Source organism: Pseudomonas sp. GW821-FHT02H06 (assembly GCF_059421525.1).
The window spans coordinates 263,289-319,103 of the sequence record NZ_JBWKVD010000004.1 but is presented as its reverse complement, the minus strand read 5'-3'; the positions used below and the strand labels follow the sequence as shown (position 1 = coordinate 319,103).

The 55,815-nt window shown below is 60.3% G+C and carries 61 protein-coding genes and 1 tRNA gene (2 of these 62 running past the window's edge); 45 read left to right on the top strand and 17 right to left on the bottom strand.

What is annotated here, in order from left to right; genetic code table 11:
• The 3 genes from AC07VF_RS09805 to tldD all read left to right on the top strand — a co-directional run.
• A protein-coding gene (locus tag AC07VF_RS09805) for a YhdP family protein (protein ID WP_495007918.1) crosses the window boundary here: on the top strand, positions 1-843 show its 3' end. The gene continues 2,973 nt to the left of window position 1, outside the view; 843 of the gene's 3,816 nt are visible here — the last part of the coding sequence; its start codon lies beyond the left edge, outside the window; its stop codon occupies positions 841-843.
• 277 nt (positions 844-1,120) lie between these two features.
• Entirely contained in the window at positions 1,121-1,972 is an 852-nt protein-coding gene (locus tag AC07VF_RS09800; protein WP_495007917.1) for a carbon-nitrogen hydrolase family protein, read from the top strand.
• A gap of 2 nt (positions 1,973-1,974) precedes the next feature.
• A complete protein-coding gene (gene tldD / locus AC07VF_RS09795) occupies positions 1,975-3,417 on the top strand; it encodes a metalloprotease TldD (RefSeq protein ID WP_346625618.1) in 1,443 nt (480 codons plus the stop codon).
• 48 nt (positions 3,418-3,465) lie between these two features.
• Here the strand turns inward: tldD and yjgA are convergent, their stop codons facing one another.
• Positions 3,466-3,987: a ribosome biogenesis factor YjgA gene (gene yjgA, locus AC07VF_RS09790; RefSeq protein WP_065990105.1), complete on the bottom strand. Its 522-nt coding sequence runs from the start codon at positions 3,985-3,987 to the stop codon at positions 3,466-3,468.
• Between the two features lie 93 nt (positions 3,988-4,080).
• On the opposite strand from yjgA, the gene pmbA reads away from it, so the two are divergent.
• The 5 genes from pmbA (at position 4,081) to AC07VF_RS09765 (ending at position 8,028) form a co-directional block, all read left to right on the top strand.
• Complete coding sequence (gene pmbA / locus AC07VF_RS09785; protein ID WP_495007916.1) at positions 4,081-5,427, top strand: metalloprotease PmbA; 1,347 nt, start codon at positions 4,081-4,083, stop codon at positions 5,425-5,427.
• Between the two features lie 166 nt (positions 5,428-5,593).
• Complete coding sequence (locus AC07VF_RS09780) at positions 5,594-6,025, top strand: FagA protein (protein ID WP_346629987.1); 432 nt, start codon at positions 5,594-5,596, stop codon at positions 6,023-6,025.
• An 11-nt stretch (positions 6,026-6,036) separates the two neighbouring features.
• On the top strand, positions 6,037-6,498 hold the full coding sequence (locus AC07VF_RS09775) for a DUF2753 family protein (RefSeq protein WP_133776242.1): 462 nt from the start codon (positions 6,037-6,039) through the stop codon (positions 6,496-6,498).
• Position 6,499: 1 nt separating this feature from the next.
• Entirely contained in the window at positions 6,500-7,111 is a 612-nt protein-coding gene (locus AC07VF_RS09770) for a superoxide dismutase (RefSeq protein ID WP_495007915.1), read from the top strand.
• Positions 7,112-7,140: 29 nt separating this feature from the next.
• Positions 7,141-8,028, top strand: a complete 888-nt coding sequence (locus tag AC07VF_RS09765) for a ZIP family metal transporter (protein ID WP_495007914.1) — start codon at positions 7,141-7,143, stop codon at positions 8,026-8,028.
• A gap of 25 nt (positions 8,029-8,053) precedes the next feature.
• On the opposite strand, the gene AC07VF_RS09760 is transcribed toward AC07VF_RS09765, so the two are convergent.
• Complete coding sequence (locus tag AC07VF_RS09760) at positions 8,054-8,476, bottom strand: DUF1810 domain-containing protein (protein ID WP_346625614.1); 423 nt, start codon at positions 8,474-8,476, stop codon at positions 8,054-8,056.
• Positions 8,477-8,630: 154 nt separating this feature from the next.
• Here AC07VF_RS09760 and AC07VF_RS09755 point away from each other — a divergent pair, with 154 nt between their 5' ends.
• Both AC07VF_RS09755 and AC07VF_RS09750 read left to right on the top strand, forming a co-directional pair.
• Entirely contained in the window at positions 8,631-8,972 is a 342-nt protein-coding gene (locus AC07VF_RS09755) for a zinc ribbon domain-containing protein YjdM (RefSeq protein ID WP_074886446.1), read from the top strand.
• Positions 8,973-9,045: 73 nt separating this feature from the next.
• On the top strand, positions 9,046-9,219 hold the full coding sequence (locus tag AC07VF_RS09750; protein ID WP_192170707.1) for a hypothetical protein: 174 nt from the start codon (positions 9,046-9,048) through the stop codon (positions 9,217-9,219).
• Between the two features lie 180 nt (positions 9,220-9,399).
• Here AC07VF_RS09750 and AC07VF_RS09745 read toward each other — a convergent pair whose 3' ends face one another.
• Genes AC07VF_RS09745 through AC07VF_RS09730 form a run of 4 tightly spaced genes read right to left on the bottom strand, consistent with a single transcriptional unit; the run spans position 9,400 to position 15,765 of the window.
• Positions 9,400-10,764 carry a heavy metal sensor histidine kinase gene (locus AC07VF_RS09745; RefSeq protein ID WP_495007913.1) on the bottom strand — a complete coding sequence of 455 codons (1,365 nt, stop codon included), beginning with the start codon at positions 10,762-10,764 and terminating at the stop codon, positions 9,400-9,402.
• Positions 10,754-11,431, bottom strand: coding sequence for a heavy metal response regulator transcription factor (locus AC07VF_RS09740; protein ID WP_495007912.1), 678 nt, complete (start codon positions 11,429-11,431; stop codon positions 10,754-10,756). The genes AC07VF_RS09745 and AC07VF_RS09740 overlap by 11 nt, the downstream gene beginning before the upstream one ends.
• Before the next feature lie 24 nt (positions 11,432-11,455).
• Positions 11,456-14,608 (bottom strand): multidrug efflux RND transporter permease subunit, encoded by a 3,153-nt coding sequence (locus tag AC07VF_RS09735; RefSeq protein WP_495007911.1) that lies wholly within the window; start codon positions 14,606-14,608, stop codon positions 11,456-11,458.
• Positions 14,605-15,765, bottom strand: a complete 1,161-nt coding sequence (locus AC07VF_RS09730; RefSeq protein WP_495007910.1) for an efflux RND transporter periplasmic adaptor subunit — start codon at positions 15,763-15,765, stop codon at positions 14,605-14,607. Before AC07VF_RS09730 ends, AC07VF_RS09735 begins: the two co-directional genes overlap by 4 nt.
• A gap of 296 nt (positions 15,766-16,061) precedes the next feature.
• On the opposite strand from AC07VF_RS09730, the gene AC07VF_RS09725 reads away from it, so the two are divergent.
• From AC07VF_RS09725 to AC07VF_RS09715, 3 genes are all read left to right on the top strand, one after another.
• On the top strand, positions 16,062-16,391 hold the full coding sequence (locus AC07VF_RS09725; protein ID WP_495007909.1) for a hypothetical protein: 330 nt from the start codon (positions 16,062-16,064) through the stop codon (positions 16,389-16,391).
• Positions 16,392-16,732: 341 nt separating this feature from the next.
• Positions 16,733-17,317, top strand: coding sequence for a fimbrial protein (locus AC07VF_RS09720; RefSeq protein WP_282370418.1), 585 nt, complete (start codon positions 16,733-16,735; stop codon positions 17,315-17,317).
• A 73-nt stretch (positions 17,318-17,390) separates the two neighbouring features.
• Positions 17,391-18,134 carry a fimbrial biogenesis chaperone gene (locus AC07VF_RS09715; RefSeq protein WP_495007908.1) on the top strand — a complete coding sequence of 248 codons (744 nt, stop codon included), beginning with the start codon at positions 17,391-17,393 and terminating at the stop codon, positions 18,132-18,134.
• A 4-nt stretch (positions 18,135-18,138) separates the two neighbouring features.
• Here AC07VF_RS09715 and AC07VF_RS09710 read toward each other — a convergent pair whose 3' ends face one another.
• Positions 18,139-18,306, bottom strand: coding sequence for a hypothetical protein (locus AC07VF_RS09710; protein ID WP_495007907.1), 168 nt, complete (start codon positions 18,304-18,306; stop codon positions 18,139-18,141).
• Positions 18,307-18,419: 113 nt separating this feature from the next.
• On the opposite strand from AC07VF_RS09710, the gene AC07VF_RS09705 reads away from it, so the two are divergent.
• The 4 genes from AC07VF_RS09705 (at position 18,420) to AC07VF_RS09690 (ending at position 22,972) form a co-directional block, all read left to right on the top strand.
• A complete protein-coding gene (locus tag AC07VF_RS09705) occupies positions 18,420-20,840 on the top strand; it encodes a fimbria/pilus outer membrane usher protein (protein ID WP_495007906.1) in 2,421 nt (806 codons plus the stop codon).
• Positions 20,837-21,625: a fimbrial biogenesis chaperone gene (locus AC07VF_RS09700; protein ID WP_495007905.1), complete on the top strand. Its 789-nt coding sequence runs from the start codon at positions 20,837-20,839 to the stop codon at positions 21,623-21,625. The genes AC07VF_RS09705 and AC07VF_RS09700 overlap by 4 nt, the downstream gene beginning before the upstream one ends.
• Before the next feature lies 1 nt (position 21,626).
• Positions 21,627-22,619: a fimbrial protein gene (locus tag AC07VF_RS09695; RefSeq protein WP_495007904.1), complete on the top strand. Its 993-nt coding sequence runs from the start codon at positions 21,627-21,629 to the stop codon at positions 22,617-22,619.
• Positions 22,620-22,729: 110 nt separating this feature from the next.
• Complete coding sequence (locus tag AC07VF_RS09690) at positions 22,730-22,972, top strand: hypothetical protein (RefSeq protein ID WP_282370408.1); 243 nt, start codon at positions 22,730-22,732, stop codon at positions 22,970-22,972.
• Positions 22,973-23,024: 52 nt separating this feature from the next.
• Here AC07VF_RS09690 and AC07VF_RS09685 read toward each other — a convergent pair whose 3' ends face one another.
• From AC07VF_RS09685 to AC07VF_RS09670, 4 genes are read right to left on the bottom strand one after another with little or no spacing between them, the layout of a single operon-like run.
• The gene (locus tag AC07VF_RS09685) at positions 23,025-23,987 is read right to left on the bottom strand and encodes a GlxA family transcriptional regulator (protein ID WP_495007903.1); all 963 of its coding nucleotides are present in this window, start codon (positions 23,985-23,987) and stop codon (positions 23,025-23,027) included.
• A 1-nt stretch (position 23,988) separates the two neighbouring features.
• Positions 23,989-24,315, bottom strand: coding sequence for a hypothetical protein (locus tag AC07VF_RS09680; RefSeq protein WP_163023052.1), 327 nt, complete (start codon positions 24,313-24,315; stop codon positions 23,989-23,991).
• 49 nt (positions 24,316-24,364) lie between these two features.
• On the bottom strand, positions 24,365-24,826 hold the full coding sequence (locus AC07VF_RS09675; RefSeq protein ID WP_495007902.1) for a GNAT family N-acetyltransferase: 462 nt from the start codon (positions 24,824-24,826) through the stop codon (positions 24,365-24,367).
• 41 nt (positions 24,827-24,867) lie between these two features.
• On the bottom strand, positions 24,868-25,764 hold the full coding sequence (locus tag AC07VF_RS09670; protein ID WP_192170719.1) for a chemotaxis protein CheV: 897 nt from the start codon (positions 25,762-25,764) through the stop codon (positions 24,868-24,870).
• Positions 25,765-26,052: 288 nt separating this feature from the next.
• Here AC07VF_RS09670 and hmpA point away from each other — a divergent pair, with 288 nt between their 5' ends.
• From hmpA to cyoE, 7 genes are all read left to right on the top strand, one after another.
• Positions 26,053-27,234, top strand: a complete 1,182-nt coding sequence (hmpA, locus tag AC07VF_RS09665; RefSeq protein ID WP_495007901.1) for an NO-inducible flavohemoprotein — start codon at positions 26,053-26,055, stop codon at positions 27,232-27,234.
• A gap of 334 nt (positions 27,235-27,568) precedes the next feature.
• Complete coding sequence (locus AC07VF_RS09660) at positions 27,569-28,078, top strand: disulfide bond formation protein B (RefSeq protein ID WP_192170721.1); 510 nt, start codon at positions 27,569-27,571, stop codon at positions 28,076-28,078.
• Positions 28,079-28,547: 469 nt separating this feature from the next.
• Positions 28,548-29,483, top strand: coding sequence for a ubiquinol oxidase subunit II (gene cyoA, locus AC07VF_RS09655; RefSeq protein ID WP_192170722.1), 936 nt, complete (start codon positions 28,548-28,550; stop codon positions 29,481-29,483).
• A gap of 3 nt (positions 29,484-29,486) precedes the next feature.
• Complete coding sequence (gene cyoB / locus AC07VF_RS09650; protein WP_192170723.1) at positions 29,487-31,505, top strand: cytochrome o ubiquinol oxidase subunit I; 2,019 nt, start codon at positions 29,487-29,489, stop codon at positions 31,503-31,505.
• 3 nt (positions 31,506-31,508) lie between these two features.
• Complete coding sequence (locus AC07VF_RS09645; RefSeq protein WP_074886388.1) at positions 31,509-32,141, top strand: cytochrome o ubiquinol oxidase subunit III; 633 nt, start codon at positions 31,509-31,511, stop codon at positions 32,139-32,141.
• Entirely contained in the window at positions 32,142-32,489 is a 348-nt protein-coding gene (cyoD, locus tag AC07VF_RS09640; RefSeq protein WP_192170724.1) for a cytochrome o ubiquinol oxidase subunit IV, read from the top strand.
• Between the two features lie 10 nt (positions 32,490-32,499).
• The gene (cyoE, locus tag AC07VF_RS09635) at positions 32,500-33,390 is read left to right on the top strand and encodes a heme o synthase (protein ID WP_074886382.1); all 891 of its coding nucleotides are present in this window, start codon (positions 32,500-32,502) and stop codon (positions 33,388-33,390) included.
• Between the two features lie 80 nt (positions 33,391-33,470).
• Here the strand turns inward: cyoE and AC07VF_RS09630 are convergent, their stop codons facing one another.
• From AC07VF_RS09630 to AC07VF_RS09615, 4 genes are all read right to left on the bottom strand, one after another.
• A complete protein-coding gene (locus AC07VF_RS09630) occupies positions 33,471-34,457 on the bottom strand; it encodes an ATPase (RefSeq protein ID WP_495007900.1) in 987 nt (328 codons plus the stop codon).
• Positions 34,458-34,506: 49 nt separating this feature from the next.
• Positions 34,507-35,292 (bottom strand): transporter substrate-binding domain-containing protein, encoded by a 786-nt coding sequence (locus AC07VF_RS09625; RefSeq protein WP_192170726.1) that lies wholly within the window; start codon positions 35,290-35,292, stop codon positions 34,507-34,509.
• Between the two features lie 67 nt (positions 35,293-35,359).
• Positions 35,360-35,983 (bottom strand): DedA family protein, encoded by a 624-nt coding sequence (locus tag AC07VF_RS09620; protein WP_346625599.1) that lies wholly within the window; start codon positions 35,981-35,983, stop codon positions 35,360-35,362.
• A gap of 144 nt (positions 35,984-36,127) precedes the next feature.
• Positions 36,128-37,015, bottom strand: coding sequence for a LysR family transcriptional regulator (locus tag AC07VF_RS09615; protein WP_495007899.1), 888 nt, complete (start codon positions 37,013-37,015; stop codon positions 36,128-36,130).
• Between the two features lie 136 nt (positions 37,016-37,151).
• Here AC07VF_RS09615 and AC07VF_RS09610 point away from each other — a divergent pair, with 136 nt between their 5' ends.
• Entirely contained in the window at positions 37,152-37,895 is a 744-nt protein-coding gene (locus AC07VF_RS09610; protein WP_495007898.1) for an SDR family oxidoreductase, read from the top strand.
• Positions 37,896-38,295: 400 nt separating this feature from the next.
• On the opposite strand, the gene AC07VF_RS09605 is transcribed toward AC07VF_RS09610, so the two are convergent.
• Positions 38,296-38,380, bottom strand: a tRNA-Leu gene (locus AC07VF_RS09605).
• 108 nt (positions 38,381-38,488) lie between these two features.
• On the opposite strand from AC07VF_RS09605, the gene queA reads away from it, so the two are divergent.
• The 6 genes from queA (at position 38,489) to AC07VF_RS09575 (ending at position 44,606) form a co-directional block, all read left to right on the top strand.
• The gene (queA, locus tag AC07VF_RS09600; RefSeq protein WP_192170734.1) at positions 38,489-39,568 is read left to right on the top strand and encodes a tRNA preQ1(34) S-adenosylmethionine ribosyltransferase-isomerase QueA; all 1,080 of its coding nucleotides are present in this window, start codon (positions 38,489-38,491) and stop codon (positions 39,566-39,568) included.
• A gap of 14 nt (positions 39,569-39,582) precedes the next feature.
• Positions 39,583-40,698, top strand: a complete 1,116-nt coding sequence (tgt, locus tag AC07VF_RS09595; protein ID WP_192171046.1) for a tRNA guanosine(34) transglycosylase Tgt — start codon at positions 39,583-39,585, stop codon at positions 40,696-40,698.
• 53 nt (positions 40,699-40,751) lie between these two features.
• On the top strand, positions 40,752-41,090 hold the full coding sequence (yajC, locus tag AC07VF_RS09590) for a preprotein translocase subunit YajC (RefSeq protein ID WP_037012510.1): 339 nt from the start codon (positions 40,752-40,754) through the stop codon (positions 41,088-41,090).
• Positions 41,091-41,152: 62 nt separating this feature from the next.
• A complete protein-coding gene (gene secD, locus AC07VF_RS09585; RefSeq protein ID WP_346625592.1) occupies positions 41,153-43,021 on the top strand; it encodes a protein translocase subunit SecD in 1,869 nt (622 codons plus the stop codon).
• A gap of 9 nt (positions 43,022-43,030) precedes the next feature.
• Positions 43,031-43,942, top strand: a complete 912-nt coding sequence (gene secF, locus AC07VF_RS09580) for a protein translocase subunit SecF (protein ID WP_192170736.1) — start codon at positions 43,031-43,033, stop codon at positions 43,940-43,942.
• Positions 43,943-44,060: 118 nt separating this feature from the next.
• Positions 44,061-44,606 carry a glycine zipper 2TM domain-containing protein gene (locus AC07VF_RS09575; RefSeq protein WP_133776208.1) on the top strand — a complete coding sequence of 182 codons (546 nt, stop codon included), beginning with the start codon at positions 44,061-44,063 and terminating at the stop codon, positions 44,604-44,606.
• A gap of 117 nt (positions 44,607-44,723) precedes the next feature.
• Here the strand turns inward: AC07VF_RS09575 and suhB are convergent, their stop codons facing one another.
• A complete protein-coding gene (gene suhB / locus AC07VF_RS09570) occupies positions 44,724-45,539 on the bottom strand; it encodes a type III secretion system regulator SuhB (protein ID WP_074886357.1) in 816 nt (271 codons plus the stop codon).
• Between the two features lie 235 nt (positions 45,540-45,774).
• Here suhB and trmJ point away from each other — a divergent pair, with 235 nt between their 5' ends.
• The 14 genes from trmJ to AC07VF_RS09500 all read left to right on the top strand — a co-directional run.
• The gene (gene trmJ / locus AC07VF_RS09565) at positions 45,775-46,548 is read left to right on the top strand and encodes a tRNA (cytosine(32)/uridine(32)-2'-O)-methyltransferase TrmJ (protein WP_074886355.1); all 774 of its coding nucleotides are present in this window, start codon (positions 45,775-45,777) and stop codon (positions 46,546-46,548) included.
• Positions 46,548-47,330, top strand: a complete 783-nt coding sequence (gene cysE, locus AC07VF_RS09560; RefSeq protein WP_192170737.1) for a serine O-acetyltransferase — start codon at positions 46,548-46,550, stop codon at positions 47,328-47,330. The genes trmJ and cysE overlap by 1 nt, the downstream gene beginning before the upstream one ends.
• Before the next feature lie 168 nt (positions 47,331-47,498).
• Positions 47,499-47,990, top strand: a complete 492-nt coding sequence (gene iscR / locus AC07VF_RS09555; protein WP_172610826.1) for a Fe-S cluster assembly transcriptional regulator IscR — start codon at positions 47,499-47,501, stop codon at positions 47,988-47,990.
• Positions 47,991-48,034: 44 nt separating this feature from the next.
• The gene (locus AC07VF_RS09550; RefSeq protein ID WP_172610828.1) at positions 48,035-49,249 is read left to right on the top strand and encodes an IscS subfamily cysteine desulfurase; all 1,215 of its coding nucleotides are present in this window, start codon (positions 48,035-48,037) and stop codon (positions 49,247-49,249) included.
• An 89-nt stretch (positions 49,250-49,338) separates the two neighbouring features.
• On the top strand, positions 49,339-49,725 hold the full coding sequence (iscU, locus tag AC07VF_RS09545; RefSeq protein ID WP_062383507.1) for a Fe-S cluster assembly scaffold IscU: 387 nt from the start codon (positions 49,339-49,341) through the stop codon (positions 49,723-49,725).
• A gap of 51 nt (positions 49,726-49,776) precedes the next feature.
• Positions 49,777-50,100 (top strand): iron-sulfur cluster assembly protein IscA, encoded by a 324-nt coding sequence (gene iscA / locus AC07VF_RS09540; RefSeq protein WP_065990022.1) that lies wholly within the window; start codon positions 49,777-49,779, stop codon positions 50,098-50,100.
• A gap of 8 nt (positions 50,101-50,108) precedes the next feature.
• A complete protein-coding gene (gene hscB / locus AC07VF_RS09535) occupies positions 50,109-50,627 on the top strand; it encodes a co-chaperone HscB (protein WP_172610830.1) in 519 nt (172 codons plus the stop codon).
• Between the two features lie 48 nt (positions 50,628-50,675).
• A complete protein-coding gene (hscA, locus tag AC07VF_RS09530; protein WP_495007897.1) occupies positions 50,676-52,538 on the top strand; it encodes a Fe-S protein assembly chaperone HscA in 1,863 nt (620 codons plus the stop codon).
• Between the two features lie 3 nt (positions 52,539-52,541).
• Entirely contained in the window at positions 52,542-52,883 is a 342-nt protein-coding gene (gene fdx / locus AC07VF_RS09525) for an ISC system 2Fe-2S type ferredoxin (protein ID WP_495007896.1), read from the top strand.
• Between the two features lie 13 nt (positions 52,884-52,896).
• Entirely contained in the window at positions 52,897-53,097 is a 201-nt protein-coding gene (gene iscX / locus AC07VF_RS09520) for a Fe-S cluster assembly protein IscX (RefSeq protein ID WP_495007895.1), read from the top strand.
• A 90-nt stretch (positions 53,098-53,187) separates the two neighbouring features.
• A complete protein-coding gene (gene ndk / locus AC07VF_RS09515; protein ID WP_495007894.1) occupies positions 53,188-53,613 on the top strand; it encodes a nucleoside-diphosphate kinase in 426 nt (141 codons plus the stop codon).
• 27 nt (positions 53,614-53,640) lie between these two features.
• Entirely contained in the window at positions 53,641-54,789 is a 1,149-nt protein-coding gene (gene rlmN, locus AC07VF_RS09510; RefSeq protein ID WP_133776200.1) for a dual-specificity RNA methyltransferase RlmN, read from the top strand.
• A 26-nt stretch (positions 54,790-54,815) separates the two neighbouring features.
• The gene (pilW, locus tag AC07VF_RS09505; protein WP_192170741.1) at positions 54,816-55,574 is read left to right on the top strand and encodes a type IV pilus biogenesis/stability protein PilW; all 759 of its coding nucleotides are present in this window, start codon (positions 54,816-54,818) and stop codon (positions 55,572-55,574) included.
• Positions 55,574-55,815, top strand: partial view of a RodZ domain-containing protein gene (locus AC07VF_RS09500; protein ID WP_495007893.1) — the 5' portion only. 793 nt of this gene lie beyond the right edge of the window; 242 of the gene's 1,035 nt are visible here — the first part of the coding sequence; it begins with the start codon at positions 55,574-55,576; its stop codon lies off the right edge, out of view. The genes pilW and AC07VF_RS09500 overlap by 1 nt, the downstream gene beginning before the upstream one ends.

The window sequence follows — 55,815 nt, the reverse complement described above, 5'->3', positions numbered from 1 at the left end:
GATGTCGACCCGCGCAAGATCCCCGCGCTGAACATCAAGATCACCCAGCTGTTTCAGGGCGATCAGTTGATGGGCGCGTGGTCGCTCAAGGTCCGTCCGACGCCGAACGGTCTCCAGATGTCTGACATGAATTTGGGCCTCAAAGGTATTGCGCTGCTGGGCAATGGCGGTTGGGAAGGCACGCCGGGGACGACGGGCAGTTGGTTCAAAGGCCAAGTGAGCGGCAAGAATCTTGCGGATGTGCTCAAGGCCTGGGGCTTCGCGCCCACCGTCACCAGTCAGGAGTTCGAGCTGAACGCTGACGGACGTTGGCCGGGTTCGCCTGCGTGGGTGGGGTTGAAGCGTTATTCCGGCAGCCTGGATGCGACGCTGAAGAATGGCCAGTTCGTTGAGGTCGAGGGTGGCGCGCAGGCGTTGCGTGTGTTCGGCTTGCTCAACTTCAATTCGATTGGCCGGCGTCTGCGCCTGGACTTCTCCGACCTGCTGGGCAAGGGGCTGAGCTACGACAAGGTCAAAGGGCTGCTGGTGGCGAGCGATGGGGTGTACGTCACCCGCGATCCGATCACCATGACCGGGCCTTCCACCAACCTTGAGCTCGACGGCACGCTGGACATGGTCCGCGACCGCGTCGACGCCAAGCTGCTGGTGACCTTGCCGGTGACCAACAACCTGCCGATTGCCGCATTGATCGTCGGCGCACCGGCGATTGGCGGCGCGTTGTTCCTGGTCGACAAGCTGCTCGGCGACCGCGTGTCCCGATTCGCCAGCGTCCAGTACAAGGTCGAAGGGCCATGGAAAGAACCCAAGATCACCTTCGACAAGCCGTTCGAGAAACCGCAGTGAGGTGTAACGCCCGGCAAATGAATCTGTGGTGTGACACCCGACGCCTTCCCGGCTAAAGCGGGTCCCACTAAGTACTCCGGTGTCAGTGGGACCGGCTTCAGCCGGGAAGAGGCCGGTTTGAACACCGACAGTTTTGTGGTGTGGCTTCCGGCGCCTTCCCGGCTAAAGCCGGTCCTACTGGGTGAATGCGGTCCCAGTAGGCTGAAATCAGCGTGTCGAACAAGCCCAATCATCGGTGCTTGGAGTAGAGTGCAGTTCTATCGATCAGGGAGCGTGTATGTCCTTCGCAGTCATTCAGATGGTCAGCCAGAGCGACGTGCTCGGCAATCTGGCCCAAGCGCGTCGATTGCTGGAACAGGCCGCTGCGTCAGGTGCGAAACTGGCTGTGCTCCCGGAAAACTTCGCCGCGATGGGCCGTCGTGATGTGGCTGCCATCGGCCGCGCCGAGGCCCTTGGCGAAGGACCGATCCTGCCATGGTTGAAACTTGCCGCTCGCGACCTCACCTTATGGATAGTGGCCGGGACATTGCCGCTGCCCCCTGAAGGTCAGCCTGATGGCAAAGTCACCGCATGCTCGCTGCTGATCGACGACCAGGGCCAGCAAGTCGCGCGTTACGACAAGCTGCACCTGTTCGACGTCGATGTTGCCGATGCCCGGGGGCGCTACCGGGAATCCGACGATTACGCCCACGGCAGCAATATCGTGGTAGCCGATACGCCGGTCGGCAGGCTGGGGCTTTCGGTGTGTTACGACCTGCGTTTCCCGGAGCTGTACACCGCGCTGCGGGAGGCGGGAGCTGAATTGATCACCGCGCCGTCGGCCTTTACCGCCGTGACCGGCGCGGCGCACTGGGAGATTCTGTTGCGCGCCCGGGCCATCGAAACCCAGTGCTACGTGCTGGCGGCGGCGCAAGGCGGCATTCATCCGGGGCCGAGAGAAACATTTGGGCACGCGGCGATCATTGATCCATGGGGCCGCGTGCTGGCCGAGCAGGCACAGGGTGAAGCCGTGCTGCTGGCCGAACGAGACAGCGTAGAACAAGCGTCCATACGGGCGCGCATGCCGGTATCGAATCATCGGCGATTTTTTTCGCAGGCCGCCGTGCGACCTGCCAATACCCCGGAGTGAATATGAGCCACTTGTCCTCTGTCAGCGAACACCTTCTGGCACCAGGCGGCCTGAGCATCGACAGCCTGCAATCGGTGCTCGGCGAGCTGGCCGGCCCCGGCATTGATGCGGCCGACCTGTATTTTCAGGGGCAGATTTCCGAGTCCTGGGCGCTGGAAGACGGCATCGTCAAGGAAGGCAGTTTCAACCTGGACCAGGGCGTCGGCGTACGCGCGCAATCCGGGGAGAAAACCGGCTTCGCCTACAGCAACGCCATCACCCCTGAAGCCCTTACCCAGGCGGCCCGCGCCGCACGCTCGATTTCCCGTGCTGGCCAGAACGGCCGGGTCCAGGCGTTCACCACCCAGGACGTCGCCCAGCTTTATGCGCCGGACAACCCGCTGGAAGTCATGACCCGCGCCGAGAAAGTCGAATTGCTCAAGCGTGTCGACGCCGCCACCCGTGCGCTTGACCCGCGCATTCAGCAAGTCACCGTGAGCATGGCCGGTGTCTGGGAGCGCATTCTTGTCGCCTCCACTGACGGCGGTCTTGCCGCCGACGTCCGTCCGCTGGTGCGTTTCAACGTCAGTGTGATCGTCGAGCAGAACGGCCGTCGTGAGCGCGGCGGCCATGGCGGCGGCGGTCGCACCGATTACCGTTATTTCCTCAGCGACGACCGCGCCATGGGCTATGCCCGTGAAGCGCTGCGTCAGGCGCTGGTCAATCTCGAAGCCATCCCGGCGCCGGCGGGCACCTTGCCGGTGGTGTTGGGTTCCGGCTGGTCCGGCGTGTTGCTGCACGAAGCGGTCGGCCACGGCCTTGAGGGCGACTTCAACCGCAAGGGCAGCTCGGCCTACAGCGGTCGCATGGGCGAGATGGTCGCTTCGAAACTCTGCACCATTGTCGATGACGGCACGTTGGCCGATCGCCGCGGTTCCCTGACCGTCGATGACGAAGGCACCCCGACCGAGTGCACCACGCTGATCGAAAACGGCGTGCTCAAGGGCTATATGCAAGACAAGCTCAACGCACGGCTGATGGGCGTCGCGCGCACGGGCAATGGTCGTCGCCAGTCCTACGCGCACCTGCCGATGCCGCGCATGACCAATACCTACATGCTCGGAGGCCAGAGCGATCCGGCGGAAATCATCGCCTCGGTCAAGCGCGGGATCTACTGTGCCAACCTCGGTGGCGGGCAGGTCGATATCACCAGCGGCAAGTTCGTGTTCTCCACCAGCGAGGCCTATCTGATCGAAGATGGCAAAATCACCGCACCGGTCAAAGGCGCGACGCTGATTGGCAACGGCCCGGAATGCATGAGCCGCGTGTCGATGGTCGGCAACGATCTGTCCCTGGACAGTGGCGTGGGCACCTGCGGCAAGGACGGTCAATCGGTTCCAGTCGGCGTCGGTCAGCCCACGCTGAAGATCGATGCGATCACCGTTGGCGGCACAGGCGGGGCTTGATAATCGAGGGGCTTGCGCCGGTTGAGTGATTCAAACGGCGCAGCAGTTCTAGCGCAGTCCGCGTTTGCTTTCGTCTAGCTCGCGGATGTATTTGAAGATTTTGCGGGTCGCGGTAGGCGCCTTGTTCTGCGCGGCTTCATGCTGAGCCTGACGGATCAGCGAGCGCAGTTGCTGACGGTCGGCGTCCGGGTATTCACTGACGAACTGCTCAAGCACGTCGTCGGTACCGGTCACTAGGCGATCACGCCAGCGTTCCAGATTGTGGAAGCGCTCGTTGTACTGGCGCGTAGAAGCGTCGAGCTGATCGAGCAGCACCAGGATTTCATCCAGATCCTGATCGCGCATCAGCTTGCCGATGAATTGAATGTGGCGTTTGCGCGCAATGTGCGCGGTGTGCTTGGGAGCATCGGCCAATGCCCGACGCAAAGGGTCGGTCAGAGGCAGCTTGGCCAGCACATCGGGCTTGAATGTCGTCAAGCGTTCGCCCAGCTCCACCAGAGCGTGAAGCTCTCGTTTGACCTGGGTTTTGCTTTTCTCTCCGTCGAAGGAGTCGTCGTAAGAATCAACCATGGGGGCCGTCCGCAAATAAACGCCGCCATGATAACCAGTCAGGGCCCGGTTGTCCGGCCCGGCTGCTGAAATCAGAATTTGATGGAGAACGTCATGAGTGCATCAGAAAGCGTCGGCCCGCAGGCTTTGCCGGCATTGCAGCAGCAGGTCGAGCAGATCGTCGCTGAAGCCAAGCGTCAGGGCGCGACTGCGTGTGAAGTCGCCGTGTCGCTGGAGCAGGGCCTGTCCACCACGGTTCGCCAGCGCGAAGTCGAGACGGTCGAATTCAACCGCGATCAGGGTTTCGGCATCACCTTGTACGTGGGCCACCGCAAGGGTTCGGCCAGCACCTCCGCGAGCGGCCCCGACGCCATTCGTGAAACCGTTGCCGCTGCGCTGGCCATCGCCAAACACACGTCGGAAGACGAGGCCTCGGGGCTCGCCGACGCTGCGCTGATGGCGAAAGACCAGCCGGATTTCGACCTCTTTCACCCGTGGGACATCACCCCCGAACAAGCCATCGAGCGCGCGCTGATCTGTGAAGCCGCGGCCTTCGACGCCGACAGCCGGATCAAGAACGCCGACGGCACTATGCTGAACGTGCATCAGGGCTGCCGCGTCTACGGCAACAGTCACGGTTTCATCGGCGGCTACGCGTCGACCCGCCACAGCCTGAGCTGCGTGATGATCGCCGAAGGCGAAGGGCAGATGCAGCGCGACTACTGGTATGACGTGAATCGCCGTGGCGAGCTGTTGATGGACGCCAGACTCATCGGCCAGAAAGCCGCCGAGCGCGCCGCGAGCCGACTTGGCGCTCGGCCGGTGCCGACTTGTGAAGTGCCGGTGCTGTTCTCGGCAGAATTGGCGGGCGGTTTGTTCGGCAGTTTTATGGGCGCGATTTCCGGCGGCAACCTGTACCGCAAGTCGTCCTTCCTAGAAGGCGCGATCGGTCAACGTCTGTTCCCCGAGTGGATGACCATCGACGAGCGTCCGCATCTGGTCGGCGCCATGGGCAGCTCCGCGTTCGACGGCGATGGCCTGGCGACTTACGCCAAGCCGTTCGTCGAAAACGGTGATCTGGTCTCCTACATTCTCAGCACCTATTCGGGCCGCAAACTGGGCCTGCCGAGCACCGCGAACGCAGGTGGCGTGCATAACCTGTTCGTCAGCCACGGCACTGAGGACCAAGCGGCGCTGATCCGCCGAATGGGACGCGGGCTGTTGGTCACCGAGCTAATGGGCAGCGGCCTGAACATGGTCACCGGCGATTATTCTCGCGGCGCGGCAGGTTTTTGGGTCGAGAACGGCGAGATTCAGTTCCCGGTTCAGGAAGTGACCATCGCCGGCAACATGCGCGACATGTTCAAGCAGATCGTCGCCGTGGGCACTGATCTGGAGTTGCGCAGCAACATCCGCACCGGCTCTGTGCTGATCGAGAAAATGATGGTCGCGGGCAGCTGATTTCGCCCTGTTCGGCCGCTTCACCCAAAAGGCCTGCATCGATTTCGGTGCGGGCCTTTTTATGGGCGATTTCAAGCTCCGTGCGTGAACTCAATCCGCCGCCGGGGTTGTTTTGATTCTTAAACTCATTTAATAATGAATCTCATTCGTTAAGTGGGCCTCGGTCATGGGCACTGTTCTGCACGAGTCGCCGTACCTGGAAAACTGGCGCGCGTTGAGTCTGCGGATTCGCTGCGCGCTGGATCCGGACGAGCCGCGGCTCATCGAACACTACCTTGCGGAAGGCCGTTACCTGGCGCGCTTTACCGCCACTCCCAAATCCCTCATCTGTGAAAGCACCTTTCGCCTGCTGATCGACACCGCCAGCGATACCGCGCTGCCCTGGCATTGGCGTTGTCTGTGCCTGGACCAGGCGTGGCGTCCGCTGCGGGACATGCAGGCGCTTGCTTTCTCCGCTGCTCAATTGGAACGCGTTCAGGCCTTCGCCCAGCGCCTGGCGACCTGCGCACTGCTGCCGTCGATTTCGCTGACGGAACCCGCGCCATCGAATCCGCAAAACGCCCTGCCGACGGCTTCTGATCGCCGGCGCCACTCGTGAGGACCTGCGCCATGGAGCAATGGAAACGTACCATCCTGAGCGGTAACAGTTGCTTCAACCGAGGCGACCTGATCGATGCGCGCGAGCTGTACCTGCAAGCCCTCGCGCTGGCGCAAGTGCTGTTCGACCGCTGGAGCGTCGCCGATGAGGCCGTGGCGGCGTTCGTGATTTCGCACCACAACCTGGCGGATCTGCACCTGAGCCTGGGTCAGCCGGAGGAGAGCGCCGAATACCTCTGCGCCGTCCATCAGCGCCTGTTGAATGTGATTCAGGACCCGCAAATGACGCCTGCCCTGCGACAGGCGGCGCTGCGGCACAGCAATAAAACCTACAGCGAACTCTTGGGTTTCGTCGGCCAATACGGCGAGTACCCACGCACCCGTCGCCTGCTCAACAGCAACGGCGAACATTCCCGCTCGGCGCTTCAGCACCACGTTGCCCGCGCTGGCACCCTCTCGTTTGGAGTCCACTGACATGCCGTTCACCTTGCCAGCCTTGCCCTACGCCTACGATGCGCTCGAGCCGCACATCGACGCGCAGACCATGGAAATCCACTACAGCAAGCACCACCAAACCTACATCAACAACCTCAACGCAGCCGTTGAGGGCAATGAATACGCCGAGTGGCCGATCGAGAAGCTGGTCGCCAGCGTAGCCGAGCTTCCGGAAAAACTGCGCCCGGCGGTGATCAATCAAGGCGGCGGTCATGCCAACCATTCGCTGTTTTGGGAAGTGATGAGCCCCCAAGGGGGCGGCCTGCCAAGCGGTGCGCTGGCGACGGCGATCGACGAGCAAGTAGGCGGATTCGACGCGTTCAAGGACGCCTTCACCAAGGCAGCGCTGACCCGCTTCGGCAGCGGCTGGGCCTGGCTGAGCGTTACCCCGGACAAAAAACTCGTGGTGGAAAGCAGTGGCAATCAGGACAGCCCGCTCATGAATGGCAACACGCCGATCCTCGGGCTGGACGTCTGGGAGCATGCCTATTACCTGCGCTACCAGAACCGTCGTCCGGAATACATCGCCGCGTTCTACAACGTCGTCAACTGGGATGAGGTTGCCAAGCGCTACGCAGCGGCGCTCGGCTGAAATTTCCCAGACCTCGGATAAGGCGATTTATGCGTTCGGACATACTGGCTCTCGGCAGCGTGCGGTTATTGCGGCTGGTATTGGGCTCGATTCTGGTCCTCGTTGGCACCGGCCTGCTGGTGGCCCAGGGACTTTCATGGGTTGCACTTGAGCCCAGAATGTTGCGAGCGCTGGAAGGCGGCGCCATCTGCGCATTGGGCACCGCGCTGGGTGCCGTGCCGGTGCTGGTGATCCGCGGCATGCCGGTGGCGGTGTCTGACGGCCTGCTGGGATTCGGTGCTGGCATCATGCTGGCAGCGACGGCGTTTTCATTGATTGTGCCGGGCTTGGGCGCGGCCCACGATTTGGGCTTTACCCCGTGGGGCGCCGGTGCGTTGATCAGCTTCGGGATATTGCTCGGCGCGGCGGGCCTGTTTCTGGTCGACACGCTGGTCTCCAGAGGACCGCAGTTGTCGGAGGTGGCCGGGAAACCGGCGATTCCCTCGAACATCTGGCTGTTTGTAATTGCCATCATTGCCCACAACATTCCCGAAGGCATGGCGGTGGGCGTGTCGGCGGGTGGTGGTCTGGCTCACGCCGACAGCCTGGCGATGGGTATCGCCATTCAGGATGTGCCGGAAGGGCTGGTCATTGCGCTGGTGCTGGCGTCTGCCGGCATGTCGCGGCTCAAGGCGTTTCTGATCGGCGCGGCGTCCGGGTTGGTCGAGCCGGTGTTCGCCGTGCTCTGCGCCTGGCTGGTGGAAGTGGCCGCGTTGCTGTTGCCGGTGGGTCTGGCGCTGGCAGCCGGGGCGATGCTGCTGGTGGTGACCCACGAAATCATCCCCGAATCCCGCCGCAACGGTCACGACAAAATTGCCAGCTTCGGATTGCTGGTCGGGTTCTGCCTGATGATGGTGATGGACACGGCGTTGGCCTGAGGGTGAGTGCAGGTGAAAGCCTGCCTCAACCCAGCTTCGACAGCGTCACGGCATCCGGCTTGCCGTCGAAAAACGCCTCAAGCACTTCCTGAAAAACCCGCGTTTCAGGCGCGAACGCTGCAAACAGGGTCATGCTCGAGCGCAGCTTCATGTCGTCCGGCGAGCCCATGATTTGCGTGGCGCTGCGAGCTTTCCACTCAAGCAACGCCTCGCAACAGCGCGCCAACCGTTCGCCCAATACCGGATGCTGCAAGTAGGCAATCGCCTCCTCACGCCCACTGATGCCGTACCGCCGGGCCATGTCGCTGTGGCCCAGACCCGCGACTTGCGGGAACACGAACCACATCCAGTGCGACTGTTTGCGCCCGGATTTAAGCTCCGACAATGCGCGTTCGTGGGTCGACGCTTGCGCCTCGACAAATCGCTGCAGGTCAAATGGATCGTTCATGGCTGACTCCTCTCCCTGACCACGGCCTCTCGCCGTGCTTGGAATTCAGACTACCGCAGCGGGCGATGTTTCCAGCGTTTTTAAGGCGCCCGCTGCTCAGGTGGATAAAAACCCTTATAATCCTGCGCCTATTCCCTCTGATGCGAGATCCGCCGTGAGCTTACCGCCGTGCCCAAAATGCAGTTCCGAGTACACCTACGAAGATGGCAGCCAGTTCGTGTGCCCGGAATGCGCCCACGAATGGTCGGCTGACGGCGCCAGCGCCGAAGCGGGCGACGACACCAAAGTCATCAAGGACGCAGTGGGCAACACCCTGCAGGACGGCGACACCGTCACGGTCATCAAAGACCTGAAGGTCAAAGGCTCGTCGCTGGTGGTCAAGGTCGGCACCAAGGTCAAAAACATTCGTCTGGTGGACGGCGATCACGACATCGACTGCAAAATCGACGGCATCGGCGCGATGAAGTTGAAGTCGGAGTTTGTGAAGAAAGGTTGATCGCCACGAGGATCGTTCCTCACGCTCCGCGTGGGAACGATCAAGCCAACTATGGATTCTTGGGGCATGTAGTGTGAAAGACTCAATCCTGCTGCTTGCAGTCGCTGTGATTGTCGCCTTTGCTGCGTGGGTGTTTTGGCACTACGTCGGTCTGAACGGTTTTGAACTACTAAGCACTTTAATGATTGTGTCGCTTGCGGTGGACAACACGCGCTTGCGGCGCGAAGTGAAAAAACGCAGGGCTTAATCGGTAGACAAGAGATCCAGGCGACCTCGCCGCCGCTCGCCTGTGATCGTTCCTCACGCTCCGCGTAGGAATGCCGCTCATGACGCTCCGCGTCCTTTAAACGCAAATGCGGACGCGGAGCACCCGCGCGGCGTTACCACGCGGAGCGCGGGAACGATCAGGGTAATCCCGCCGCCCGCATTAGCTCGGCAAATTAATCCCGAACGTATTCACCCCATGCTCGCTGCGCACGAACACCGTGCCGCCGTGCATCAGGGCGATAGCTTTAACGATCGCCAGGCCAAGCCCGTGGTTGGCGCCGCTGTTGCTGCGCGAGGCGTCCACCCGGTAGAAGCGCTCGAACAGTTTCGGCAGATGTTCCCCGGCGATCGGCGCGCCGGGGTTGGTCACGCCGATGCTGACGTAATCGCCCTCATTGCTAATGTCCACATGAATCAACTGCCCTGGCGAGGTGTGCTGCACCGCATTGTGCAGCAGGTTGATCAGCGCCCGGCGCAAGTGCGCGGTTTCGATGGGCGCGTTAGCATCGCCTCGCACCTCAACCTGCACCTGGGCGTCTTCCAGAATGAAATCCAGGTAATCCAGGGTCTTCGCCACTTCCTGAGCGAGTGAGGCCTGGGTCAGTTGCGTGGCCTTGCTGCCCTGATCGGCGCTGGCCAGAAACAGCATGTCGTTGATGATCGAGCGCAGCCGCTCAAGCTCCTCAAGGTTGGATTGCAGCACCTCGAAGTAATGCTCGGCCGACCGCCCTCGGGTCAACGCGACCTGGGTCTGCCCGATGAGATTGGTCAGTGGCGAGCGCAGTTCATGGGCGACGTCGGCGTTGAACGACTCCAGCCGCGAATAGGCCTGCTCAACCCGGTCCAGCGTCGAGTTGAACGAGGTCACGAACTGATCCAGCTCCGGCGGCAGATGCGCCAACTTCAGGCGCCCGCTCAATCGCGGCGGCGTCAGTTTGCGCGCCTCCAGCGACAGTTCCGTCAGCGGTTTCAGGCCAATGCGCGCCACCCAGTAACCCAGTGCTGAGGCGAGGAGAATGCCGACGGCTGCCAGACTGATCAGCGCGATGAGCAGGGAGTGTTGGGTCTGCCAGAAGGTTTCGGTGTCGACCGCTGTCAGAAAACGCAGCGGCGGGCGTTGATCTTTCGCCGGGAACTGACTGACCAGCACCTTGAACGGGTAATCATGCCCGCTCAGGTTCAGATCGCGCATGCCCAGCGGGCCCTTGGCGAAAGCGCGGATCTCGGCGTTGGGGTTACCGAATTCATAGGTCGGGTTGTCGCTGACCACCCAGAAGCGCAGGCGTTTGTCTTCCTCACTGAGCAGCCTGAGCTTGGCGTTGATCTTCGCCCAGTGTTCAGGCGTTCCGTAACGCTGGACCGCTGATTCGAGCACGCTGTAACGGGCATCGACTTCGGCTTCCGGCAGCAGACCCAAGCTCTTGTCCACTTGCAGGTAAAGCGCCCAGCCGATCAACAGAAACACCATCAGCGCCACGAGGGCGAACATGCCGCTCAGGCGCAGGGCGATGGAGTTAGTCGACAAGACGGCTCTCCAGCACGTAACCCATGCCGCGAATGGTGTGCAGCAGTTTTTGCTCGAACGGCCCGTCGAGCTTGGCGCGCAGGCGTTTGATCGCGACTTCGACGACGTTGGCATCGCTGTCGAAATTCACGTCCCAGACCATCTCGGCAATCGACGTCTTCGACAGGATTTCCCCCTGACGCCGCGCCAGTACGCTGAGTAGCGAAAACTCCTTGGCGGTGAGGTCCAGACGCACGCCGGCCCGCGTGGCCTTGCGACTGATCAGATCAATCCACAAATCGGCGACACTGATCTGCACCGGCTCGTGACCGCCGCTGCGCCGGGTCAGGGCTTGCAAACGCGCCACCAGTTCCAGAAACGAAAAGGGCTTGCCGAGGTAATCGTCAGCGCCTTCGCGCAGCCCGCGGATGCGATCGTCGACGTTCTCGCGGGCGGTGAGCATGATCACCGGCGTCTGTTTGCGCGCGCGCAGGGCACGCAGCACGCCATAACCGTCCAGACCCGGCAGCATGACGTCGAGAATGATCACCGCATATTCACTCTCCAGCGCCATGTGCAGGCCTTCGATGCCCTCGCGCGCGACGTCGGTGGTGTAACCCTGCTCGGTCAGGCCCCGGTGCAGGTAATCGGCGGTTTTCTCTTCGTCTTCGATAATCAGGACACGCATCGGTCCACGCTCACTTGTTGATGCTTACTTATAGGTGCTTGTTTCAACGGCTTGCTTTTCCGCACCCAATTGAACTGCGGCTGGCCTGGACGCTGTCGGGTCCGGCGTCGGACGCTGGCGATGGAAAAGTCGCTCAAGCTGCAGGTAGATCACCGGCGTGGTGAACAGCGTCAGCGCCTGGCTCACCAGCAATCCCCCGACAACGGCAATGCCCAACGGCTGACGCAGTTCAGCGCCGACACCATAACCGAGCATCAAGGGCAGCGCGCCGAGCAATGCGGCCAGCGTGGTCATGATGATGGGCCGGAAGCGCGTCAGACACGCTTCATAAATGGCGTCACGCGGGGACATTCCGCGATTGCGTTGAGCGTCCAGCGCGAAGTCCACCAGCAGGATGCCGTTCTTCTTGACGATGCCGATCAGCAGCACGATCCCGATCAGGCCCATGATCGAAAAGTCCTGACCCATCAGCCACAGCAGCAACAGCGCACCGATACCCGCGGAGGGCAGGGTGGAAATGATGGTCAGCGGATGGACGAAGCTTTCATAAAGCACGCCAAGGATGATGTACACCGCCACCAGCGCGGCGAGGATCAGCCACGGCTGGTTGGCCAGCGAACTCTGGAACGCCTGGGCCGCGCCCTGGAAGTTGCCGATGATCGAGGCCGGCATGCCGATTTCGTTCTTCGCCTGATCGAGCAGCACCACGGCATCCCCCAGCGCCACGCCCGCCGACAGGTTGAACGACAGGTTGGCGGCCGGGAACATGCCGTCATGGCTGATCGACAACGGGCCCATCTTCGGCGCACCGACCTTGGCCAGCGCTGACAGCGGCACCATTTCATTGGTCAGCGGCGAACGCAGGTAGAAGTAGTTCAGGCTTTCGGCCTTGCCGCGCTGTTGCGGCTCCAGCTCCAGAATGACTTTGTACTGGTTGATGTCGGTCTGGTATTCGTTGATCTGCCGCTGACCAAAGGCGTCGTACAGCGCCTGATCGACGTCCGCCGTGGTCAGGCCGAAGCGCGCGGCGGCGCTGCGGTCGATGTCCAGGTGCGTGACGCTGCCGCCCAGTTGCAAGTCGTTGGAGAGGTCACGGAAAGCCGACAGGGTTTTCAGCTTATCGGTCAACTTCTGCGTCCAGACATTCAGCAGCGCGCCGTCGTTACTCTTGAGCACGTACTGATACTGCGCGCGGCTCGGCCCTGAACCCAGGTTGATGTCCTGCCCGGCCCGCAGGTACAGGACGATGCCGGGGATCTGCGCCAGTTTCGGCCGGATCCGGTCAATGAATTGGCTGGCTGTCACATCCCGGTCTTCGCGGTCTTTTAGGGCAATCCACACCCGGCCGTTGGCAATCGTCTGGTTGCTGCCGCTGACGCCAACCGAGTGCGAGAACGCTTTGACCGCCGGATCGGCGGCGATGATTTTCGCCAGCTGTTTGTGTTTCTCGATCATGTCCGGGAATGAAATATCCGCCGCCGCTTCGCTCGTGCCCAGCACCATGCCGGTGTCCTGCACCGGGAAGAACCCCTTGGGGATCAGCACATAGCCGGCCACCGCCAGCACCAGGGTCAGGCCAAAAATCCCCATCATCAACCGCTGGTGGGCGAGGGCGAAGCGCACGCCGCGGGCATACCGCGCGAGCAGTCGCTCACCGAAGCCGGGCTTGGCGTGGGGATCGTGTTTCGGTGCGCGCATGAACAGCGCCGCGAGGGTCGGCGCCAGCGTCAGCGACACCACCACCGAAATCAGAATGGTCGATGTCGCGGTCAGCGCGAACTCCTTGAACAGCCTGCCGACCACGCCGCCCATGAACAGCAGCGGAATGAACGCGGCAATCAGCGAGAAGCTGATCGACACCACGGTGAAGCCGATTTCGCTGGACCCCTTGATTGCCGCATCGCGCATGCTGTCGCCGGCTTCGAGGTGTCGATGGATGTTCTCGACCACGACAATCGCATCGTCGACGACAAATCCCACGGCCACCACGATCGCCACCAAAGTCAGGTTGTTCAGGCTGAAACCGAGCACGTACATCAGCGCGAAACTGGCGACGAGGGACACGCCCAGCACGGCGGTCACGATCAGTGTCGCCGAGAGCTGGCGCAGGAACAGCGCCATGACCGCGATGACCAGGGCGATGGCGATCAGCAGCGTCATTTCCACTTCATGCAGCGACGCACGGATGGTTTTGGTGCGGTCGCTGAGCACCGAGACGTCCACCGACGCCGGGAGCATTTCCTGCAACTTGGGCAACTGGCCGAGCACGCGATCGACCGTCTCGACGATGTTCGCGCCGGGCTGGCGGAACACCACAATGTTTACGCCCTGCTGATCCCCGGACCAGGCGCGCACGTAGGCGTTTTCCGAGCCGTTGACGACCCGCGCCACGTCGCGCAAATGAACCGGCGCGCCGTCTTTGTAGGAAACGATCAGTTGCTCGTAGTCCTTCGCCTGAAACAGCTGGTCGTTGGAGGCGAGGGTGGAGATGCTGTCTTTGCCGTACAGCGCGCCCTTGGCCAGGTTCAGGCTGGTCTGCTGCAGGGATTCCCGCAGATCGGCGAGGGTCAGACCGATCGACGCGAGTTTCTCGGGCGCCGCCTGGACACGGATCGCCGGACGTTGCTGACCGGTGATGTTGACCTGACCGACGCCGTCGATCTGACTCAACTGACGCGCCAGCAGGGATTCGGTGACGTCGCTGAGCTCGGTGCCGGGCATCAGGTTCGAGCTGACGCTGAGGATCAGCACCGGGCTGTCCGCCGGGTTGACCTTGCGCCAGGTCGGCAGCGTTGGCAAATCCGCGGGCAAGCGCCCGGCTGCCGTGTTGATGGCTGCCTGCACTTCCTGCGCGGCGGTGTCGATGCTTTTGTTGAGGGTGAACTGCAGCGTCAGGTTGGTGGAGCCCAGCGCGCTGCTCGACGTCATCTGGGTCATGCCGGGAATGGCGCTGAACTGCACTTCAAGGGGCGTCGCCACCGACGACGCCATGGTTTCCGGGCTGGCGCCGGGCAACTGGGCGGCGACCTGAATCGTTGGAAATTCGGCTTCCGGCAGCGGCGCCACCGGCAGGCGAGGGAAGGCGATGCAGCCCAGCAGCACCAGCGCGAAGGTCAGCAAAACGGTGGCGATCGGGTGGTTGACGCACCAGGCGGAGATAGAACCGCGGCTGTTCATTTTGCCGCCCCGGTGGAGTCGGCCAGGGTGTCTACAGGATCACCCTTGACCACCTCGATCCGCGCGCCGTTTTTCAAACGTGACTGACCATCGCTGACCAGCACGTCATTGGCCTCCACCCCGCTGATGAGCATCAGGTCGCTGTCCTGATACAGCACGTTGACCGGCACCACTTCAGCCGTGTCGCCTTTGATCCGATACACGTAATGCTGGTCGATGCCGCGCTGCACCACTTGCGGCGGGACCTTCAGGGCACCGCGGTCGATGGCGGTCTGAATGCGCACGGTCACCAGTTGCCCGGGCCACAGCTTCTCTGCGGCGTTGTCGAATATCGCTTTGGCGCGAATGGTGCCCGTGCTGGCCGCCACCTGATTGTCGATCAGCAACAACTTGCCCTGACCCAGGAGCGTGCCGGTTGCGCCTTCGCCGAGGTAAGCGTTGACCGGCGCAGGCATGCTGGAGGCGATCAGATCATGCAGCGTTGGCAGCATCTGCTGCGGCAGGGAAAACTCGACCGCCACCGGGTCGATCTGCGTGACCGAGAACAGCCCGGTTGCATCGCTGACGCGCAGGAAGTTGCCTTCATCAACGTTGCGGATGCCGACCCGGCCCGTCACCGGCGAGCGTATTTGTGTGTAGGAAAGCTGCACCTGCGAGGCATTGATCGACGCCTGATTGCCCAGCGCCGTGGCCTTGAGTTGATCGACCAGCGCTTGCTGCTGATCGTACTGCTGTTTCGAGATGCTGTTGTCGACGGTCAGCAGCTTGTAGCGCTTGAGGTCGACATTGGCCACGTTCAGCTGCGCCTGGCTCTGGGTCAACAGCGCTTTGGCCTGATCGAGGGCAGCGCGGATCGAACGATCATCGATGGTTGCCAGCAGATCCCCCGCCTTCACCAGCTGCCCTTCCTTTACCAGCACTTTGGTCAGAATGCCGTCCACCTGAGGGCGAATCACCACGCTTTGCAGCGACAGCACCGAGCCGATCCCGGTGACATAACGCGGCACGTCTTCCTGAGTCACGGTGATCACGCGCACCGGTACGGCAACGGGGGCGCTGACTTTTTTCGCTGCGGGGCGAGTCAATGCCCAGACGCCTGTCACTACGAGCACGACCAACAGGGTCGCGAGCATCACGATTTTGTTCTTCTTCTGCATACAGGGACAGGCCAACCAGTGAATGAGGGGCGTAACCGGGAGCGTCCTTTATAACCCTTTGACCCGGTCAGCAAAATGACTGCTGCCTGTCAATATTGTCAGGTGAATAAGGGCAGACGATGAACGTGGGTAAAGAAACAAGGCCGCAGGGCGATACCCAAATAGAAGCCACGAGTTTCGATGAACGAGTTCTACTGTGACGGGGAAAATTCTTACATAAACTTCGTGAGTTCTGAATGCTTGTTCACAGGGCTCTGACTTACGTCGGTAAGCGGCTCTACTCCGGAGTGTGTGTCATGAAAAGCCTCATGGCTGTTTCGTTGTTGTTCTCGGTCGCAGTTCTCGGCGCTGACGCCATAGCGGGGTCCACCGCGTGGGCCGCCCAAGGTGGCCTGATGTTTCATGGCAGCGTGGTGAATGCCGCGTGCGATGCCCAGGTCTTGAGCGCTCCGTCGGCGGCATTACTTCCGACAACCTTGCAGGCCGACCCTGACGTCACCGTGGGCCTGAGTCGCCACAACGACGCCTGCGGCAAAGGCGTTGTGCCCGTGCAGGCACGTTACACCGAACTGGTTCCCGACCCGCAGAGCCCCCGCGCGGGAATTGTCACGCTGACCTACCAGTAGGCACTGCTCCCCCTCGATTCCCGATCCCCACTGACGACCCCGGTTCCATTGAGCCGGGGTTTTTCGTGGGTGAGACTTTTACATGGGCGCGTTTTTCAGGTCGGCGGTTAGGTGCCAGGCGCGAAGGTTGGTGAAGGTTCTTCGCGAGGGTTACTCCGCAAACCCCCGCCCGGTGAGGCCTCTGAAACAATAGCGTCATCTCCTACCGAAAGTTCCGACGCGCGCCACTGTCCTTTCAATCCACAGGATGTAGAACGCCTGACAGCCGATCCTGGAAGCGCTGCTTATAGTTCCTCTCGTCCTTTTGGGCACACACGAATCGACACAAGGAACGTCGTTATATGAAAAAGCTTTCTCTTACCCTGGCTATCGTGGCCGCAATGGGGCTTGGCATTTCCGGGACCGCGAATGCTGCGAACAACGGCAAACTTGTTTTCACCGGCACCCTGACCAACATCACGTGTGACATCGGCGCCGGGACTGGCGCCACCCCTGGCAACAACCCCGGCGAGATCAATGTCGACCTGGGCAACGTCTCGTTTTCCGACATCGGTCTCTTCGCCGACAACAAACTTGAAACTGCATCGCCCATCCAGCTGCTGGTCAATTGCACCGGCGGCGCCGCTCAATACAACACCGTGAACATGCGCTTCGTCGCCCGTCAGGGCAGCGGTCTGGATAACCTCGACCAGAAACTGCTGCGGGCTACCGGCGCGGCGGACGGCGTGGGCATCGGCCTGCTCAATGCGTCCAACCAGTTGATGGACCTGAGCGGCAACGAAACCATCGACACGCCGCTGGTCAAGGACGGCGCCGATGGCGCGACCGCCGAGATCAACTTCGGCGCCGTTTATGTCCTCAACGGCGCGACAACCAACCCGGGTAATGCCGACGGCTTCCTGCCGTTCGTGATGGATTACGAGTGATGTAGCAGGCGAGCGGGCAATGGCTCGCTCGCCTTCCTGGCTTATCCACCTCACAGCCCAAGACGGTCTCACCATGTTTCCTGAATTCCTTCGCGGCTCCGCCCTCTGGCTGGGTTTGCTTCTGGCTGCCCCGGCGCAGGCGGGCATCGTGCTCAACACCACGCGTGTCATCTACCAGGCCACGGACAAGGAGGTCAGTTTCGTTGTGAACAACAGCGGCACGGCTGACATCCTCGCCCAGTCATGGCTTGAAGCGCAGAGCGACACCGAGAATCTGCCCTTCGTCGTCACCCCGCCGCTGGCGCGAATGGCAGGCAGTGCCCGGCAAATGATTCGGGTGATCTACGCCGGCGAAGGTTTGCCCAACGACCGCGAGTCGGTGTTCTGGCTCAACGTCCAGGAGATCCCGCAATCGGCGAAGGACAACCAGCTGCAGATCGCGATTCGCCAGCGCATCAAGCTCTTCTACCGGCCCGCCGGGTTGAATGGCGATCCCCTCGATGCGGCAAAAAGCCTGGAGTGGCGCGTATACGACGGCCAGCTGGAAGTCAGTAATCCGACGCCTTATCACGTGTCGATGATCCAGATCGACGCCCGGCAGCAGGGCAAGACGCTGTTCAAGGCGGACAGCAGGATGCTGGCGCCAAAGCAGACCGTCCAATTGCCGCTCACCAGACTGGTCAGCGGTCACGCGGTGGAGCTGCGGTTCATCAGCATCAACGATTTCGGCGCGCAAGAGCCGTACAGCGCGAAGGTTTCCGGTGGCCAGACGACTCAAGCCATCAAGGTCGCCAACGTCATCACCCGGGCCGAGTAGCCACTCAGTCGGGAAGGCTTTCGCCCAGGTTTTCTTCGGTCGCCGTCATGCGATCCCAGCGCCTTGCGCCTGCCAAACGTGGTTTGCCAGTGCCCTCGGAATCGAGAACACGAGTGAAACCCGCCAATGGAACCCCGAGATCACCAAAAGGGATATGCACGGATGGCAGCATGCTCTTCACACCTCGACCGCAGGCATCCAGCGCATGAGCCGTTTCGGATCAGCCCGGTGGCGAGGATTATCCTTGCATCGGCAGGGCTGGCACTGGCCTCGCCTGCGACTGCAATGACTGACCAAAACAGCGCCGCGACCCATGTGAAATTCAATACCTCGTTCATTCAGGGCACCGATCAGCCCGCCGATCTCGCGACGTTTTTGCAAGGCAACAGCGTGGTCCCCGGAAGCTATCGGGTGGATATCTACGTCAACCGTGTGCTGAGCGGGCGGCGTGACATCAACTTCGTCTCCAATGCCGCGAAGGGCACTGTTGAAGCCTGTCTCACCCTGGACATGCTCCGCCAGTTCGGCATGAACACCGACGCCGTGCAGGCCGGTGACGCTTCGCCAACAGCCTGTTTCGATCTCCCGGCGCGGGTCGAATTTGCCCGCGTCGATTATCAGCCGGCGAGCCTGCGCCTGAACATCAGCATCCCTCAGGCGATGATGTCGCGCAGCGCTCGCGGTTACGTGCCGCCGGAGTTATGGGACGAGGGCGAGACGGTCGGTTTCGTGAATTACAACTTCAGCGGCGCGCGTCGCTCCCGCAGCGGCCAGGCTGAAGATCAGGATCAGTATTACCTGAGTGTTCGCAACGGCGTGAACCTCGGCGCCTGGCGACTGCGCAACGAGTCTTCTCTGACCTACGGCAATGACCAGCCCTACCGCTTTCGCAGCAACCGGACGTTCATCCAGCGTGACATCACCTCGCTGAAAAGCCAGTTGACCCTGGGCGAGACTTTTACCGATTCGCAGGTGTTCGACAGCGTTCGGTTCCTCGGCGCCATGGTGATGTCCGATGAGGGCATGCTGCCTGACAGCGAGCGGATTTTCGCGCCGGTCATTCGTGGTATTGCCGACACCAACGCATTGGTGGAAGTGCGGCAGAACGGTTTCATGCTGTACAGCGGCAACGTCTCGCCAGGCCCGTTCGAAATCACCGACATCTACCCCAGCGGGTCGAACGGCGATCTGGAAGTGACGGTGGTCGAAGCCGATGGCAGCAAGCGCGTCTTCGTCCAGGCCTACGCATCACTGCCGATCATGGTGCCGAAAGGCGCGTTGCGCTACAGCCTCGCCGCCGGCCAGTACCACAGCAACATGGAAGATGGCCTTTCACCCTCGTTCGCCAGCGGCACGCTGGTGTATGGCCTGACCGAACGGGTGACGGCAGCGGGCGGCGTGCAAATCGCCGAGGATTACCAGGCCGGCAACATCGGCGCGGGGGTCAACACCGGGCTCGGCGCGGTGTCGCTGGATCTGACCCAGTCCCTCAGCCGCCAGCGCGAGCAACGCTACAGTGGGCAAAGCCTGCGCCTGCGCTACGCCAATACGCTGGACCTGACCAACACCACCCTCGCCGTGGCCGGTTATCGCTATTCAACGGATCAATACCTGACGTTCGACGATCACGTGGATGCGTTGCAAGCACGTGACGGATCAGCCAGCGGGCGCGCCAAAGATCGCATCGAAATCAGCCTGACTCAGGCGCTGCCGGAGCAGTCTGCGTCGCTTAGCTTTACCGGGTCGGAGCAGCGCTACTGGGACCGTGGCAGTAAGACGCGCCAGCTGTATCTGTCGTGGAACTCGGCGTGGCGCAGCCTTAGCTACAACGTGTCGGTCGAGCGTAACCAGACCTTCGCGCGCAGCGGAGAAAGCCAGTCCGACAACCGCATTGCGCTGACATTGAGCCTGCCGCTGGGAAGCGATTCCGGCTCGTCGCGGCTGTTTGCCAATGCCGTGCGTGACAGCTCCGGCGCGTCCAGCCTGCAGTCCGGCTTGAACGGTCAACTGTTCGACGACCGCAACAGCTTCTACTCGCTGCAGGCCGGCCACGACAGTGCGTCGGGCTCATCGGGCTTCGGCAAACTCAGCACCACCACGGCCTACGGGCGTTTCGATGCGGGCTACGGGCAGGGCAGGGATTATCAGGCGCTGAGCATGGGCGCGTCGGGTTCGGTGGTCGCCCACGCGGGCGGGGTGAATTTCGGTCAGCCCCTGGGCGAGACCTTCGCGCTGGTGCAGGTAAAAGGGGTCAGCGGCGCGCGGCTGAACAATTTCAGCAACGTCGAAACGGCCGATAACGGTTACGCCATCCTGCCTTACGCCCAGCCTTATCGAACCAACTGGGTCAACCTCGACACCCGCCAGTTGGGCGCCGATGTCGAGCTGGAGAATGCCGTGGATCAAGTCGTGCCCCGACGCGGCGCGGCGCCCTTGGTCAGCTTTCGTACGGCAATCGGTCGGCGTGTGCAATTCGAACTGGTGCGAGCCGATGGCAGCCGTTTGCCCATGGGCGCAGCGGTGGAAGACGAGCAGGGCAAGCCGCTGGCGACTGTCGACCCCAGCGGGCGAGCGCTGGTGCTGAGCGAGCGGGACAGCGGCGAGCTCATCGTCAAATGGACCGATCAGCAATGCCGTGCATCGTTCGCGCTGCCGCCGAAAGAAGCCCATCGCAGCTACGATCGCCTGAAGGTGCAGTGCCAATGAAGCGCGCCTGTCTGTCAGGGCTTTTTCTGGCCGTCATCAGCGGCATGGCCCAAGGCGCCGTCTCACTGTCAGGCACCCGGTTGATCTTCGACGGCCGTTACAACGAGGCGACGATCGAGGTCAGCAACCGCGGTGATTCCGAGGCCCTGATTCAAGCCTGGCTCGATGCACCGCGCGCAGATGATCCACCGGGCCGTGATCAACCCGGCAATGCGCGCGCAGCCGATCTGCCGTTTGCGTTGACCCCGCCCCTGGCGCGCCTGCCAGCCAAGGGCAAGCAGACCTTGCGCCTGCTCTATGAAGGCGTCGGCATGCCCCAGGACCGGGAGTCGATGCTGCACCTGTACGTGCTGGAAATTCCTCGGCGCAGCCCGGCGGTTCAGCAGTTGAGCATTGCCATCCGCCAACGCATCAATGTCTTCTATCGGCCAGCAGCGCTGACTGGCGACCCGGCCGATGCGGCGCAAACGCTGATCTGGCAACGCGCTCCATCAACCGATGCCACGCTTTCCGTGCGCAACCCGACGCCGTATCACGTTTCGCTGCAGGACCTGCGCATCAATGGCATCGAAGTCGCAAACCACCGGTTGCTGCCACCTTTTTCGGCCGCCTCACTGACGCTGCCTGTCATCGGTTTGAAGGGATCAGTGGCTGAAACCCTGAGCTTCAAGGCCATGACCGATTACGGCGGACAACGCGATTACTGCGCGCCGTTTCAGGGTGGGCAGCCGTTCGCAGTGCCGCTGCGCACGTCGGATTCACACTCACTCATAGGGAAATGCTGACATGAAAAGATCCATCATCCGCGGGTGGCTGACGCTGCCGATCACGTTGCTGATGACGCTATTGATGCCCGGTCTCGCCATGGCGCTGACCTGCAAGACCCAGGGCGCAGGCGAGTCTGTGGTTCGTGCGGACCTGAGCAGCACCGTCGCCATTCCCGCTAACCTGCCTGATGGCAGCGCGGTCTGGCGTTCGGAGCGGCTGAACCTTGCGGTTGAGTGTGCCAGGGACGAAACGGGTGGCCCTGAAGAAGTGTTCTTGTATCTGAACCCGGACAACCTGCAGATCGGACAGGGGATTCGCGCCGGACTCACGTTGAGTGGCATTGATTTCGTGCAGACCAGCGGGCGGGTTCCCACGCAACAGCAAGCGCCGGCCTGCACGGAGGCAGGTTCGGCCTGTCCGAGCGTCACGTTCAACCTGCCGTTTTCGGTGTTCATCCAGAAATACGGCCCGACCCCGCCTTCTGGCGTCGCGAGTGGTTTGCACGACTATCGCATGTTCCAGCTCGATGGCGGCAGCGGGCAAAATCCCGGGCCTGACGCCACGCTCAGCTACGTCATCAACAACCTTGAGGGCCTGCGGTTCGTCGCCTGTGACGCTGAATTGCGGGTCATGCCCGAGACCGTGGATTTCGGTGACGTGGCCATCCGCAACGTGCGAGTAGGGGAGCCGGCCACTTTTCAGCGCTTCGCGCTGGCTACCAGCCGCACCTGCGAATCGCCGTTCAGCCTCAATGCGCGCATCACGCCGGTGTCCGGGATACTCAAGGGTGATGTACTGGTGCCGGTCGACAATGACAGCATCGGCATTCGGATTACCCGTGCCCGCGATGACTCGACCGTGCCGTTCCACGAGCCCTTTCACCTGACCGATCTGCTGGAGGGCGATTACTCCGAGACGGCTGACTTCAACGCCCAGTTGCTGTGGCAAACCAGTACGCCGACCGCGGGCCCGTTTTCAGCGGAAGTCATGGTGGATCTGTTTTACAAATAGGCGCGCGCAGTCGGTCTGTTGGCAGCAGCGATCCGCCAGCGATTCAGGTATGCTGCGCGGCCCTCGGGCGCCGCCCGTATTCCTCGACTGTCTGCCATTCCGGAGCTTTCATGACCACCCCCGAACACACGCCCGCTCCTGATGCTCGTGAATCGCACGCTTCGGTCGACGCCGACGCTGCCCCGGCGGATACAAAACCTGCGATTCCGGCGTTCAGCTTCCCGTTCAAGCCGGGCGAGCTGTTGCAGGCGAAGAAGGATCAGCAGCACTACAAAGGCTCGGGTAAATCGAACCACGACAAGCGTCCGGGCGTTGCGCCATCAGGCACCCGTCGGTCGATGGGCAAGCGCTGATTACACCGTCGCAGGCGAGGACGCTGCCGGGGGAATCACCCGCCCGCCATGCTCACACTTCTTTGCGAAAGCTGTCCCGATACTGAGTCGGCGTCACCCCCAGACGCTGACTGAAGATCAGCCGCATGCGCGCAGCGCTGCCAAATCCGCAGTGATACGCCACCGCCTTGATCGCCATTTCGCTGCCTTCCAGCAAATGGCGAGCGGCGTCGATGCGCGCACGCTGCACGAACTCCGCCGGTGTGACCTTGGCGTCGCGGGCAAATACCCGAGCGAACGTCCGGGGGCTCATCGCCACCACGTCGGCCAGTCGCTCCACTGAAAAGGGCTCGCCGATGTGCTCCATCACATAGCGCTGTACCTTGGCCACGGGCGAGTCGTCATCTGCCGACGCCGTGAGGTACGGGCTGAATTGCGACTGCCCGCCCTGACGCTGGGCCACCACCAGCAGACGTTTGGCCACCGCCAGGGATATCGCCGGGCCGTGGTCCTCCGCCACCAATGCCAGCGCCATGTCGATGCCCGCCGTGACCCCGGCTGATGTCATCAGCGCACCGTCGCGAACATAGATGCGATCGGGCTCGACCCTCGCGTGGGGGAACTGATCGGCGAGCTGCTCAGCGTGGCTCCAATGGGTAGCGGCCTGCTTGCCATCCAGCAAACCGGCGTGGCCGAGGATGAACGCCCCTGTGCAGATCGAGCCGTAGCGTTGCGCCTGGGGCACGGCTTCCAGCAGCCAGTGAGTGATGGCGGGCATTTCCGCGCCGTTTGGCAATGAGGGACCGCCGGGAATCAGAAGGATGTCGAACTGCTTCGGCGCGTCCGCCAGGGAATACTGCGCACCCAGTGGCATGCCGTTGGACGCAATGATCGGGTAGGGCGCCGTGCCGAGGGTGATGATCTCGTAGCCATCACCGTCGGGCAGGAAACGGTTGGCTTCGGCGAAGACGTCGAGCGGGCCGGCCACGTCCAGGGCCTGCACGTTGGGAAACAGCACAATCGCGACGCGCTTCATCCTACTTCTTTGGCAATGTGGTGACGTTATCCCACTCGGTAATCAGCGCTTTCTTGTTCTTGCGGTCGTAGAGGCACAGCTCGGTGCCGGTCTTGTTCTTCATGAACGCCTGTTTGTACTGACCTTTGATCAACAGTGCGTTGAAGCCGACGCTGTCATCGAAGGCCGCATCGGCGCCGGCCGGCTTGGCGTTTTTCAGGGAACTGGCGCTGACACAACTGTCGACCAGGGTTTTGTTGAAGGCGGTCCAGGCGTCCGGGCTGGAGGCATTGGCCTGGCCGGCAGCGGCAGCGGTGAGAACGAGCAACAGCGCGGTGTGCATCTTCACGGGTACGCATCTCCATGGCGTGAGCGGGTGAACGAGGCTCGGCGCAGATTCAGCGCGGTTCCAGTTCGTGGCGCTGAATATATTGCATACCGGCGCGCTCATACAGCCGGCGTGCGGCCAGATTGCTTTCCATCACCTTGAGGTCGACATGACCTTCACCGCGCTGGCGGAAAGCTTTGAACACCTGATTGAGCAGCGTGAGACCCAGCCCTTGACGGTGCGCGCGGGGGTTGACCACCAGATTGCGGATGAACGCGCTGGTCCAGCATTGCGCAACGGCCACCACACCTTCAGCGTCCTCAAGAACGAAACACAGCGCCGGATCAAACTCGGGATCAGTCTCGAAGGCATCGAGCCAAGTGGCATAGTCTGCAACACGACCGCCGCCGTGCTCGCGACCCAGCACCAGCAACTGGTGAACGGCCGGGGCGTTCTGCCCGGTGAAATCAACCTGACGCACGGCGGCGGGCCAGCCCGGATCATGGCGTGCCGGGCCGAGGTCGCGGCGCATCAACCAGTAATGCGCGGTGGAGGCATCGCCTGCGGCCGGTCTCAGATTCCCTGAGCTTCGACCGTGCGGGCGGCTTCGATCAAGCATCGTGTCAGCTCGGGCGAGGAGAACTTGGTCAGAACAGCGTTGGCGCCGGCAGCATCGGCTTTCTCGGCATTCATCGCGCTGTCCAGCGAAGTGTGCAGCAGCACGTACAGTTCCTGGAAGTCCGGCGTCTCCCGAAGCGTGCGGGTGAGCGCGTAGCCGTCCATCTCCGACATCTCGATGTCGGACACCACCACGTTGATCTGCTGTGCGGTGCCTTGCAAATCGAGTAACTGATCAATGGCTTCCCGCGCACTTCGGGCGGTGTGGCATTCGATGCCCAGATTACGCAGGGTAATCACCGATTGTTGCAGCGCCACCTGACTGTCATCGACCACCAGGATGCGCGCCTTCGCCAGCACCTTGGCGTCATCGGCGCTGAGCTCGGCGCGTTCGGCGACGATCCGTGCGGGCGCGATACCGTGAATGACCTTCTCGATGTCCAGCACCTGAACCAGCGTCCCATCCACCTGCGTCACGCCGGTGATGAATGACTTGTTGCCGGAGCCAAAGGGCGGCGGACGAATGTCGGTGGTCAGGCAGTGAACGATCTTGCTGACGGCCTGAACATGCAACCCCTGCTTCGACCGGCTGACATCGGTGACGATCAGGCAGCCGCCATCGGGGTCCACCAACGGGCGCTCGCCGATGGCACGACTCAGGTCAATCACCGACAGCGGGTTGCCACGCAAGGTGGCGACCCCTTTGACGTGTGGGTGGGATTCCGGCAAACGCGTAAGGGGAGGGCAGGGGATGATTTCACTGACCTTGAGCAGGTTGATCGCCATCAGCTTTCCGCTGCGTAACGTGAACAGCAGAAGCGAGAGTGAATCTGCGCGGACGTTCTTGGACATATAAACCTTCTGTGATGCGTTGCCTGGCCGCGTGGGTTCGGCCAACAGCTTTCGATGACGGTTTATCGACCTGATGAAGTCAGGCTTTAGCCCTTTCGATTTTACCCGGCCGGCTGGCCTGTCAGCATTGCAGTCAATTTGACCGTAGTCAGGTCATTTTGACCCGCGATTCGACGAGGTCATATTGACTGTGCGTTGGCCAGGCCCTTGATTTCAGGCTTTGGGGTCGCTGGCACGATTCCTGAACAACCGAGGTAACGCTTACTCATCACCTCTCGGGAGTTACTTATGTTGTCCGCATCGGATCGTGCCATCGTCAAGTCAACAGTGCCACTGCTGGAAAGCGGCGGAGAGGCGCTGATTACCCATTTCTACCAAATGCTCCTCGATCGATACCCGCAAGTGCGTCCACTGTTCAACAAGGCGCATCAGGCCAGTGGTGAACAGCCTCGCGCCGTGGCGAACGGGGTGTTGATGTACGCCCGCCACATCGATCAGCTTGATCAACTGGGCGATCTGGTCGCCAAGATCATCAACAAACACGTGGCGCTGCAGATCCTTCCCGAGCACTACCCGCTCGTTGGCGAGTGCCTGCTTGAGTCGATTCGCGAAGTGCTGGGGAAGGAAGTCGCCACTGGCGAGGTCATCACTGCGTGGGGCAACGCCTACGGGCAACTGGCCGACATTTTGATCGGCGCGGAAAAAGCCATCTACGACGAGAAAGCCCAGGCAGCAGGCGGCTGGCGTGGTGAGCGTGAATTCAAAGTGGTCGCCAAAACGCCGGAGAGCGCGGAAATCACCTCGTTCCACTTTGCGCCGGCAGATGACCAGCCGATCCTGCAAGTCACCGCCGGCCAGTACATCGGCATGCAGCTGCACGTGAACGGCGAAGAGATCCGCCGCAATTACTCGTTATCGGCCCTGGCCGGGAACAATCAGTACCGCATCAGCGTGAAACGCGAGCCTGATGGAGTCGCTTCGAATTATCTGCATGATCAGCTGCAGGTCGGCGACAGCATCAATCTGTATCCGCCCTCCGGAGAATTCACCCTGACCGACAGCGACAAACCGCTGGTGCTCATCAGCGGTGGCGTCGGCATCACGCCAACCCTGACCATGCTCGAAGCGGCATTGCCGACTCAGCGGCCGATTTACTTCATCCACTGCGCGCGCAACGGCTCGGTCCATGCGTTTCGCGACTGGATCGAAAGCCTGGTGAGCAAGCATCCTCAGCTCAAACGTTTCTACTGCTACGCCGAAGATGACGGCGTCAGCCCGGCGGCCCATGCGACGGGTCTGCTCGATCAGGCGCGCCTGGAGCAATGGCTGCCGGAGAATCGCGACGTCGATGCCTACTTCCTGGGGCCTAAAGGCTTCATGGCGGCGATCAAGCGTCAACTGAAAGCGGCCGGCGTGCCCGATGCACAGGCGCGGTATGAATTCTTCGGTCCTGCGTCAGCATTGGAATAATCGCTGCGACAATTAGACGCATCCTACATATATAGAAGGATTCCGGGCCGCGACCCATCGCTGCGACAAAAAGCCGCACGCTTCTATATATAGGCACGAAACAGGAGAGCTAACACTAGCGTTTGAATTGGAATGTTAACGCTCGGCTAATGCAGCCGTGTTCACCATTGCGCGGGTTACGGCGGTGGACCGGGAGGCGGTCACGTTCGGTCGCGAATGGCACTGCGTGAACGGGGTGTCGTGACGGTGATAGAATCGCCGCCCTTGCGGGGCGTCCGGGCCGCAACGCTCCACATCCGTCGATCCGGATGACTCCAATTCAAAGGGCATGTGAATGACTGAAGAGATGTTGTACCTGCGGCGTGAAAAGCAGTTTCTGGTGTTGCTGGGCATCATCTGCCTGGCGCTGATCGGCGGCGCCTTGTACATGCAGGTGGTGCTGGGCGAAGCGCCTTGCCCGCTGTGCATCCTGCAGCGGTATGCGCTGTTGTTCATCGCGGTGTTCGCGTTCATCGGCGCGGCAATGCCAGGCCGTCTGAGCCTGACCATCTGCGAAGCGCTGGTGGTGTTGAGCGCCGTGGGCGGGCTGGTTACCGCCGGGCGTCACGTGTACATCCAGACCCACCCTACCGAGAGCTGCGGTATCGATGTGCTGCAGCCGATTGTCGACGGTCTGCCCCTGGCGTCTCTATTTCCGCTAGGCTTTCAGGTAGGCGGTTTCTGCGAGACGCCATATCCGCCAGTTCTCGGTTTGTCTTTGGCGCAATGGGCGTTAGTGGCGTTTGTACTGACTGTTGTGCTGGTTCCTGCGGGAATTATTCGTAACCGGATGAAAGCACGCTGATTACAAAGTGTTGCGTAACAAAGCCCCGGAAATCCTTCAACAGAACCGGGGCTTTGCCCAGTTTCAGGGTGCGGCATAACACCGCATTTTTACCGAACGTGAAATTAACTGTTGCGCAGAAACTTATAGTCAATAAAACTTTACGTATCTACAATCGCCCCCAATTCACGCCCCCCCTCATTTGCGGGACGGTGTAAATCGAGGTTATGGAGCGTCTTTTCGCTCTAGTAGACGCGGTTCGAATGGCCTCCCGAGTCACGTTCTGAATGTCTGCGCCAAGGGATAGGGTCCGCATTAGCGGGTGCCACCATTCGAATAAGAAACCAAAGCTCAACCCGGATTTGTTGTGAGGCCCCATGCTTCCTGACAGGCCCCTTTTCAATCCAAGCATTTGCCAGCACCTGGCAGGGTGAAGTGTTGGCGGTCGAAACCCAACTGCGATGCGAAAGCTGCTTTTAGAGGTCGTGAGATGAGTAAAAAAAGGTACCCCAGGTTTTTTGGCTTCTTGGCCCTTTTCAGCATGCTCCTGCTCAGCGGGTGCGATTACACCCTGCTGGATCCCAAAGGCCATGTGGGCGTTCAAGAGCGTGACCTGATCATCACTGCTACCTTGCTGATGCTGCTGGTGGTGGTGCCGGTCATTTTCATGACCATCATCTTCGCCTGGAAGTATCGCGCTACCAACAAGAGCGCGACGTACACGCCTGACTGGGCGCATTCGACCCGGATTGAGCTGGTGGTCTGGCTGGTTCCATTGGCCATCATCATCGTGCTCGGCTATGTGACCTACAAGTCGACCCACGCGCTGGACCCTTACCGTCCGCTCGAGTCAGACGTCAAGCCGCTGACCATTGAAGTGGTCGCACTGGACTGGAAATGGCTGTTCATCTATCCGGAACAGGGCATCGCCACCGTCAACAAGATCGTGTTCCCGGCCAACACGCCGATCAATTTCCGCATCACTTCCGATTCGGTCATGAACTCGTTCTTCATCCCTGCACTGGGCGGCCAGATCTATGCGATGGCCGGCATGCAGACCAAGCTGCACCTGATCGCCAATGAAAACGGCGAGTTCGATGGTATCTCCGCCAACTACAGCGGCGCAGGTTTCACCGGCATGAAATTCAAGGCGACTGCCACCTCACAGGCTGATTTCGACGCTTGGGTTGCCGACGTCAAGAATTCACCTAAAACACTGGCAACGGCCGAATACGCCGCGCTGGCCAAGCCTAGCGAACGTAACCCCGTTGAACTCTACTCCTCGGTCACTCCGAACCTGTTCCAGATCATCATCGACAAGTATGAAGGTATGAAGCCGGGCAAGATTGTCCATGAGAAGAAAGAAGTAGCAGGTACGGAAGGGATGGACATGGGTAAGCATTCAGCTGCGCAGGCAGAGGAGTAAACGATGTTTGGTAAATTAAGTCTGGACGCGATTCCGTTCCACGAGCCGATAGTCATGATCACGGTCGCCATGATCGCGATCGGTGGTGCGGCATTGCTGGGTCTGATCACGTACTTCAAGAAGTGGACTTACCTCTACACCGAGTGGCTGACGTCTGTCGACCACAAGAAAATCGGTGTCATGTACATCATCATTGCAATGGTCATGCTGCTGCGCGGCTTTGCCGACGCCGTACTGATGCGTTCGCAATTGGCCATGGCCACTGAAGGCTCACCCGGCTACCTGCCGCCTGAGCACTATGACCAGATCTTCACCGCTCACGGTGTGATCATGATCATCTTCATGGCGATGCCGTTCTTCACCGGCCTGATGAACATCGTCGTGCCTCTGCAGATTGGCGCTCGCGACGTTGCCTTCCCGTTCCTGAACTCCTTGAGCCTCTATCTGCTGATCTCCGGCGTGATTCTGGTCAACGTGTCTCTGGGCGTCGGCGAGTTCGCACGTACCGGTTGGGTGGCCTATCCACCGCTGTCGGAACTGGGCTATAGCCCGGGCGTGGGTGTGGATTACTACATCTGGGCACTGCAGCTGTCAGGACTGGGGACAACGTTAACCGGGGTCAACTTCCTGGTTACCGTGCTGAAGATGCGTACCCCTGGCATGAAACTGATGGACATGCCGATCTTCACCTGGACCTGCACCTGGGCCAACGTCCTGATCGTGGCTTCGTTCCCGATCCTGACCGGTACCCTGGCGTTCCTGACCCTCGACCGTTATCTGGACTTCCACATCTTCACGAACGAGTTGGGTGGTAACCCGATGATGTACGTGAACCTGTTCTGGGCGTGGGGTCACCCCGAGGTTTACATCCTGATTCTGCCGGCGTTCGGGGTCTTCTCCGAAGTCATCTCGACGTTCACCGGCAAGCGTCTGTTCGGCCACCATTCGATGATCTACGCCTCCGGCGCGATCTCGATCCTGGGCTTCATGGTCTGGCTGCACCACTTCTTCACCATGGGTTCGGGTGCAAGCGTCAACGCCTTCTTCGGTCTGGCGACGATGCTGATTTCCATCCCGACGGGTGTGAAACTGTTCAACTGGCTGTTCACGATCTACCAGGGACGTCTGCGCTTCACCGCGCCAGTCTTGTGGACTCTGGGCTTCATGGTCACCTTCTCCATCGGTGGTATGACCGGCGTACTGCTGGCTATCCCGGGTGCCGACTTCGTTCTGCACAACAGCCTGTTCGTGATCGCGCACTTCCATAACGTGATCATCGGTGGTGCTGTGTTCGGTTACATCGCCGGCTTCGCGTTCTGGTTCCCTAAAGCGTTCGGCTTCAAGCTGAACGAAAAGTGGGGCAAGGCAGCGTTCTGGTTCTGGATCTCGGGTTTCTACGTCGCCTTCATGCCGCTGTACGCATTGGGCTTCATGGGCATGACTCGTCGTCTGAACACCACTGACAACCCGGACTGGACGCCATACCTGCATGTCGCGTTCGTCGGTGCGTTGCTGATCGCTGTCGGTATCGCCTGCCAGCTGATCCAGATATTCGTGAGTATCCGTGACCGCGAGCAGAACCGCGATCTGACCGGTGACCCATGGAATGGCCACACCCTGGAATGGTCCACCTCGTCGCCACCGCCTTTCTACAACTTTGCGGAAATGCCGAAAGCCAACGAGATCGACCCGTGGTATGCCGCCAAGCGTGATGGCGAGGCCTACAAGGTTCCGGCCAAGTACTCCGACATCCACATGCCGAACAACACGGCAACGGGCATGGTGATGGGCCTCCTGCTGACCGTCTTCGGTTTCGCGATGATCTGGCACATCTTCTGGCTGGCGGGCGTCAGCCTGATTGGCACGATCGTTTACTTCGTGATTCATGCGGCACGTGACGATCAGGGCTACATGGTTCCTGCATCCGAAGTGGCACGCATTGAAGGCGAGCAACACGCGATCCTGGCTCGTGTTCGCAATGGTCAGACAAACACTCCTGTCAACAAGCTGGAGCAGGCATAAACAATGTCGAACTTAGTATTTGATGGTGCGAAGGGTCACGACCACGGTCATGACCACGAGCACGACCATGGTCACCATGACGCCGGCGAGATGAAGATCTACGGTTTCTGGATCTACCTGATGACCGACTGCATTCTGTTTGCGTCGATCTTCGCCATTTACGCGGTACTGGTAAACAACGTAGCGGGTGGCCCTGCGGGCCACGACATCTTCGAACTGCCTTACGTGCTCGGCGAAACCGCCTGCCTGTTGCTCAGCTCGATCACCTACGGCTTCGCCATGCTGGCGATGCACAAGGGCAACAAGTCCGGCGTTCTGGGTTGGTTGTTCGTGACCTTCCTGTTCGGCCTGGGCTTCATCGGCATGGAGATCAACGAGTTCCACCTGCTGATCTCCGAAGGTTACGGCCCTAACCGCAGCGGCTTCCTGTCGGCGTTCTTCACGCTGGTCGGTACCCACGGTCTGCACGTGACCAGCGGCCTGATCTGGATGGCGATCATGATGTATCAGGTCTCCAAGCACGGTCTGACCGGGACCAACCAGACTCGCCTGAGCATGCTCAGCCTGTTCTGGCACTTCCTGGACGTTGTCTGGATCTGCGTGTTCACCGTTGTCTATCTGATGGGGACCATTTAAATGGCGAATTCACATCACTCCCATGACGCCGCCAGCCATGAACCTGCCGCCCACGGCAGCTTCAAGTCGTACATGGTCGGTTTCGTACTGTCGATCATCCTGACCGCGGTTCCTTTCGGTCTGGTGATGTTCCCGACGATCTCGAAAGTGGCCACGCTGTGGGTCGTTCTGATCTTCGCAGTCGTGCAGGTTCTGGTTCACCTGGTGTACTTCCTGCACCTTGACCGCTCGGCGGCACAGCGCAACAACGTCATCGCGTTTGCCTTCGCTGGCCTTGTGATCGTGCTGCTGGTTGGTTTGAGCACCTGGATCATGTTCAGCATTCACACCGCCATGATGGCGAAGTGAGGAAAACCTGATGTCACTGAAGCACTTTATCCAAATCACCAAACCGGGGATCATTTTCGGTAACGTGCTTTCGGTGGCAGGTGGCTTTTTTCTGGCTTCCAAGGGGCATGTCGATATCGGCTTGTTCCTGGCAGCCGTGATCGGGACTTCACTGGTAGTGGCTTCTGGCTGCGTGTTCAACAACTGCATCGATCGCGATATCGATGTGAAGATGGAGCGCACCAAGAATCGGGTGCTGGTGCAAGGATTGGTGTCAGTGAAACTGGCACTGATCTATGCCACCGTGCTGGGTGTTGTCGGCGTCGGCCTGCTGTACACCAAGGCCAACGCACTGGCGGCACTGTTCGCCGTAATCGGCTTCGTGATCTACGTCGGCTTTTACAGCCTGTACCTGAAGCGCAGGTCGGTTCATGGCACGTTGGTGGGCAGCCTGTCGGGCGCGATGCCTCCGGTCATTGGTTACGTCGCGGTCAGCAACACCTTCGACCTCGCGGCGCTGACCTTGCTGGTGATGTTCAGCCTTTGGCAGATGCCTCACTCGTACGCCATCGCGATTTTCCGCTTCAACGACTATCGGGCTGCCTCGATTCCGGTCCTGCCGGTCAAGCGCGGTATCCGGGTCGCCAAGCGGCACATCCTGATCTACATCCTGGCTTTCCTGCTGGCGACCTTGATGCTGACCTTCGGCGGTTACGCCGGGCTCAATTATCTGGCCGTTGCAGCGGCGATGGGCATGTACTGGTTGTACATGGCCTGGACCGGCTACAAAGCCAAAGACGACACTGTTTGGGCACGCAAGCTGTTCGTGTTCTCCATCTTCACCATCACAGCCTTGAGCGTGGCGATGTCGCTGGATTTTCAGGTAACTAAGGAACTGTTGGTGACATACGCAGCGCCTTAGTCGCCTGAATGAAACGCAAAAAAACCCGGTTGCTCGCGAGAGAAACCGGGTTTTTTTTCGAACTGAATAAAGTCTTTGGCTTAGCGGGTTGACCCTTTGGCAGAGGCCTCTTCGGCATCCTTTGCCGGCCCGAGGACAACGGCCAGATGGCGCAAGTCTTCGATCTGCACGCTGACGCTTTTCCCTGAAGGGCTGGCGACCAGTGTGCCCAGGGCAAAGACCGTGAAGAAACGCACCTCATCGGCGTGACTCAGCAGCTCACTGAGGTAGCGGCTGGAGCGGTAGGCCTGCATCTGCGCGGGGGATACGTACAATGTCACCAGCTTGCCTTGCAGGCGATCGAAGAATTTGAATTTGAAGCCGATCCCGTAGCGCTCGACCAGTCCGCCGCCATACAGCACCCGACGCTCGTCATTCAGCTGAGCAAACTTGATATGGCGGAAATAGGCGCGCAAGGACACCTCGCCCTGACCCGGAACGCGAAGGGTCAACAGCGCGAGTTCTTCCTTGGTCAACGAGGCCTGGGCCTGACGGAAGCTGTCGACCAGCCGCTCAAGATCGCTGGTTCGGTTCTGCTTGTCCTGTCTGGCCTTGAGCGTATCGGCGGGAGTCGTGGCGTCTTCGGGCTTCTCAGGCGGTTCGGCGTCAGGCTTGTCTGTCGGCGATGCCGGCTTAGCGCGCTCCTTCGGGGTGGGATCAAAGACGTCAATGTAATCATCCAGCTTGCGCTTGACCCTGCGCAGCTCGCTATCGGCCCCGGTTTCGGCTTCCTGGCCAGCCGGCGTTTCGACGGATTCATCCACCCATTCGCAATCGGCGTGATGTTCGTATTTCGGGTTGGCCCGGTAGTGCGCGGCGACGAAGGTCGGATGCTCCTGAGGCTTCACGTCATAGCGAACCCCAGTGATTTTGACACCCAGAGCGCGGCACGACTCGGACGAACACAGAAAGCTGAAGCGCGCACGGGGTAGCTCTTGAGAAAAATACTCGCGTCGCGCCGCCACGATGGACAGCTCTTGCTGCAGCTCGACGCAGAACGCGCGGGTAATGGTTCTGTTGGTTTTCATGGATACGGCGGGGCCCTGTGCCGAAGTCTTCCGGATGTGCTGCGCACTGTCATTCCGTTGGCATCGCCAGCCATTCGCCGACCACTTTCTTGTAAGCCCCGGTGGCTTTGGAGAGGTGCAGCCACTGATCGACATAGGCCTTCCAGGCCACGTCATCCCGGGGCAGCAGATAGGCCTTTTCGCCGTACTGCATGTAGTGCGACGGATTGACCGTGCACAAGCCGGGCATGCGTTTCTGCTGATACAGCGCTTCGGACGCGTCGGTGATCATCACGTCGGCTTGCTTGTCGAGCAGCTGTTGGAAAATGGTTTTGTTGTCGTGGAAGGCCAGGCTGGCATTGGGCAGATAAGCGTGGGCGAAGGCTTCGTTGGTGCCGCCTTGTGGTTCGATCAATCGAACGCCGGGCTGATTGATCTGCTCGAGGGTCTGGTACTTCGACTCGTCTTCGCAGCGCACCAACGGCACTTTGCCGTCGATGTCCAGCGTGCTGCTGAACGCCGCCTTCTTCTGCCGCTCCAGAGTGACCGAGATGCCACCGACGGCGATGTCGCATTTGCCGGCGGTGAAGTCGGGCATCAGGGTTTTCCACGTGGTCGGGACCCACTCAATCTTCACGCCCAGGCTCTGCGCCAGAGACTGAGCCAGCTCGATGTCGATGCCTTCGTACTGGCCGTCGGGCTTGAGAAACGTGTACGGCTTGTAATCGCCGGTCGTGCAAACGGCCAGTTGGCCCTTCTGCATGACGGTGTCCAAATGGGACGGCGCCTCAGCGGCCTGAGCCTGGATGCTGCCGACCATGCTCAACAGCAAACCGGCGGTGATGCGTGTGTTCATCGAGTCGATCCCTCTGCTTCAAATGCCTGTCTGCCGTTATAGAGGCGGTCAGCGCAGATGGGAAGCGTTATCCCGCAGAGGAGGGCGGGACGTCCTTTGCCCGCTTGGCCGCCTGCCTGGCAGGCCGTGTTTTTGCGCGACGATGCCGATACAGCGCGACGGCCGCGCCCACCACGACCACGCCCAGGAAGATCGGCAGCCGATAAGGCTTCAAGTTGCCGAACATAGTCTCAAGAAAGCCCCCCGCCCAGTAGCCGGCCGCGAGAAACAGACTTGCCCAGACTGCGGCGCCAAGCAGGTTGATGATTGCAAAACGAATGGGCGACAAGCGACTCGCGCCGATAACCAGAGGCCCGATCAGACGCATGCCGTAGAGAAAGCGCACCGAGAAAATGGACGCCGTGGGGTAGCGCTTGATCAGGTCGGACACGCGGTCGATGGTCGCTTGCTGGCGGTGCAGGCGCGGCAGCAGGCGTGGCCCGAAGTAGCGCCCGGTCCAGAACAGAATCTGATCGCCGAGCATCCCGCCCAACGTGGCGTAGATGAGCACTTGCTGCCATTGCAGGACGTGCTGGTGCGCCGCCAGCCCGCCGAGGATCAGGATGGTCTCCCCCTCGAGCAGGCAGCCGATGAACACGGCCCAGTACCCGTAGTTTGAAAGCAGATAGTTGAAGTCGATGTGTTCGAACATGGAAGGCCGGTGGTTTTCGGTGAATGGGTGGCTGCTTAAACATCTGGCAGCGTGCGCGCCCAGGAGGCGTATCGCACGGCGTTCGACCGAAGCCGGTCGTCATCGGTTCGGTCGCTTTAGGTCGAATCTTCCTGCGCCATGCCGTCAGGGGAAGGTCTGTAGATCGCTCAGGCAGTGGATCAGGTGATCGTAGACAAGACGTACCCTGCTCGGCACCGGCCCTGACTGCGTCCGGTACACGGAAAGGTCCATGGGCGGCGGCGCAGCATTCGGCAACACCTCGATCAGACGCCCGTTGCGCAGGTACGCCTCGGCCAGGTAATGGGGCATCTGCGCAAACGTGACGCCCGCCAGTACGAATTCCAGTTCGGTCTCCGGGTCATCACAACTGAATGCGGGGGAGGGTGGCGAGTAGCTTTGGCCTCCGGACAGAAACCACGGCCAGGGTCGTCCATTGTTGCGATCAATCAGCGTCGACAGCGGCAGCTGTTTAAGGTCTTCCAGCGCGGATGGCATGCCCACTGCCGCGATCAATTCCGGCGACGCGACGATCTTCAACGGCACTTGCGCCACCACTCGCGCGATATAGCGCCGGTCCCGGACCGTGCCAATGCGAATGCCGATATCGATCCTCGAACCGACGGCATCGGTAAGTTGGTCATCCAGGCTCAACTCGATCCGCAGGCCGGGATGTTGCTGCATCAATGGCTGGAGGAAACCGGCCAGATACAGCTTGCCGATCGAGTGAGGCGCGGTGATGCCTACGCGGCCCACCACATCCGCCGCGGGATTTTTCGTGTGGGCCGCGAACAGGCGATCGAACTGGTCGAGGGTCTCACGCGCCTGTCGCGCCACGTCGGCGCCGTATGCCGTGACATGCGCCTGTCGCGTGCTGCGATGAAACAACGGCTCGGCGAAGGTTCGCTCTAGTTCCTTTATTGCGCGGGTGACCTTTTGTGGCGAAGTGCCGAGGCGAGTCGCGGCTTCCCGAAACGTGGGTGCGTCCACAGCCACCAAAAAGATACGCAGCATTTCCATTCGGTTCAGCATGGGCGGGCGCTCGTGTTCCAAAAAGTGGAATTCTCAAAACCGAACTCTTCCATTTTCTGACAGGAATATCCATCGCAAACTGGCCCCATCAACTTCCCAACGCTTCAGGAGAACTGCAATGAGCAATGGCATCCAAGGCAAAGTCGTCGTCATTACTGGCGCCAGCAGCGGACTCGGCGAAGCCACCGCGCGGCACCTGGCAAAACTGGGCGCCAAGGTCGTCCTCGGCGCACGCCGTCAGGAGCGTATGGACGTCATCGTCCGCGACATCAAGGCTACCGGCGGCGAGGCATCGGCCTACACCGTTGACGTCACTCGCCGAGACGACCTGTCGGCACTCGTCGAAAATGCTGTTCGCGACTTCGGCCGCATCGACGTCATGATCAACAACGCCGGCCTCATGGCCATCGCGCCGATCGCCGAACTGCGCGTCGACGAATGGGACCGCATGATCGACATCAACATCAAAGGCGTCCTCTACGGCATCGCCGCCGCACTGCCGAAGTTTGAAGCCCAAGGCTCCGGCCACTTCATCAACATTTCATCAGTGGCCGGCATCAAAGTCTTCAGCCCGGGCGGCTCCGTCTACAGCGGCACCAAGTATGCCGTCCGCGCGATCTCCGACGGCCTGCGCCACGAAGTCGGCGGCAAGATCCGCACCACCACCATCGAACCCGGTGCCGTGGATTCCGAGTTGAAATTGGGCAGCGGCCATCAGCCGAGCGCGGATGTGGTCAAGGAGTTCTACAAGCAAGCGATCCCGGCCGAATCCGTCGCCCGCGCCATTGCCTACGCGATCGAACAGCCGAGTGATGTGGATATTAACGAGATCGTGCTGCGGCCGACTTCGCAGGATTTTTGATGGGGAGGGTATTGCGGCATGACCCCCGGCGCATTCCCGGCTAAAGCCAGTCCTACTGAGTGTACGCATAGTAGGACCGGTTTCAGCCGGGAAGGGGCCATTGTGAACGCCTTCAATCCTGCGGCGCGCCACCCGACGCGTTCCCGGCTAAAGCCAGTCCTACTAAGCGCACGCGTTGTGTCAGTGGGACCGGCTTCAGCCGGGAAGGGGCCGGTTTGAGCGCCATCAGATTTGCAGCGAACGCATACCGCTTTCTGCGGCGCCAGTGATGAGTAAACGGCATAGTTGATTGGCCCGTGACTCTCGGCCCTCACCAAATCCCGCCCACAAAAAAACCGGCTCAAATATGGCCGGTTTTTTTGTGCTTCAAGTCACGTAACCACTTGAAGGTGTTGCTGTTTGGTGCCCCGAGGGAGAATCGAACTCCCACTTCTTTCGAAAACGGATTTTGAATCCGCCGCGTCTACCAATTCCGCCATCAGGGCTCAATGGCGGCGAAGTATAGAGATGAGCCTACCGTTGGTCAATCATGTTTCATGGTCAATTTTCACTTATTCGGCTAAACTTCCCGGCCCTGCTAGACGAACCCCATCATGCGTGTCGCTGACTTTACCTTCGAGCTCCCGGATTCATTGATCGCTCGCCATCCTTTGGCGGAGCGACGCAGCAGCCGTTTGCTGACCCTCGACGGGCCAAGCGGCGCGCTGGGACACCGCCAATTCACTGATTTGCTGGAGCATTTGCGCCCTGGCGATCTGATGGTCTTCAACAATACCCGGGTGATTCCGGCGCGGCTGTTCGGGCAGAAAGCCTCTGGCGGCAAGCTGGAAATTTTGGTCGAGCGCGTTCTCGATCAGCACCGTGTGCTGGCCCATGTGCGCTCCAGCAAGTCGCCCAAGCCGGGCTCGACGATCCTCATCGATGGGGGTGGCGAGGCCGAAATGGTCGCGCGCCATGATGCGTTGTTCGAACTGCGCTTTGCCGAGCTGGTACTGCCGCTGCTCGAGCGAGTCGGGCACATGCCATTGCCTCCTTATATAGACCGCCCGGATGACGATGCCGACCGCGAGCGTTATCAGACCGTGTATGCCCAGCGCGCCGGTGCGGTAGCAGCACCGACGGCAGGTCTGCATTTCGATCAGACCATGATGGACGCGATTGCCGAGAAGGGCGTCGAGACCGCATTCGTGACGCTGCACGTCGGCGCGGGCACCTTCCAGCCGGTGCGTGTCGAGCGCATCGAAGACCACCACATGCACAACGAGTGGCTTGAAGTTACTCAGGAAGTGGTCGACGCCGTGGCGGCCTGTCGCGCACGCGGCGGTCGGGTCATCGCCGTGGGCACGACCAGCGTGCGTTCGCTGGAAAGTGCCGCACGCGATGGCGTGCTCAAGCCCTTCAGCGGTGACACCGATATCTTTATCTACCCGGGCCGACCTTTTCATGTGGTCGACGCGCTGGTCACCAACTTCCATTTGCCGGAATCGACGCTGTTAATGCTGGTCTCGGCATTCGCCGGTTATCCCGAAACCATGGCGGCCTATGCGGCTGCGGTGGAGCACGGTTACCGCTTCTTCAGTTACGGGGATGCCATGTTCATCACCCGCAATCCCGCGCCGACCGCTCCCGGGGAATCCACCCCGACGGACTCGGCCCCAGAGGATCACGCATGAGTCGCACCTGTCGTATGTCTTTCGAGCTGCTGGCCACTGATGGCAAAGCACGTCGCGGTCGTTTGACCTTTCCTCGCGGCGTTGTCGAAACGCCTGCGTTCATGCCGGTCGGCACGTATGGCACGGTCAAGGGCATGCTGCCCCGGGACATCGAGGCCACCGGCGCTCAGATGATCCTCGGCAACACCTTCCACCTGTGGCTGCGTCCGGGCACTGAAGTCATCAAGGGCCACGGCGACCTTCACGATTTCATGCAGTGGAAAGGCCCGATTCTGACCGATTCCGGCGGTTTCCAGGTGTTCAGCCTGGGCGCGATGCGCAAGATCAAGGAGGAAGGCGTGACCTTCGCCTCTCCGGTTGACGGCGCAAAAGTGTTCATGGGGCCTGAAGAGTCGATGCAGGTTCAGCGCGACCTCGGTTCCGACGTCGTGATGATCTTTGACGAATGCACGCCGTATCCTGCGGACGAAGAGGTTGCGCGCACCTCCATGGAGTTGTCGCTGCGCTGGGCCAAGCGCTCCAAGATCGCTCACGGCGAGAACACCGCGGCGCTGTTCGGCATCGTTCAGGGCGGCATGCACGAGAACCTGCGCATGCGCTCCCTCGAAGGCCTGAACGAACTCGACTTTGACGGCCTGGCGATTGGCGGCCTGTCGGTCGGCGAGCCCAAGGACGAGATGATCAAGGTGCTGGACTATCTGCCGGGCCGCATGCCGGCTGACAAACCTCGTTACCTTATGGGTGTAGGCAAGCCCGAGGACCTGGTTGAAGGTGTCCGCCGCGGCGTCGACATGTTCGACTGCGTGATGCCTACGCGCAATGCGCGCAACGGTCATCTGTTCATCGACACCGGTGTGCTGAAAATCCGTAATGCGTTTCATCGTTACGATGAGTCGCCGCTGGATCCGACCTGCGACTGCTACACCTGCAAAAACTTCTCCCGCGCCTATCTGCATCACCTGGACAAGTGCGGCGAAATGCTGGGTAGCATGCTTAATACGATCCACAATTTGCGCCATTACCAGCTGCTTATGGCTGGTTTGCGCGAGGCTATTCAACAAGGTACATTGGCCGCCTTTGTCGACACGTTCTATGCCAAACGCGGGCTTGTGACGCCGTTACTGGACTGAGCGACATCCGGTCTTTCGCTTCCTATTATTAAAATATGCAACTGGAGTGTTAAATGAGCTTTTTCATCTCTTCCGCTTTCGCGGATGCGGCTGCCCCTGCTGCTGCAGGCCCTATGGGCGGCGGCTTCGAGTGGATTTTCCTGGTCGGCTTCCTGGTCATCTTCTATCTGATGATCTGGCGTCCACAGGCCAAGCGCGCCAAAGAGCAAAAGAACTTGCTGGGTAACTTGCAGAAGGGTGATGAAGTCGTCACTACCGGCGGTATCGCGGGCAAGATCAATAAAGTGACTGATGACTTCGTTGTTATCGAAGTGTCCGACACCGTAGAGCTGAAGATCCAGAAGGGCGCAATCGCTGCCACCCTGCCCAAGGGCACTCTGAAAGCCATCTGATTCCAGTCTTTTACCAATCGACGGGGCGCGCAAGGCGCCCCGCGTTATAAGCAGGCGGCGTGATGTTGAACAAATACCCTCTGTGGAAATACATCCTGATCCTGGCAGTGCTGGTGATCGGTTTTATTTATTCCGCACCCAATCTCTACCCTGATGACCCGGCTATCCAAGTCAGTGGCGCAAGCACTGCGCTGCAGGTCAACCAGGCTGATCTGGATCGCGTAAGCAAGGCGCTTACCGATGCTGGCATCGCGGTCAAGGGCGCGTCTCTGGCCGAGAATGGCAAGGGCGGTTTGTTGCGTCTGACCAAACAGGAAGACCAGCTGCCAGCCAAAGATGTCGCACGCAAGGCGCTGGGCGATGACTACGTTGTTGCGCTCAACCTGGCTCAGACTACGCCGAAATGGCTTCGCAGCATTGGCGCTACGCCGATGAAGCTGGGTCTCGACCTGTCCGGTGGCGTGCACTTCCTGCTCGAAGTCGACATGGACAAGGCGCTCAGTGCGCGTCTGAATGTCTACGAAGGCGAAGTGAAGAGCCTGCTGCGCAAGGAAAAAGTGCGTTATCGCAGCCTTCCGCAAGATAACGGCGCCATCCAGCTGGGCTTCAGCGATGCTGATACCCGCGAACAGGCCCGTGCGCTGATCCGCAAGGACTACACCGATTTCGATATCACCACGAGCGATCGCGGCGAGATGCCGATCCTGCGCCTGGCCATGACCCCGGCCAAGATCGCTGAAATCCGCGAATACTCGATCAAGCAAAACCTGACCACCGTGCGTAACCGGGTCAACGAGCTGGGCGTCGCCGAGCCGCTGGTTCAGCGTCAGGGCGCCAACCGCATCGTGGTTGAGCTGCCAGGTGTTCAAGACACCGCGGAAGCCAAGCGTATTCTCGGCAAGACCGCCAACCTTGAGTTCCGTCTGGGCGCAGGTCCCGACGACAACAAAGCCACTACCGAGATGTTCGAGTTCCGCGAAGGCGGTCGTCCTGCGGCGCCGGTCGAGCGTGGTCTGATCATCACCGGTGACCAGGTGACTGACGCCAAGGCCGGCTTTGACGAGCACGGCCGTCCTCAGGTGAACATCAAGCTGGACGGCCATGGTGGTGATCTGATGAGCCGCGCCACCCGCGCGAACGTCGGTCGCAGCATGGCGGTGATCTTCATCGAGCAGAAGCCGACCACCACCTACACCAAGCAAGTGGTCAACGGCGTCGAAAAAGACGTGCCGGTTCAGACCTTCAAGGAAGAGAAGAAGATCATCAGCCTGGCGACCATTCAGTCGCCGCTGGGTGCTCAATTCCGCATCACCGGCCTGAACGGCGCGGGTGAGTCTTCCGAGCTGGCGCTGCTGCTGCGTGCCGGTGGTCTGGCTGCACCAATGTACTTCGCTGAAGAGCGCACCATTGGCCCGAGCCTGGGTGCCGACAACATCACCAAGGGTATTGATGCATCCTTGTGGGGCATGCTGTTCGTCTCGCTGTTCATCCTCGCCATCTACCGTTTCTTCGGTCTGATCGCGACGGTGGCGCTGGCCTTCAACATGGTCATGCTGCTGGCACTGATGTCGCTGCTGGGTGCAACGCTGACCCTGCCAGGCATCGCCGGTATCGTCTTGACGATGGGTATGGCGGTCGATGCGAACGTGCTGATCTTCTCGCGGATTCGTGAAGAGATCGCCAACGGCATGACGGTCCAGCGTGCGATCAACGAAGGCTTCGACCGCGCGTATACCGCGATCCTCGACGCCAACCTGACGACGCTGCTGGTCGGCGGCATTCTCTTCGCGATGGGCACAGGCCCGGTGAAGGGTTTTGCGGTCACCATGTCCCTCGGGATCTTTACCTCGATGTTCACAGCCATCATGGTGACCCGCGCAATGGTCAACCTGATCTTTGGCGGTCGTGACTTCAAGAAGTTGTGGATTTAAGGGGCTGCCATGAAACGTACGATCAACTTCATGGGCGTTCGCAACATTGCGTTCGCCATTACCATGCTCCTTACCGTTCTGGCGTTGTTCAGCTGGTTCTATAAAGGGCTGAACTTCGGTCTGGATTTCACTGGCGGCACGCTCATCGAGCTGACCTACGAGCGTCCAGCTGATCTGCACAAAGTGCGCGAAGAGCTGGTTGCGTCGGGTTACACCGAAGCCGTCGTGCAAAGCTTCGGTGCGACCACCGATCTGCTCGTTCGTATGCCGGGTGAAGATCCGCAGCTGGGCAGCCAGGTTGCCGAAGCGCTGCGCAAGACAGGTGCCGATAACCCGGTGACCGTCAAGCGCGTCGAGTTCGTCGGTCCGCAAGTGGGTGAAGAGCTTCGCGACCAGGGCGGCCTCGGCATGCTGCTGGCGCTGGGCGGCGTTCTCATCTACCTCGCCTTCCGCTTCCAGTGGAAGTTCGCAGTGGGTGCCATCGTCTCGCTGATTCACGACGTGGTGGTGACGATGGGTATCCTGTCGTTCTTCCAGGTGACCTTCGATCTGACTGTACTGGCTGCAGTGCTGGCGATCATCGGTTACTCGCTCAACGACACCATTGTGGTATTCGACCGGGTTCGCGAGAACTTCCGTCTGCTGCGCAAGGCTTCGCTGATCGAGAACATCAACATCTCCACCACGCAGACGTTGCTGCGGACTATGGCCACCTCGATCTCCACCTTGCTGGCGATCGTCGCGCTGTGGATCTTCGGCGGCGATAGCCTGCACGGGTTCTCGGTGGCGCTGTTCATTGGTGTTCTGGCGGGTACTTACTCGTCTATCTACATCGCCAACGTGGTGCTGATCTGGCTGAACCTGCGTAGCGAAGACTTGCTGCCACCGGTCACCGTCGACAAGGTGGATGACCGTCCGTAACCGATACTGGTAACCGGCCATCACCTAAAAAGGCGCGAGTGTGAACTCGCGCCTTTTTTTATGCTCCAAGGCTGGGAGTAGCGCGAGCAATCGCGCTGAATATCGTCAGGAGGTTCACGTGAACAAGTCGTTGCTTATTGGTGCAGTATTGGGTGCTGTCGGTGTAACCGCCGGTGGTGCTTTGGCCACCTATAGCCTCGTAAAACAAAGCGGCCCAGAGTACGCAGACGTACTTGCCGTCGAGCCTGTGAAAGAACAAATCAAAACCCCGCGACAGGTCTGCAAAGACGTTGCCGTCACTCACCGCGCGCCGGTGAAGGACGAGCATCAGATCGTGGGGAGTGTCATCGGGGCCGTAGCGGGTGGCCTGCTCGGCAACCAGGTGGGTGGCGGTACTGGCAAGAAGATCGCCACGGTCGCCGGTGCGGTCGGTGGTGGTTACGCCGGTAACAAGGTTCAGGAAGGCATGCAGAACCGCGATACCTACACAACGACCGAGTCGCGCTGCAACACCGTCAACGACATCAGCGACAAGGTCGTCGGCTACAACGTGAAGTACAAGCTTAACGACAAAGTTGGGCAGGTTCGTATGGACCGTGATCCAGGTAGCCAGATCCCCGTCAACAAGGACGGTCAGCTGGAGTTAAGTCAAGCGGGCCAGTAATAGCCTGTAGAGCTAATCAAAAAAGCACCTTCGGGTGCTTTTTTGTTGCCCACATCATAGGAAGTTGGGCACAAAAAAAACCGGCGCATGGCCGGTTTTTTGTACAGCGCGCTCGGCTTAACGCTTTAGCGAAGCCGGCACGAACGGAGCGATCGAGGTGAGGACCGCTTTGAAGCATTTGGTGTTGCCGGCAACGATGTGGCCTTTTTCAAGGAAGTCGTGACCGCCGTTGAAATCGCTGACCAGACCGCCTGCTTCCTGAATGAGCAGGGCGCCTGCGGCCATGTCCCACTCCGACAGACCCGATTCCCAGAACGCATCGAAACGGCCTGCAGCCACGTAGGCCAGATCCAGGCTCGCAGCGCCGGCGCGACGGATACCGGCAGTCTGGCCCACCAGCGAACGGAACATGTTCATGTAGTTGTCGAGGTTATCGAGCTGGTTCTCGCGGAACGGGAAACCAGTGCCGAGCAGTGCGCCTTCAAGGCTCTTGCGCGGGCTGACACGCAGACGACGGCCGTTCAGGGCAGCGCCACGACCGCGGCTTGCGGTGAACTCTTCCTGGCGGACCGGATCCAGAACAACAGCGTGTTCAAGGCGGCCGCGGTATTTGCACGCGATGCTGACAGCAAAGTGAGGAACGCCACGCACGAAGTTGGTGGTGCCGTCGAGCGGATCGATGATCCAGAGGTAGTCGGTGCCTTCGCCGCTGCCTTCATGCAGGCCGCTTTCTTCGCCAAGGATGCCGTGGGTTGGATACGCCTTGCGCAATGCAGTGATGATGCTCTGCTCGGCGGCGCGATCGATTTCGGTTACGTAATCTTTCGCGTCTTTTTCGTCGACCTTGATGGTATCCAGGCGCTCGATGGAGCGGAAAATCAATTCGCTGGCGCTGCGGGCGGCGCGCAGCGCGATATTCAGCATGGGCTGCATGGATGGATCACCTAGGTCGTTAAAGAGAGCCGGCCATTCTATTGGTTCTCTTGGATGATTTCCAGCGCGAGTGCAGACTTTGCCGCGCGTCCGGTCGGCTTGGCGTGCGCAGGTCAGCGGTGCCCTGTCACTTTTTAGTGGCGCATCCCGTGCGTGAGGCGCAAGGTTCGTGGCGCCGATGGAAGCGCTTCTGTAACATTCGTCCCCCTTTTCACCTGCTAGCGAGACTTCACCAGTGCTGCAAAATATTCGTGTCGTCCTGGTCGGTACCAGTCATCCCGGAAATATCGGTGGCGCCGCGCGTGCCATGAAAAACATGGGCCTTTCCCGTCTGGTGCTGGTTGATCCCGCCATGTTTCCCCACCATGAAGCCGATGCAAGGGCGTCTGGCGCGGGCGACATCCTGGAAGGCGCGCAGGTCGTGGCGACGCTGGAAGATGCGTTGGCAGGCTGCAACCTGGTATTGGGCACCAGCGCCCGAGATCGCCGCATTCCCTGGCCGCTGCTCGACCCTCGCGAAGCGGGCGTCAAGACCGTGGAGCACGCCGCGCTGGGCGAAGAGATCGCACTGGTGTTCGGCCGTGAATACGCCGGCCTCACCAATGAAGAGCTGCAGCGCTGCCATTACCACGTGCACATTCCTTCGGACCCGGAATTCAGTTCGTTGAATCTGGCTGCCGCCGTGCAGGTGTTGAGTTACGAAACCCGCATGGCCTGGCTCGCGGCTGACGGGCAGGCAAGCAAGGTGGAGAAGTTCGAGGTCAACTCGGTGCGCAGTACCGAGCTGGCGACCATGGATGAGATGGAGAAATTCTATGAGCATCTTCAGTCCACGCTGGTCACCATCGGCTTCCTTGATCCCGAGAAGCCGCGCCATCTGATGGCCCGGCTGCGTCGTCTGTACGGGCGCTCTGCGGTCAATCGATCCGAGATGAGCATCTTGCGCGGCATCCTCACCGAGACCCAGAAAGCGGCCAACGGCGAACCCTATAAGCGGAAGGATCAGTGATGTTCGAGCGTCTGCGGGAAGACATCCAAAGCGTGTTTCATCGTGACCCGGCGGCACGAAATGCCTTTGAAGTGCTCACCTGCTATCCCGGCATGCACGCGATCTGGCTGCATCGGCTGTCCGGCTGGCTGTGGCGCAACGATCTGAAGTGGCCAGCGCGCATGGTTTCCAACTTCGGTCGCTGGCTGACCGGCATCGAAATCCATCCCGGCGCTAAAGTCGGCCGGCGTTTTTTCATCGATCACGGTATGGGCATCGTCATCGGCGAGACCGCCGAGATCGGCGATGACGTGACCCTTTATCAGGGCGTAACGCTGGGCGGCACCAGCTGGAACAAAGGCAAACGCCATCCGACTCTGGAGTCCGGTGTTGTGGTGGGCGCGGGTGCGAAGGTACTCGGGCCATTCACAGTGGGTGCCGGGGCGAAGGTCGGTTCCAACGCGGTGGTGACCAAGCCCGTGCCGGCGGGTGCGACTGTGGTGGGCATTCCCGGACGAATCATCGTCAAGTCTGACGACGAGGCCGAAGCCAAGCGCAAGGCGATCGCCGAAAAGCTCGGCTTCGATGCCTATGGCGTCAGCGAGGACATGCCTGATCCAGTGGCGCGCGCGATCGGGCAGTTGCTCGATCACCTGCAAGCGATGGACGTTCGTGTGGAAGACATGGGCAAGGCATTGAAGAGCCTGGGCGGCGAATATCGCGAGAAGGAATTGCCGGAGTTGCGTCAGGAAGTCTTCGACTGCATGAAAGAGCCTCGCCAGGCTGATGCTCCCCGGAAATGAAGCAGCGGCGCGGTTGCAGGCGGCACATGTGCCAATCCCCGCCGCGTTTTGCTATGATGCGGCCGCGATTTTGCGGGTAATCCCGACTGTTCCACTAGGTCTTATAGTTGACTTAAATACTCGGGAATAGCATACTCGCCCTCATTCCGAACCTCCGCGGTACACGCCATGCGACTGACTACAAAAGGCCGATACGCTGTCACTGCCATGCTCGATCTGGCATTGCATGCGCAGCATGGGCCAGTGTCCCTGGCCGATATCTCCGAGCGGCAAGGGATTTCCCTTTCCTACCTCGAGCAACTGTTCGCCAAGCTGCGCCGCGGCAACCTTGTTTCCAGCGTACGCGGTCCCGGCGGCGGTTATCAGTTGTCCCGCGACATGCAGGGCATTCAGGTGGCGCAGGTGATCGACGCGGTCAACGAATCGGTTGACGCGACGCGCTGCCAGGGGCTCGGTGATTGCCATGCTGGCGACACCTGTCTGACCCACCACTTGTGGTGCGACCTCAGTCAGCAGATTCACGAATTTCTAAGCGGTATCAGCCTGGCCGACCTCGTCACTCGCCGTGAAGTGCAAGAAGTCGCCCAACGTCAGGATCTGCGCCGTTGCGGTAGCAAGACGCAGCCACTGGACAAGATTGAAACATCCGCCGTTGAGTGAACGCAGATGAACGCGCGGCGCGCCTGCCCGATAGGAGATATTCAATGAGATTGCCGATTTACCTCGATTATTCCGCAACCACCCCGGTCGATCCGCGTGTTGCGCAGAAAATGAGCGACTGCTTGCTGGTGGATGGCAACTTCGGTAACCCGGCGTCGCGCTCCCACGTCTTTGGCTGGAAGGCTGAAGAGGCGGTAGAGAACGCGCGTCGTCAGGTCGCCGATCTGGTCAACGCCGACCCGCGCGAAATCGTCTGGACTTCCGGTGCCACCGAGTCCAACAACCTCGCGATCAAGGGTGCTGCGCATTTCTATGCCTCCAAAGGCAAGCACCTGATCACCAGCAAAATTGAACACAAAGCCGTGCTGGACACCATGCGTCAGCTTGAGCGTGAAGGCTTTGAAGTCACCTATCTCGAGCCGACCGAAGATGGCCTGATCACTCCGGCCATGATCGAAGCTGTCCTGCGCGACGACACCGTTCTGGTCTCGATCATGCATGTCAACAACGAGATCGGTACGGTCAACGACATCGCAGCGATTGGCGAGATGACCCGTTCCCGCGGTGTTCTCTTTCACGTCGACGCAGCGCAGGCCACCGGCAAGGTTGAAATTGACCTGGCCAACCTCAAAGTTGATCTGATGTCGTTCTCGGCCCACAAGACCTACGGCCCTAAAGGCATTGGCGCACTGTGGGTCAGCCGCAAGCCACGTGTTCGCATCGAAGCCGAAATGCACGGTGGCGGTCACGAGCGTGGCATGCGTTCCGGTACGCTGGCGACCCACCAGATCGTTGGCATGGGCGAAGCGTTCCGCGTTGCCAAGGAAGACATGGCTGCCGAGAACGTTCGCATCAAAGCCTTGAGTGATCGCTTCTATCAGCAGGTTGCGCATCTGGAAGAGTTGTACGTCAACGGCAGCATGACTGCCCGTGTGCCGCACAATCTCAACCTGAGCTTCAACTATGTGGAAGGCGAGTCGCTGATCATGGCGCTCAAGGATCTGGCGGTATCGTCCGGCTCCGCATGCACCTCGGCTTCGCTCGAACCTTCCTACGTGCTGCGCGCCCTGGGTCGTAACGATGAGCTGGCACACAGCTCGATCCGTTTCACCTTCGGTCGCTTCACCACTGAAGAAGAGATCGACTACGCCGCGCAGAAAGTCTGCGAGGCTGTCACCAAGCTGCGCGCCTTGTCGCCGCTGTGGGACATGTTCAAAGACGGCGTCGACATCTCCAAGATCGAGTGGGCGGCGCACTAATTCAAAGTCGCCATTTCATGCGGCACTTTGAAAACCGGGTTTTCCAAGTGTCGTGAGAGCGACGTGTTGTATCTGATGAGGATTGCACCATGGCTTACAGCGAAAAGGTCATCGACCACTACGAAAATCCCCGCAACGTCGGCAAGATGAACGCGGAAGACCCTGATGTCGGCACCGGCATGGTCGGCGCGCCGGCATGCGGCGACGTCATGCGTCTGCAGATCAAGGTCAACGAACAAGGCATCATTGAAGACGCCAAGTTCAAGACCTACGGCTGCGGCTCTGCCATCGCGTCGAGCTCCCTGGCCACCGAGTGGATGAAGGGCAAGACTCTGGATGAAGCAGAGACCATCAAGAACACTCAGCTGGCTGAAGAACTGGCCCTGCCGCCAGTGAAAATCCACTGCTCCGTGCTCGCTGAAGACGCCATCAAGGCGGCCGTTCGCGACTACAAGCAGAAGAAAGGCCTGCTCTAAGCAGAGTCTGTTCCGCTGCGTTAAGTAACTTGCGTGAGGTAAGGAGTTCCGATGGCTATCAGCATGACCGAAGCGGCCGCCAACCATGTACGCCGCTCCCTCGATGGGCGTGGCAAGGGTGACGGCATTCGTCTGGGCGTTCGCACGACCGGTTGTTCAGGCCTTGCCTACGTGCTCGAGTTCGTCGATGAGCCGGAAAGCGAAGACACGGTGTTCGAGTACCACGGCGTCAAGGTGATCATCGATCCCAAGAGCCTGGTCTATCTTGACGGCACCGAGCTCGATTTCGTCAAGGAAGGGTTGAACGAAGGCTTCAAGTTCAACAATCCCAACTCGCGCGGTGAATGTGGCTGCGGCGAAAGCTTCAACGTCTGAGGCTTATTGTGGGTACTCCTTGTCACTTTGCTTTATTCGACCTGCAGCCGGGCTTCAATCTGGATCTCGACCTGCTGGCGACGCGTTACCGTGAGCTTGCCCGGAGCGTGCACCCCGACCGTTTTGCCGACGCCCCCGAGGCTGAGCAACGGGTTGCGCTGGAGCGCTCTGCCAGTCTGAACGACGCCTACCAAACGCTGAAGAATGCGCCCAAAAGGGCGCGTTACCTGCTCGCGCTGAAGGGCGAAGTTCCGCTGGAGGTCACCGTCCAGGATCCCGAGTTTCTGATGCAGCAGATGCAGTGGCGCGAAGAGCTCGAAGATCTTCAGGACGACGCGGATCTGGCGGGTGTCGCGGTATTCAAGCGCCGGCTCAAGGTTGCCCAGGAAGAACTGAACGAAAGCTTCGCGGCTTGTTGGGACGATGCTGCACAGCGAGAGCAGGCCGAAAGGCTGATGCGTCGCATGCAGTTCCTCGACAAGCTCTCCTACGAAGTGCGCCAGCTCGAAGAGCGCCTCGACGATTAACCCCGCGCCGTCCTTCTGGGGCGGCACGCCAGTGATATCAGAAAAGCAATGGCTCTACTGCAGATCGCCGAACCCGGCCAAGCTCCAAAACCTCATCAGCGTCGCCTGGCTGTCGGGATTGACCTCGGCACCACCAATTCGCTGGTGGCTGCCCTGCGCAGCGGCATCAGTGAGCCGCTTCCCGACGCAGGCGGCCAGGTCATCCTGCCGTCTGCCGTTCGCTATCACGCTGAGCGCGTCGAAGTGGGCCAGTCGGCCAAGGACGCTGCGGCGACCGATCCCCTGAACACCATCATTTCCGTCAAACGCCTCATGGGTCGCGGGATCTCCGATGTGAAGCATTTGGGTGGGCAATTGCCCTACCGTTTCACCGGTGGCGAGTCGCATATGCCGTTCATTGAGACGGTGCAGGGCCCGAAGAGCCCGGTTGAAGTGTCGTCTGACATCCTCAAGGTGCTGCGTCAGCGCGCTGAAGAAACACTGGGTGGCGAGCTGGTCGGCGCCGTCATCACCGTTCCCGCTTATTTCGATGACGCTCAGCGTCAGGCCACCAAAGACGCTGCGAAGCTGGCGGGTCTGACCGTCCTGCGCCTGCTCAACGAGCCCACTGCGGCCGCCGTGGCGTATGGCCTGGATCAGAACGCTGAAGGCGTGGTCGCCATTTACGATCTGGGCGGCGGCACATTCGACATCTCGATCCTGCGCCTGACCGGCGGCGTGTTTGAAGTCATGGCCACTGGCGGCGACAGCGCGCTGGGCGGTGATGATTTCGACCACGCCATCGCGACCTGGATCATTGCTGAAGCCGGTCTGTCCGATGACCTCGATCCGGCTGCCCAGCGCCGTTTGATGCAGACGGCGTGCGCGGCGAAAGAATCCCTGACTGGCGCCGATTCGGTTGAAGTCGTCCATGGCGACTGGCAGGGCGTACTGACCCGCGCCGCATTCGACGCCCTTATCGAGCCGATGATCGCCCGCAGCCTCAAAGCGTGCCGTCGTGCCGTTCGCGATTGCGGCATCGAGCTGGATGAAGTCGAAGCCGTGGTCATGGTGGGCGGTTCCACCCGTGTCCCGCGTGTTCGCGAAGCCGTTGCCGAGCTGTTCGGCCGTCAGCCGTTGACCGAGATCGACCCGGATCAGGTAGTCGCCATCGGCGCTGCAATCCAGGCCGATACGCTGGCAGGCAACAAGCGTGATGGCGGCGAGTTGCTGCTGCTCGACGTGATCCCGTTGTCCTTGGGGCTGGAGACCATGGGCGGCCTGATGGAGAAGGTCATTCCGCGCAACACCACGATCCCGGTGGCCCGCGCCCAGGAATTCACCACTTACAAAGACGGCCAGTCGGCCATGATGATCCACGTGCTGCAAGGCGAGCGTGAGCTGATCAGCGACTGCCGTTCACTGGCGCGCTTCGACTTGCGTGGCATTCCCGCGATGGTCGCTGGCGCTGCGAAAATCCGCGTGACATTCCAGGTCGACGCCGATGGCCTGCTCAGTGTGTCCGCCCGCGAGCTGGCCTCGGGCGTGGAATCGAGCATTCAGGTCAAGCCTTCGTATGGCCTGACTGATGGCGAAATCACCCGCATGCTCAAGGATTCGTTCCAGTACGCCAGTGATGACATGGTGGCTCGCGCGCTGCGTGAACAGCAGGTCGACGCTCAGCGTTTGCTCGAGGCCGTCGAAGGCGCGTTGCAGGCTGATGGCGAGCGCTTGCTAGATGCCGAAGAGCGCATGGTCATCGACCTGCAGATGGAAGAACTTCGTGAATTGATGAAGGGCAATGACGGCCCGGCCATCGAGCAGCAGACCAAGCGTCTGTCGCAGGTGACTGATGCGTTCGCCGCCCGCCGCCTGGACTCGACGGTGAAAGCCGCCCTGTCAGGGCGCAACCTGAATGAGATTGAGGAATAACTGATGCCGCAGGTTACATTTCTGCCACACGCCGAGCATTGCCCGGACGGGATGATTGTCGAGGCTGAAGTCGGCAAGTCGATTCTGGAACTCGCCCACGATCACCACATCGAGATCGAAAGCGCGTGCGGCGGCGTCTGCGCCTGCACCACCTGTCACTGCATCATTCGTGTGGGGTTCAACTCCCTCGAGGAAGCGGACGAGCTGGAAGAGGACTATCTTGATCGTGCGTGGGGTCTGGAAGCGCAGTCTCGCCTGGCGTGCCAGGCCAAGGTCGGTACGGAAGACCTGACTGTCGAGATCCCGAAATATTCGCTTAACCACGCTGCCGAAGCGCCGCACTGATCGAGAAGCTGTCATGAGTTACGGTTGGAATGACGTACAACGCATCGCTGAAGAACTCGCCGAGGCTCACCCCGGTATTGACCCGTATTCAGTAGGGTTTACCAAGCTGCAACTGATGATCAAGCAACTGCCGGATTTCGACGACACCTCTGGCCGCGTCGGCGAGAAAGTGCTCGAGGCGGTCCAGACGCTCTGGGCCGACGAAATCGACTGATCAGATTTGCACGTTAGGCAATAACATCAAACCCGCGTATAATTCGCGGGTTTAATTTTTCGCAATAATCACTGCTTCTGGAGTTACACCATGGCTGTTCAACGTACTTTCTCGATCATCAAGCCTGATGCTGTTGCCAAAAACGTCATCGGCGAGATCACCACCCGTTTCGAAAAAGCCGGTCTGCGCGTTGTCGCGTCGAAACTGAAGCAACTGTCCAAAGCCGAAGCAGAAGGTTTCTACGCTGAGCACAGCGCTCGTGGTTTCTTCGGTGATCTGGTTGCATTCATGATCTCCGGCCCGGTTGTCGTGCAGGTTCTGGAAGGCGAAAACGCTATCGCTCTGAACCGCGAACTGATGGGCGCTACCAACCCTAAAGAAGCAGCCGCCGGCACCATCCGTGCTGACTTCGCTGATTCCATCGACGCCAACGCTGTTCACGGCTCCGACTCCGAAGCCGCTGCTGCTCGTGAAATCTCGTACTTCTTCGCTGCTACCGAGATAACCACTCGCTAAGCTATTGCTGCGAGTGAGGGTGAATCCATGACTGAATCAACTGGCAAAATCAACCTGTTGGGTCTGACCCGGCTGGAAATGGAAAAATTCTTCGAGTCTATCGGGGAGAAACGCTTCCGCGCCGGTCAGGTCATGAAGTGGATTCACCACTTTGGCGTCGACAACTTCGACGCCATGACGAACGTCGGCAAGGCCCTGCGCGAAAAGCTGCAGAGCCGTGCCGAAATTCGCGGTCCTGAAGTCGTCAGCGAGGACATCTCCACCGACGGCACCCGCAAATGGGTCGTCCGTGTCGAGTCCGGCAGCTGCGTCGAGACCGTTTACATTCCGCAAGGCAAGCGCGGCACCCTGTGTGTCTCGTCCCAGGCGGGTTGTGCGCTGGATTGCAGTTTCTGCTCCACCGGCAAACAAGGCTTCAACAGCAACCTCACCGCCGCCGAAGTCATCGGTCAGGTGTGGATTGCCAACAAATCTTTCGGCAGTGTCCCGGCTACCGTCGACCGTGCCATCACCAACGTGGTGATGATGGGGATGGGCGAGCCATTGCTGAACTTCGACAATGTCGTTTCCGCCATGCATCTGATGATGGATGACCTGGGGTATGGCATTTCCAAGCGCCGGGTGACGCTGTCCACCTCCGGCGTGGTGCCGATGATCGATGAGCTGTCCAAGCACATCGACGTCTCGCTGGCCCTTTCGCTGCACGCGCCCAATGACGCGCTGCGCAACCAGCTGGTGCCGATCAATAAAAAGTACCCCCTGAAAATGCTCCTCGAGTCCTGCCGCAACTACATGTCTGCGTTGGGCGAAAAGCGTGTGCTGACCATCGAATACACGCTGCTCAAGGACATCAACGACAAGCCTGAGCACGCCATCGAGATGATCGAGCTGCTCAAGGACACGCCCTGCAAGGTCAACCTGATCCCGTTCAATCCGTTTCCGCATTCGGGCTATGAACGCCCCAGCAACAACGCGATCCGTCGTTTTCAGGATCTGCTGCATCAAGCCGGCTTCAACGTCACTGTGCGTACCACGCGCGGTGAAGACATCGATGCTGCCTGCGGCCAGTTGGTCGGGCAGGTCATGGACCGCACCCGTCGCAGCGAGCGCTACATTGCCGTGCGGGAGCTCAGTGCCGATGCCGACGTGGTGCAGGTCGCTTCCGCTCGCAATTGAATGCGAATTTGACTGAGAGGATCTCTATGTCCCTGCGCGTTGCGCTGCTGCTCTGTTTTGCCACGCTGCTGGTCGGTTGTGTGTCCACCGGCAACGTCGATCCGCTGAGTACCAGCAAGGGACGTGACGAGGCTCGTCAAGCTTATGTGCAGTTGGGGTTGGGCTATCTCCAGCAAGGCCAGATGGAACGGGCTAAGGCGCCTCTGAAAAAGGCGCTCGAGCTAAACGGCTCCGATGCGGACGCCAATGCCGCGCTGGCTCTGGTGTTTCAGGCCGAGATGGAACCGGAACTGGCGAACCAGTATTACGAGAAAGCGTTGTCGGCACGTTCCAAAGACGCGCGAATCCTCAACAATTACGGCAGTTTTCTCTACCAGCAAAAGCGTTACAAGGAAGCTTACGAGCGCTTCGAGCAGGCCGCTGAGGATAACCTCTACGCCGAGCGCGCCCGGGTGTTCGAAAACCTCGGCATGACGGCTGTGATGCTCGGCAATCGCGACGCCGCCCGTGAGCATTTCGACAAAGCTCTGCGCCTTGATCGTCAGCAGCCACGCGCGTTGCTGGAAATGGCTGAGTTGTCGTACGAAGACAGGCATTATGTGCCGGCGCGCGATTATTACGAGCGTTTCAGCCAGTTGAGCGAGCAGAATGCGCGAAGCCTCTTGCTCGGCACGCGGCTGGCGAAGGTGTTTGATGATCGCAACAAGGCAGCCAGTTACGGCTTGCTTCTAAAAAGACTCTATCCCGGTACGCCGGAATATCAGCAATACCTGTCGGAGCAATGATGAAAGCGGCGCATCCCGAAGTTGTAGCAGCCACTCGCACGAACCCAGGCGAAACATTGCGACAGGCCCGCGAGAGCAAGAACTGGTCGCTGCCAGATGTGGCGTTGAGGCTCAACCTCACCGTGACTTCCCTGACTCATCTGGAAGCAGGCGATTTCGACAAGCTCCCCGGTCATACCTTCGCCCGCGGCTATGTCCGTGCGTACGCCAAGCTGCTGGACCTTGATCAAGCTGCATTGGT

Coding starts and splice junctions, on each gene's coding strand:
- AC07VF_RS09800 (WP_495007917.1), top strand. CDS start 1,121: ATGTCCTTCGCAGTCATTCAGATGGTCAGCCAGAGCGACGTGCTCGGC.
- tldD (WP_346625618.1), top strand. CDS start 1,975: ATGAGCCACTTGTCCTCTGTCAGCGAACACCTTCTGGCACCAGGCGGC.
- yjgA (WP_065990105.1), bottom strand. CDS start 3,987: ATGGTTGATTCTTACGACGACTCCTTCGACGGAGAGAAAAGCAAAACC.
- pmbA (WP_495007916.1), top strand. CDS start 4,081: ATGAGTGCATCAGAAAGCGTCGGCCCGCAGGCTTTGCCGGCATTGCAG.
- AC07VF_RS09780 (WP_346629987.1), top strand. CDS start 5,594: ATGGGCACTGTTCTGCACGAGTCGCCGTACCTGGAAAACTGGCGCGCG.
- AC07VF_RS09775 (WP_133776242.1), top strand. CDS start 6,037: ATGGAGCAATGGAAACGTACCATCCTGAGCGGTAACAGTTGCTTCAAC.
- AC07VF_RS09770 (WP_495007915.1), top strand. CDS start 6,500: ATGCCGTTCACCTTGCCAGCCTTGCCCTACGCCTACGATGCGCTCGAG.
- AC07VF_RS09765 (WP_495007914.1), top strand. CDS start 7,141: ATGCGTTCGGACATACTGGCTCTCGGCAGCGTGCGGTTATTGCGGCTG.
- AC07VF_RS09760 (WP_346625614.1), bottom strand. CDS start 8,476: ATGAACGATCCATTTGACCTGCAGCGATTTGTCGAGGCGCAAGCGTCG.
- AC07VF_RS09740 (WP_495007912.1), bottom strand. CDS start 11,431: ATGCGTGTCCTGATTATCGAAGACGAAGAGAAAACCGCCGATTACCTG.
- AC07VF_RS09735 (WP_495007911.1), bottom strand. CDS start 14,608: ATGAACAGCCGCGGTTCTATCTCCGCCTGGTGCGTCAACCACCCGATC.
- AC07VF_RS09730 (WP_495007910.1), bottom strand. CDS start 15,765: ATGCAGAAGAAGAACAAAATCGTGATGCTCGCGACCCTGTTGGTCGTG.
- AC07VF_RS09725 (WP_495007909.1), top strand. CDS start 16,062: ATGAAAAGCCTCATGGCTGTTTCGTTGTTGTTCTCGGTCGCAGTTCTC.
- AC07VF_RS09720 (WP_282370418.1), top strand. CDS start 16,733: ATGAAAAAGCTTTCTCTTACCCTGGCTATCGTGGCCGCAATGGGGCTT.
- AC07VF_RS09715 (WP_495007908.1), top strand. CDS start 17,391: ATGTTTCCTGAATTCCTTCGCGGCTCCGCCCTCTGGCTGGGTTTGCTT.
- AC07VF_RS09710 (WP_495007907.1), bottom strand. CDS start 18,306: ATGCTGCCATCCGTGCATATCCCTTTTGGTGATCTCGGGGTTCCATTG.
- AC07VF_RS09705 (WP_495007906.1), top strand. CDS start 18,420: ATGACTGACCAAAACAGCGCCGCGACCCATGTGAAATTCAATACCTCG.
- AC07VF_RS09700 (WP_495007905.1), top strand. CDS start 20,837: ATGAAGCGCGCCTGTCTGTCAGGGCTTTTTCTGGCCGTCATCAGCGGC.
- AC07VF_RS09695 (WP_495007904.1), top strand. CDS start 21,627: ATGAAAAGATCCATCATCCGCGGGTGGCTGACGCTGCCGATCACGTTG.
- AC07VF_RS09690 (WP_282370408.1), top strand. CDS start 22,730: ATGACCACCCCCGAACACACGCCCGCTCCTGATGCTCGTGAATCGCAC.
- AC07VF_RS09685 (WP_495007903.1), bottom strand. CDS start 23,987: ATGAAGCGCGTCGCGATTGTGCTGTTTCCCAACGTGCAGGCCCTGGAC.
- AC07VF_RS09675 (WP_495007902.1), bottom strand. CDS start 24,826: ATGCGCCGCGACCTCGGCCCGGCACGCCATGATCCGGGCTGGCCCGCC.
- AC07VF_RS09670 (WP_192170719.1), bottom strand. CDS start 25,764: ATGTCCAAGAACGTCCGCGCAGATTCACTCTCGCTTCTGCTGTTCACG.
- hmpA (WP_495007901.1), top strand. CDS start 26,053: ATGTTGTCCGCATCGGATCGTGCCATCGTCAAGTCAACAGTGCCACTG.
- AC07VF_RS09660 (WP_192170721.1), top strand. CDS start 27,569: ATGACTGAAGAGATGTTGTACCTGCGGCGTGAAAAGCAGTTTCTGGTG.
- cyoA (WP_192170722.1), top strand. CDS start 28,548: ATGAGTAAAAAAAGGTACCCCAGGTTTTTTGGCTTCTTGGCCCTTTTC.
- cyoB (WP_192170723.1), top strand. CDS start 29,487: ATGTTTGGTAAATTAAGTCTGGACGCGATTCCGTTCCACGAGCCGATA.
- AC07VF_RS09645 (WP_074886388.1), top strand. CDS start 31,509: ATGTCGAACTTAGTATTTGATGGTGCGAAGGGTCACGACCACGGTCAT.
- cyoD (WP_192170724.1), top strand. CDS start 32,142: ATGGCGAATTCACATCACTCCCATGACGCCGCCAGCCATGAACCTGCC.
- cyoE (WP_074886382.1), top strand. CDS start 32,500: ATGTCACTGAAGCACTTTATCCAAATCACCAAACCGGGGATCATTTTC.
- AC07VF_RS09630 (WP_495007900.1), bottom strand. CDS start 34,457: ATGAAAACCAACAGAACCATTACCCGCGCGTTCTGCGTCGAGCTGCAG.
- AC07VF_RS09625 (WP_192170726.1), bottom strand. CDS start 35,292: ATGAACACACGCATCACCGCCGGTTTGCTGTTGAGCATGGTCGGCAGC.
- AC07VF_RS09620 (WP_346625599.1), bottom strand. CDS start 35,983: ATGTTCGAACACATCGACTTCAACTATCTGCTTTCAAACTACGGGTAC.
- AC07VF_RS09615 (WP_495007899.1), bottom strand. CDS start 37,015: ATGCTGCGTATCTTTTTGGTGGCTGTGGACGCACCCACGTTTCGGGAA.
- AC07VF_RS09610 (WP_495007898.1), top strand. CDS start 37,152: ATGAGCAATGGCATCCAAGGCAAAGTCGTCGTCATTACTGGCGCCAGC.
- queA (WP_192170734.1), top strand. CDS start 38,489: ATGCGTGTCGCTGACTTTACCTTCGAGCTCCCGGATTCATTGATCGCT.
- tgt (WP_192171046.1), top strand. CDS start 39,583: ATGTCTTTCGAGCTGCTGGCCACTGATGGCAAAGCACGTCGCGGTCGT.
- yajC (WP_037012510.1), top strand. CDS start 40,752: ATGAGCTTTTTCATCTCTTCCGCTTTCGCGGATGCGGCTGCCCCTGCT.
- secD (WP_346625592.1), top strand. CDS start 41,153: ATGTTGAACAAATACCCTCTGTGGAAATACATCCTGATCCTGGCAGTG.
- secF (WP_192170736.1), top strand. CDS start 43,031: ATGAAACGTACGATCAACTTCATGGGCGTTCGCAACATTGCGTTCGCC.
- suhB (WP_074886357.1), bottom strand. CDS start 45,539: ATGCAGCCCATGCTGAATATCGCGCTGCGCGCCGCCCGCAGCGCCAGC.
- cysE (WP_192170737.1), top strand. CDS start 46,548: ATGTTCGAGCGTCTGCGGGAAGACATCCAAAGCGTGTTTCATCGTGAC.
- iscR (WP_172610826.1), top strand. CDS start 47,499: ATGCGACTGACTACAAAAGGCCGATACGCTGTCACTGCCATGCTCGAT.
- AC07VF_RS09550 (WP_172610828.1), top strand. CDS start 48,035: ATGAGATTGCCGATTTACCTCGATTATTCCGCAACCACCCCGGTCGAT.
- iscU (WP_062383507.1), top strand. CDS start 49,339: ATGGCTTACAGCGAAAAGGTCATCGACCACTACGAAAATCCCCGCAAC.
- iscA (WP_065990022.1), top strand. CDS start 49,777: ATGGCTATCAGCATGACCGAAGCGGCCGCCAACCATGTACGCCGCTCC.
- hscA (WP_495007897.1), top strand. CDS start 50,676: ATGGCTCTACTGCAGATCGCCGAACCCGGCCAAGCTCCAAAACCTCAT.
- fdx (WP_495007896.1), top strand. CDS start 52,542: ATGCCGCAGGTTACATTTCTGCCACACGCCGAGCATTGCCCGGACGGG.
- iscX (WP_495007895.1), top strand. CDS start 52,897: ATGAGTTACGGTTGGAATGACGTACAACGCATCGCTGAAGAACTCGCC.
- ndk (WP_495007894.1), top strand. CDS start 53,188: ATGGCTGTTCAACGTACTTTCTCGATCATCAAGCCTGATGCTGTTGCC.
- rlmN (WP_133776200.1), top strand. CDS start 53,641: ATGACTGAATCAACTGGCAAAATCAACCTGTTGGGTCTGACCCGGCTG.
- pilW (WP_192170741.1), top strand. CDS start 54,816: ATGTCCCTGCGCGTTGCGCTGCTGCTCTGTTTTGCCACGCTGCTGGTC.